This is a genomic window from Alteromonas sp. 07-89-2 (genome assembly GCF_013113925.1).
Taxonomy (GTDB): Bacteria; Pseudomonadota; Gammaproteobacteria; order Enterobacterales; family Alteromonadaceae; genus Alteromonas; species Alteromonas macleodii.
In genome coordinates this window covers 1-57,671 of the sequence record NZ_VTYM01000003.1, presented here as the reverse complement: position 1 = coordinate 57,671, position 57,671 = coordinate 1, and the positions used below count along the sequence as shown (strand labels likewise).

At 45.6% G+C, this 57,671-nt stretch carries 49 protein-coding genes and 1 tRNA gene (1 of these 50 running past the window's edge); 33 read left to right on the top strand and 17 right to left on the bottom strand.

The window, feature by feature from the left end; all coding sequences use genetic code 11:
- The 5 genes from F0261_RS03045 to F0261_RS03025 all read left to right on the top strand — a co-directional run.
- Positions 1-50: the end of a triacylglycerol lipase gene (locus F0261_RS03045; protein ID WP_014980553.1), read on the top strand. The gene continues 940 nt to the left of window position 1, outside the view; 50 of the gene's 990 nt are visible here — the last part of the coding sequence; the start codon falls outside the window, past its left edge; it ends in the stop codon at positions 48-50.
- Positions 50-1,063, top strand: a complete 1,014-nt coding sequence (locus F0261_RS03040; RefSeq protein WP_014980552.1) for a lipase secretion chaperone — start codon at positions 50-52, stop codon at positions 1,061-1,063. Before F0261_RS03045 ends, F0261_RS03040 begins: the two co-directional genes overlap by 1 nt.
- A gap of 189 nt (positions 1,064-1,252) precedes the next feature.
- Positions 1,253-1,861, top strand: a complete 609-nt coding sequence (locus F0261_RS03035) for a glutathione S-transferase family protein (RefSeq protein WP_014951078.1) — start codon at positions 1,253-1,255, stop codon at positions 1,859-1,861.
- Positions 1,861-2,520, top strand: a complete 660-nt coding sequence (locus tag F0261_RS03030; protein WP_014980551.1) for a glutathione S-transferase family protein — start codon at positions 1,861-1,863, stop codon at positions 2,518-2,520. The genes F0261_RS03035 and F0261_RS03030 overlap by 1 nt, the downstream gene beginning before the upstream one ends.
- 95 nt (positions 2,521-2,615) lie before the next feature.
- Positions 2,616-4,595 carry a S9 family peptidase gene (locus tag F0261_RS03025; protein ID WP_041449885.1) on the top strand — a complete coding sequence of 660 codons (1,980 nt, stop codon included), beginning with the start codon at positions 2,616-2,618 and terminating at the stop codon, positions 4,593-4,595.
- Here the strand turns inward: F0261_RS03025 and F0261_RS03020 are convergent.
- A complete protein-coding gene (locus F0261_RS03020) occupies positions 4,582-5,481 on the bottom strand; it encodes a LysR family transcriptional regulator (protein WP_014980549.1) in 900 nt (299 codons plus the stop codon). The genes F0261_RS03025 and F0261_RS03020 overlap by 14 nt on opposite strands.
- A 99-nt stretch (positions 5,482-5,580) precedes the next feature.
- Here F0261_RS03020 and F0261_RS03015 point away from each other — a divergent pair, with 99 nt between their 5' ends.
- The gene (locus F0261_RS03015) at positions 5,581-6,324 is read left to right on the top strand and encodes a hypothetical protein (RefSeq protein WP_014980548.1); all 744 of its coding nucleotides are present in this window, start codon (positions 5,581-5,583) and stop codon (positions 6,322-6,324) included.
- 39 nt (positions 6,325-6,363) lie between these two features.
- On the opposite strand, the gene F0261_RS03010 is transcribed toward F0261_RS03015, so the two are convergent.
- Both F0261_RS03010 and F0261_RS03005 read right to left on the bottom strand, forming a co-directional pair.
- The gene (locus tag F0261_RS03010) at positions 6,364-7,281 is read right to left on the bottom strand and encodes a homocysteine S-methyltransferase family protein (protein ID WP_232306430.1); all 918 of its coding nucleotides are present in this window, start codon (positions 7,279-7,281) and stop codon (positions 6,364-6,366) included.
- Between the two features lie 48 nt (positions 7,282-7,329).
- A complete protein-coding gene (locus F0261_RS03005) occupies positions 7,330-8,502 on the bottom strand; it encodes an ROK family transcriptional regulator (RefSeq protein WP_014951073.1) in 1,173 nt (390 codons plus the stop codon).
- A 285-nt stretch (positions 8,503-8,787) separates the two neighbouring features.
- Between F0261_RS03005 and F0261_RS03000 the strand changes: the two genes are divergently transcribed.
- A complete protein-coding gene (locus tag F0261_RS03000; RefSeq protein WP_014951072.1) occupies positions 8,788-9,756 on the top strand; it encodes a carbohydrate kinase in 969 nt (322 codons plus the stop codon).
- Between the two features lie 101 nt (positions 9,757-9,857).
- On the opposite strand, the gene yeiP is transcribed toward F0261_RS03000, so the two are convergent.
- The 3 genes from yeiP to F0261_RS02985 form a co-directional block, all read right to left on the bottom strand.
- Positions 9,858-10,433, bottom strand: coding sequence for an elongation factor P-like protein YeiP (yeiP, locus tag F0261_RS02995; RefSeq protein ID WP_014980546.1), 576 nt, complete (start codon positions 10,431-10,433; stop codon positions 9,858-9,860).
- Positions 10,434-10,535: 102 nt separating this feature from the next.
- Entirely contained in the window at positions 10,536-12,206 is a 1,671-nt protein-coding gene (locus F0261_RS02990) for a cisplatin damage response ATP-dependent DNA ligase (protein ID WP_171337184.1), read from the bottom strand.
- A complete protein-coding gene (locus F0261_RS02985) occupies positions 12,206-13,222 on the bottom strand; it encodes a ligase-associated DNA damage response exonuclease (protein ID WP_014980544.1) in 1,017 nt (338 codons plus the stop codon). The genes F0261_RS02990 and F0261_RS02985 overlap by 1 nt, the downstream gene beginning before the upstream one ends.
- A 239-nt stretch (positions 13,223-13,461) precedes the next feature.
- On the opposite strand from F0261_RS02985, the gene F0261_RS02980 reads away from it, so the two are divergent.
- Positions 13,462-14,277, top strand: a complete 816-nt coding sequence (locus F0261_RS02980; protein ID WP_014980543.1) for a putative porin — start codon at positions 13,462-13,464, stop codon at positions 14,275-14,277.
- 113 nt (positions 14,278-14,390) lie between these two features.
- Here the strand turns inward: F0261_RS02980 and F0261_RS02975 are convergent, their stop codons facing one another.
- Positions 14,391-15,329, bottom strand: coding sequence for a transporter substrate-binding domain-containing protein (locus tag F0261_RS02975; RefSeq protein WP_014980542.1), 939 nt, complete (start codon positions 15,327-15,329; stop codon positions 14,391-14,393).
- Between the two features lie 140 nt (positions 15,330-15,469).
- Positions 15,470-16,648, bottom strand: coding sequence for a DUF418 domain-containing protein (locus F0261_RS02970; protein WP_014980541.1), 1,179 nt, complete (start codon positions 16,646-16,648; stop codon positions 15,470-15,472).
- Positions 16,649-16,871: 223 nt separating this feature from the next.
- On the opposite strand from F0261_RS02970, the gene F0261_RS02965 reads away from it, so the two are divergent.
- Both F0261_RS02965 and pdeM read left to right on the top strand, forming a co-directional pair.
- The gene (locus F0261_RS02965; RefSeq protein WP_171337183.1) at positions 16,872-19,424 is read left to right on the top strand and encodes a ligase-associated DNA damage response DEXH box helicase; all 2,553 of its coding nucleotides are present in this window, start codon (positions 16,872-16,874) and stop codon (positions 19,422-19,424) included.
- Between the two features lie 40 nt (positions 19,425-19,464).
- Positions 19,465-20,169 (top strand): ligase-associated DNA damage response endonuclease PdeM, encoded by a 705-nt coding sequence (pdeM, locus tag F0261_RS02960; protein WP_171337182.1) that lies wholly within the window; start codon positions 19,465-19,467, stop codon positions 20,167-20,169.
- Between the two features lie 116 nt (positions 20,170-20,285).
- Here the strand turns inward: pdeM and F0261_RS02955 are convergent, their stop codons facing one another.
- The 3 genes from F0261_RS02955 to folM form a co-directional block, all read right to left on the bottom strand.
- Positions 20,286-21,179 (bottom strand): carbon-nitrogen hydrolase, encoded by an 894-nt coding sequence (locus F0261_RS02955; protein WP_171337181.1) that lies wholly within the window; start codon positions 21,177-21,179, stop codon positions 20,286-20,288.
- Positions 21,166-22,230 carry an agmatine deiminase family protein gene (locus tag F0261_RS02950; protein ID WP_171337180.1) on the bottom strand — a complete coding sequence of 355 codons (1,065 nt, stop codon included), beginning with the start codon at positions 22,228-22,230 and terminating at the stop codon, positions 21,166-21,168. The genes F0261_RS02955 and F0261_RS02950 overlap by 14 nt, the downstream gene beginning before the upstream one ends.
- Positions 22,231-22,376: 146 nt before the next feature.
- The gene (folM, locus tag F0261_RS02945; RefSeq protein WP_171337179.1) at positions 22,377-23,084 is read right to left on the bottom strand and encodes a dihydromonapterin reductase; all 708 of its coding nucleotides are present in this window, start codon (positions 23,082-23,084) and stop codon (positions 22,377-22,379) included.
- A gap of 161 nt (positions 23,085-23,245) precedes the next feature.
- Between folM and folE the strand changes: the two genes are divergently transcribed.
- A complete protein-coding gene (gene folE, locus F0261_RS02940; RefSeq protein WP_014980535.1) occupies positions 23,246-23,929 on the top strand; it encodes a GTP cyclohydrolase I FolE in 684 nt (227 codons plus the stop codon).
- A gap of 109 nt (positions 23,930-24,038) precedes the next feature.
- Here the strand turns inward: folE and F0261_RS02935 are convergent, their stop codons facing one another.
- Positions 24,039-24,281 carry a hypothetical protein gene (locus F0261_RS02935; protein ID WP_014951060.1) on the bottom strand — a complete coding sequence of 81 codons (243 nt, stop codon included), beginning with the start codon at positions 24,279-24,281 and terminating at the stop codon, positions 24,039-24,041.
- A 323-nt stretch (positions 24,282-24,604) separates the two neighbouring features.
- The gene (locus F0261_RS02930; RefSeq protein WP_014980534.1) at positions 24,605-26,554 is read right to left on the bottom strand and encodes an amylosucrase; all 1,950 of its coding nucleotides are present in this window, start codon (positions 26,552-26,554) and stop codon (positions 24,605-24,607) included.
- A gap of 279 nt (positions 26,555-26,833) precedes the next feature.
- On the opposite strand from F0261_RS02930, the gene F0261_RS02925 reads away from it, so the two are divergent.
- Together F0261_RS02925 and F0261_RS02920 are read left to right on the top strand one after the other, a co-directional pair.
- On the top strand, positions 26,834-28,051 hold the full coding sequence (locus F0261_RS02925; RefSeq protein WP_014980533.1) for an MFS transporter: 1,218 nt from the start codon (positions 26,834-26,836) through the stop codon (positions 28,049-28,051).
- Between the two features lie 125 nt (positions 28,052-28,176).
- Positions 28,177-28,995: a mechanosensitive ion channel family protein gene (locus tag F0261_RS02920; RefSeq protein ID WP_014977631.1), complete on the top strand. Its 819-nt coding sequence runs from the start codon at positions 28,177-28,179 to the stop codon at positions 28,993-28,995.
- A gap of 78 nt (positions 28,996-29,073) precedes the next feature.
- On the opposite strand, the gene F0261_RS02915 is transcribed toward F0261_RS02920, so the two are convergent.
- Both F0261_RS02915 and F0261_RS02910 read right to left on the bottom strand, forming a co-directional pair.
- The gene (locus F0261_RS02915) at positions 29,074-29,457 is read right to left on the bottom strand and encodes a VOC family protein (RefSeq protein WP_014980532.1); all 384 of its coding nucleotides are present in this window, start codon (positions 29,455-29,457) and stop codon (positions 29,074-29,076) included.
- 23 nt (positions 29,458-29,480) lie between these two features.
- Positions 29,481-30,431, bottom strand: coding sequence for an aldo/keto reductase family oxidoreductase (locus tag F0261_RS02910; RefSeq protein WP_014980531.1), 951 nt, complete (start codon positions 30,429-30,431; stop codon positions 29,481-29,483).
- A 255-nt stretch (positions 30,432-30,686) separates the two neighbouring features.
- Here F0261_RS02910 and F0261_RS02905 point away from each other — a divergent pair, with 255 nt between their 5' ends.
- From F0261_RS02905 to F0261_RS02885, 5 genes are all read left to right on the top strand, one after another.
- Positions 30,687-31,229 (top strand): lipocalin family protein, encoded by a 543-nt coding sequence (locus F0261_RS02905; protein ID WP_171337178.1) that lies wholly within the window; start codon positions 30,687-30,689, stop codon positions 31,227-31,229.
- Positions 31,230-31,327: 98 nt separating this feature from the next.
- A complete protein-coding gene (gene pyrC, locus F0261_RS02900) occupies positions 31,328-32,374 on the top strand; it encodes a dihydroorotase (protein ID WP_171337177.1) in 1,047 nt (348 codons plus the stop codon).
- A complete protein-coding gene (locus tag F0261_RS02895; RefSeq protein WP_171337176.1) occupies positions 32,344-33,654 on the top strand; it encodes a transporter substrate-binding domain-containing protein in 1,311 nt (436 codons plus the stop codon). The genes pyrC and F0261_RS02895 overlap by 31 nt, the downstream gene beginning before the upstream one ends.
- Entirely contained in the window at positions 33,654-35,033 is a 1,380-nt protein-coding gene (gene dbpA / locus F0261_RS02890; RefSeq protein ID WP_171337175.1) for an ATP-dependent RNA helicase DbpA, read from the top strand. Before F0261_RS02895 ends, dbpA begins: the two co-directional genes overlap by 1 nt.
- 49 nt (positions 35,034-35,082) lie before the next feature.
- The gene (locus tag F0261_RS02885) at positions 35,083-35,481 is read left to right on the top strand and encodes an ACT domain-containing protein (protein WP_171337174.1); all 399 of its coding nucleotides are present in this window, start codon (positions 35,083-35,085) and stop codon (positions 35,479-35,481) included.
- On the opposite strand, the gene F0261_RS02880 is transcribed toward F0261_RS02885, so the two are convergent.
- Entirely contained in the window at positions 35,478-36,170 is a 693-nt protein-coding gene (locus F0261_RS02880; RefSeq protein WP_041450036.1) for a lysoplasmalogenase, read from the bottom strand. The two genes, F0261_RS02885 and F0261_RS02880, sit on opposite strands and share 4 nt — an antisense overlap.
- Positions 36,171-36,292: 122 nt before the next feature.
- Positions 36,293-38,359: a M13 family metallopeptidase gene (locus tag F0261_RS02875; RefSeq protein ID WP_014980524.1), complete on the bottom strand. Its 2,067-nt coding sequence runs from the start codon at positions 38,357-38,359 to the stop codon at positions 36,293-36,295.
- A 251-nt stretch (positions 38,360-38,610) separates the two neighbouring features.
- On the opposite strand from F0261_RS02875, the gene F0261_RS02870 reads away from it, so the two are divergent.
- The 15 genes from F0261_RS02870 to F0261_RS02800 form a co-directional block, all read left to right on the top strand.
- Entirely contained in the window at positions 38,611-39,234 is a 624-nt protein-coding gene (locus F0261_RS02870; RefSeq protein ID WP_014980523.1) for an RraA family protein, read from the top strand.
- A gap of 232 nt (positions 39,235-39,466) precedes the next feature.
- Positions 39,467-41,308 (top strand): ABC transporter ATP-binding protein, encoded by a 1,842-nt coding sequence (locus F0261_RS02865; protein WP_014980522.1) that lies wholly within the window; start codon positions 39,467-39,469, stop codon positions 41,306-41,308.
- Between the two features lie 167 nt (positions 41,309-41,475).
- Positions 41,476-41,552: transfer RNA gene (locus F0261_RS02860), tRNA-Trp, on the top strand.
- Positions 41,553-41,632: 80 nt separating this feature from the next.
- On the top strand, positions 41,633-42,010 hold the full coding sequence (gene secE / locus F0261_RS02855; RefSeq protein WP_171337173.1) for a preprotein translocase subunit SecE: 378 nt from the start codon (positions 41,633-41,635) through the stop codon (positions 42,008-42,010).
- Positions 42,011-42,014: 4 nt separating this feature from the next.
- On the top strand, positions 42,015-42,566 hold the full coding sequence (gene nusG / locus F0261_RS02850) for a transcription termination/antitermination protein NusG (RefSeq protein ID WP_014951044.1): 552 nt from the start codon (positions 42,015-42,017) through the stop codon (positions 42,564-42,566).
- A 250-nt stretch (positions 42,567-42,816) separates the two neighbouring features.
- Entirely contained in the window at positions 42,817-43,245 is a 429-nt protein-coding gene (gene rplK, locus F0261_RS02845) for a 50S ribosomal protein L11 (RefSeq protein WP_014951043.1), read from the top strand.
- A gap of 4 nt (positions 43,246-43,249) precedes the next feature.
- On the top strand, positions 43,250-43,945 hold the full coding sequence (gene rplA, locus F0261_RS02840) for a 50S ribosomal protein L1 (RefSeq protein ID WP_014980521.1): 696 nt from the start codon (positions 43,250-43,252) through the stop codon (positions 43,943-43,945).
- A gap of 304 nt (positions 43,946-44,249) precedes the next feature.
- Positions 44,250-44,768, top strand: a complete 519-nt coding sequence (rplJ, locus tag F0261_RS02835) for a 50S ribosomal protein L10 (RefSeq protein ID WP_014951041.1) — start codon at positions 44,250-44,252, stop codon at positions 44,766-44,768.
- Between the two features lie 57 nt (positions 44,769-44,825).
- The gene (gene rplL, locus F0261_RS02830; protein WP_015068303.1) at positions 44,826-45,203 is read left to right on the top strand and encodes a 50S ribosomal protein L7/L12; all 378 of its coding nucleotides are present in this window, start codon (positions 44,826-44,828) and stop codon (positions 45,201-45,203) included.
- Between the two features lie 325 nt (positions 45,204-45,528).
- Positions 45,529-49,557 (top strand): DNA-directed RNA polymerase subunit beta, encoded by a 4,029-nt coding sequence (gene rpoB, locus F0261_RS02825; RefSeq protein WP_014977618.1) that lies wholly within the window; start codon positions 45,529-45,531, stop codon positions 49,555-49,557.
- Positions 49,558-49,638: 81 nt separating this feature from the next.
- On the top strand, positions 49,639-53,811 hold the full coding sequence (gene rpoC / locus F0261_RS02820; RefSeq protein WP_014980520.1) for a DNA-directed RNA polymerase subunit beta': 4,173 nt from the start codon (positions 49,639-49,641) through the stop codon (positions 53,809-53,811).
- Positions 53,812-54,120: 309 nt separating this feature from the next.
- A complete protein-coding gene (rpsL, locus tag F0261_RS02815) occupies positions 54,121-54,495 on the top strand; it encodes a 30S ribosomal protein S12 (RefSeq protein WP_014951037.1) in 375 nt (124 codons plus the stop codon).
- Between the two features lie 75 nt (positions 54,496-54,570).
- Complete coding sequence (gene rpsG / locus F0261_RS02810) at positions 54,571-55,041, top strand: 30S ribosomal protein S7 (protein ID WP_014980519.1); 471 nt, start codon at positions 54,571-54,573, stop codon at positions 55,039-55,041.
- A 27-nt stretch (positions 55,042-55,068) separates the two neighbouring features.
- Complete coding sequence (gene fusA / locus F0261_RS02805; protein WP_014951035.1) at positions 55,069-57,171, top strand: elongation factor G; 2,103 nt, start codon at positions 55,069-55,071, stop codon at positions 57,169-57,171.
- Positions 57,172-57,234: 63 nt separating this feature from the next.
- Positions 57,235-57,671: GTP-binding protein (locus F0261_RS02800; protein ID WP_171337172.1), on the top strand; the 437-nt coding region annotated here is incomplete at its 3' end.

Genomic DNA, 57,671 nt, shown 5'->3' with positions numbered 1-57,671 from the left:
TAGACGTGTTTGTTCGTCAGGCTAACCGACTGAAAGGCTTAGGGCTGTAGTGGCGAAGCGTCAATTACGCCGTGTTTTTCCAATACTAGGAGGGCTGCTTGCCCTCTTAGTATTCGGTACTATTCTTTACAACCAGTTTGCGTCTGAATCTCAAACCTCTAGTTCAGAAATTTTCAGTCAACGCTCATCCTCAGGTGCACAAGCGAAAGCCGAAGAATATGAGTTAGAAGGAGGCGGTGCAGTACATCAAGTAACTGATGTAGGTAGTCATCGGGATAGTGACACTGATATTGCAGCTGATCGTACAAAAGCTGATCTCATTCCCTTTGAACTCAATTACTCAACCAAAGACGCTTTCGATCGCTTCGTATTTGCACGCACCTCAGAAGTGCCGCAAGCAGTGAAACTTGCCTACACAACCCATGCTCACGAAGTATTCACACTCAGCACGCAAGGTGACGCAATCGACTTATTTGCCCGGTATGTCGATTACAAAGTAGCGCTGTCTTTGGTTGAATTGGACGTCGACCTTGCCAGTCACAGCTTGCAGGATGTGTCGTTTAAACTAGATGAGCGAGAGGAAATTAGACGAACTTACTTTAATAATACTGAATACCACTATCTGTTTAGTCAAGAAGCGCAGGTAGATGAGGCGGCGCTAGCACGTTTAAGTGTTGCCCAAGAAAACACCTTATCCAGAGACGAGAGAAAGGCCCTTATCGTCGAGTCAATTAAAGCGGGAAACTCTGCCGAACGTAAAGCCTTCCAGCCCACGCTTAATATGCATCGAATAAACGAAATAAAAAACAACCACAGCACTATTAACGATCGCTATAACGCAGTGGCGGCTGAATTTGGTAGCGAAGTTGCAGAACGCTTTTCCAAAACATGGGCACAACAAGCTCAGTGGCAAAACAGAATTGCCGAATACAAAACATTTCGCGATAACCTGGCTCAGAAATCTCTTGATTCAAACGCAATAGAAAAAGCTCTGCAAGAGTATCAATCTGCCCATTTTACTGACAACGAAATAAAGCGTCTTAAAGTACTCACAGCGCTGTAGCAGCATCTAGATAGAGCTGGTTCAAGACTTGCAACTGGTTAATTATCTGCGAAAAATACAGAGGTATAACCATAAAGGCGCTGAATAGTATGAGTCATATAAAGAGTGATTTGAAAGCGTAATGCACAGTTACTAATCTTGGGTTATTACAATTCCTGACTAATCACCATAAGGCCCGTAATCATCATTATGAAAATCTACGAAACGAAGACTGCGCCCAACCCACGTCGAGTACGAATGTTTTTGGCTGAGAAGGGCATTGACGTTGACTACGTTCAGGTCGACATTCAAAAGGGTGAAAATCTAACTGCGGAAATGCGCGCGAAGAACCCGCTGGGAAAGATACCTATTTTAGAGCTTGATGACGGCACCTGTATTGCCGAAACCGATGCCATTTGTACGTATTTTGAAGCACTGCAGCCAGAGCCACCGCTAATGGGAACAACGCCCGTTGAAAAAGCGACTATTTCTATGTGGCAACGACAAGTAGAGTTCGCGTTTATGATGCAAATTGGTATGTGTTTTCAACATACTACAGGCTACTTTAAAGATCGTATGACACCAGTTCCTGAATTTGGTAAGGAAGCGGGTATTAATGCGTCGAAATATTTGAACATTTTAGAGCGTCGACTTGGTGTTAAAGAGTTTATTGCTGGTGACACCTTTTCTATTGCTGATATAACCGCGTTATGCGCTATGGATTTCGCCCGTGTGGTAAAAATTCGTATGACTGACGAGCATGTCAATCTGGCGCGCTGGTATGAGGCGGTAAGTAACAGAGAGAGTGCAAAAGCCTAATGATAGATTTATACACCGCAGCCACACCGAACGGTTGGAAAGCGTCGGTAGCGCTTGAAGAAATGGGGCTTGAATACACCGCCCATGCCGTAAACCTGACGAAGGGAGAGCAGAAAACTCCTGAATTTTTGGCGATGAACCCCAATGGCCGTATTCCGGTAATTGTGGATAGAGAAGCCGACGGTCACATCGTGTTTGAGTCTGGCGCTATCATGATTTATCTCGCAGAAAAAAGCGGTATGTTTTTACCCACCGACGCAAAGCGAAAAAGCCAGGTTTTACAGTGGGTCATGTTTCAGATGGGAGGCATAGGCCCAATGATGGGCCAAGCTAATGTGTTCCACCGCTACTTAGAAGAAAAAATTCCGGTGGCGATAGCACGTTATCAGAACGAAGTACGCCGCCTATTTACTGTGCTTGATGGGAGGCTAGAAAATCGAGAGTATTTGGTTGACGACTACAGTATTGCTGACATGGCGAACTGGTGTTGGGTACGTACCTATGAATGGTCTGGTGTAAGCATAGAAGGGTTGGACAACTTAATCCGTTGGAAAAACAGTATTGAAGCGAGGCCAGCCGCACGACGAGGAGTGGAAATCCCGAATAAAATTGACAGAGAAGCACTGATCAAAGGGGCTAAAAATGTTGTTACGAAATAATGGATAGCGTTTTTCAACTTCTTGATTGAAACAAAAGTTTGTTGGCGTAATATTGATCAACAAACTTAAAAAAATCAGAAAAATAAAGGACAAGTATGAAAGGATTTCTTCTCTCAGTATTAATGCTGCTAACAAGCTCTAGCGCATTTTCTTCACAAGAGTTGCCTCTTGAATATTTTATCAAGCACGGTGACTACCTAGACCTAGCTTTGTCTCCATCCGGTAAACATATTGCTGCGCGAGTCCAGGTAGACGGCAGGGTTTTTCTCGTTCTGTTAAAAACAGAGGATATGTCTATTGTTGGAGGAATTAGACCGCAGAACAACGACATTATACATACGGTCAACTGGGTAAATGACGAACGCGTAGTGTTTGAGTATGCAGAAAAGCAAACTTATCTCGACAGCCCAATCCCTACTGGCGAGCTATACGCTATGAATATTGATGGGTCGCAACGAGAATTGATATACGGGTATCGCGCCGGCGACCAGAAAACGGGGAGCCGTATTTCATCCAAAGATGATTCAAAGGCAAGCCAAGAAATCATTAGTTTCCTGGACAATGACGACGATCATATTTTAATCGTGGAGTACCCTTGGACAAAAGATGGCAAATTTTATTACGACCGTCGGGAAAAGCCGGCGTTAATTAGTCGCCTCAATGTTTACTCGGGCAAGAAACGTAAACTAGAAGTACTTCCCTATGGTTCAAGCAGTGCACTTGCCAATAAATTTGGCGATGTGAAGTTTATGACATGGCGAGATGATAACAATGTTCAACACTCTGCCTATAGAAGCAATAACGACGGTGAGTGGATCCCACTTGAGGAAGCATTTGAGAACGCAAGTGGTCTGTTGCCCTTAGGGCAAAGCGAAGACGGTGAATTTGTTTACCTATCCGGCCGCTTCGGTGATGAAGGTATTTCAACATTGTTTTCACTTCATCTACAGTCGGGGGAATATAAACGGGTGTTTTCTGACCATGCCACCGACATCGAATACGTAGTTCTGGACCGCAATGGCATGCCCGCTGTAGGTATCACTTACCCAAGTAGATCTAGCTATGTGTATGCGCAGACCGAAACAAAAGTGAGTAAAGTTCACAAGATGCTAGCTGAAGCGTTCAAAGGTCAAACTGCAACCATTGCAAGTCATACAAAAGACTGGAAAACACTGTTGGTACGCGTATCCAGTGATGTAAACCCCGGAGAGTACTACTTATTTGATAGCGACACATTGAGTGCTCGGTTTATTTGGGCAAACAGCTCTTGGATAGATCCTCGATTGCTTTTAAGCATGCAGCCTGTGGCAATACCTACAGATGACGGCGAAACAGTGAATGGTTACATCACGCTTCCAGCATCTAAAAAGAGCGACAAGAAACCTCCTTTAGTTGTTGTTATTCACGGCGGGCCACATCAATCAGGCACGCGTGATTTTTGGCGTTACGATTCTGAGACTCAGCTTTTGGCAAACCGAGGCTTTGCTGTTCTGCGTGTCAACTTCAGAGGAAGTGACGGCTATGGTAAGCGCTTTGAACGACTGGGTTATCAAGAGTGGGGCGGCACAATGATCAAAGACATCAACGATTCGGTAAAATGGGCCATTGAACAGGGCTATGTTGATGGAGAGCGAGTATGTGCCTATGGTGCAAGTTACGGCGGGTATGCTGCGCTTATGGCTGCAGTCAGAGACCCAGATTTGTATCGATGCACTATTGGCTATGTAGGGATCTACGATCTGCAGTATGTTTATTCTGAAAGTGACATTCCTACAAGCTGGGGAGGCAAAGCCTATTTGCAAGAAGTAATTGGTACAGATAAAGCGCAACTAGCGGCGTTTTCTCCTATTACTCACGCTGACAAGATCAAGGCAAAAGTAATGCTTATCCATGGTTCAAAAGACCGTCGTGTACCTGAAATAAATGCAGAAGCGCTAGCCGATAAGCTAGCAAAAGAGAATAACCCGCCAGTTTACCTACAATATTCGCAAGCAGGCCACGGTGTTTATGATGAGGGCGATAGACAGGAACTGTATCAAGGAATGCTAGATTTCCTGAGCACTAACTTGTTGTAGCTGTTGTTAGTGAGTCTACAAATCGATTAAGCCAGCCAAACGCAAAACTCGGTTTGTAGACAAGCTCGAATGACTCTTCATAGTGGTGAGGATAATCCATGACATCAACAACACTCAGCTTGTGTTTAGTTGCTATAAAATCTGGCACGTAAGCCAAAGCAAGGCCGTGTTCGACAATAGCCATCATCGTGCCGAAGTCATTGCATCGGTATTTAATTTCGCGCGGTACAGAGTCATCTCTCCAACCATCTGAGCCTATTCCCCGTTTTACACCACAAAATGGCGACACGTGAGGACACGCAAATGCGAAATTATGTAGTGTTTTACAGTCTATTTGGCTTATTGAATTTGAATTAAACAGTGGGTGGTTTCCTGACGCTGCCACTACATAACTCGAGCTCCCCAATGGAATACTTCGCAAAGAAGCACTATCCTCGCTATCACGGGCCGCTAACGGCGTAACAATACCTAAATCACAGTTTCCCTTAATAGTGTCTTCTAGGGCTTGTCCCTCCCAGCAAGCGTTTACTTTAAATTGAAAATGAGGCGCACTGAGTTGGTCAGCCAAGGCGGGCAAATAGTGCTGGAGCAACAAAGAAGGGCCCGCTATTGTGATAGTAGAGCGCTGCGAATCACCTTTAAATTCACTTATTGCTTGGTCAGTTTCATGCACAAGTTGGGAAGCATATCCAAGAAACTTTCTACCCTGCACATTTAACAATATGCCTCTTCCCACCCGGTCAAACAGCTGAGTTTGAAGTTTACTTTCTAATCGCTTAATTATTTTTGACAGTGCACCGCTCGTAACCGCGAGCTGCTTTGAAGCTATGTGTAAGTTTTCGTGGCGAGCGACAATGATAAATTTTCGTAAGTCTTCAATGTCCATTTGTTTTTTAGTTCCATTTTGGAAGTGTTTATGTATTTATTGTAGCTTAAAAGCAAATGGTAAAGGTGGGAATATAGAAGTCACCGAAGTGCTTATTGAATGCCTAAAATGAAATCTCCCCAACTGCTATCCATATTATTTATCCTGATGTCGACGCAACTTTCTGCTACCAGTGATGTGAGTAATAGTAAGTCGAAGGTGTATGGAAGCGAAAACGAAAGTACTCACCCTCACCACGAACGGTCGAATGGACGCATGGGGGTTCACGGTATGGCGCTTTTTACGGATGGCGTAAAACTCTACGCGAGCCATATGCCTCTTTACCACTTTCCTCATGATTACCAGCTTATCTATGAAGTAGAAAGTACGCACCAGCCAGCATTAATAGCTTACTTGACAACTAACTCTTTGAACACACACAAAGAGGCGCCGCTGCTCAGTATTGTACCGGAAGTATTCGACCTCAATTTGCTAATTAACGGTGAGTCGCTGGGTGTATCGGCAACGTTATTTAAGGGGCATTTTGAACGAGAAGGAACAGAATGGTTAATTGACCAAAATCTGTTTTTTAAGAAGCAATTGTTCAAGCAAAGACTAGAGAAAAAAGACGAATCTGGCAGCAAACATTGGTCTCAGGTCGTGCTCAACGGTCAGTCGCTTTACATCCATAGCATTAACAATGCGCCGTCTTTTGATGCGTTGGTATGGGCAAAGGCATGTCCACACTTAGACCACAACAAGAGTAATATCGATGTACCCAGTAAAATGCAAATAAGAGCCATGTTCTATACATGCAGTAGCCATCAAATAGCGTATTATGAAACACAAGACTTCGTAAGATAAAACCGAAAGCGACCCGTCGATCAAGGTTCACCTTAAGTACTAAAATAGTTTATCACTTAGTTGGTGTGGATATACTTGGCTAATAGCTTGTATATGTTCAGGGCCGATACCACAGCAGCCCCCGATGATGGTTGCGCCAGCAGCCACCCAAGTCTTAACGTATTCAACATAGCGAGCGGGGGTTATATCGTCACGTATTTCTGAAAGTAGTGCGTTGGCCGCATGCGTACGTTTTCTCTCAGAAAAGCTATTTGCATAAGCGCCAATATTAATCGAAGTATTTAAACTTCGCGTTATTGAAATAGCGCCTTCCATCTCTTCCGGCTGCGAGCAATTGAAAAGTACGCTTTGTACTTCGCTCAATACTGGCGCTATCTCACTTAGCGGCTCACCAGAGCGCAATGTCACAGGCTCGTTAGATGTTTCTCGATTACTAACGGAGAATGACAGCCATATAGGCAGTGAAGAGTGCTGTTTTATAAATGATACCACGGCTTCAGCTTCTTCTACCGAGCTTGCAGTTTCAATCAACCAAACATCAACATAGGGCTCCTGCGCTTTAATAAGCGGTGTGAGAATGTCGCCTACACGACTCGCGTCAAACAAATCTGGGCGGTAAGAACCAAAAGCCGGAGGAACGCTACCCGCGACAAATCGCCTCTTGTCACCATCGCTATTTAGTGCGTTTACTGCGCCTCGAGCGAGTTCGGCCGCATTCTGGGCTAGAGTAAAAGCCTGCTCCCTAAATGTATTTTCCCCAATATGAAAAGGTACAAGCGCATAGGCGTTAGTGGTAATAACGCAGGCACCGGCTTCAAGAAAACGTTTGTGCACTTCACTTACTAATTCAGGTGTTTGCATTAGTGCCAGTGCTGACCACTCTGGCTGCTTAAAGGGCGCACCTGTCTTTTTCAGCTCTCGCCCCATGCCGCCATCTAAAATTAAAATGTCATGCATTCCTTCTTTCATGCTGCCCAAAGCCAAACCTTTTGAGATATTAGATGATTAGTAATAATTTGCCTGAAGGGCTAGGTTTGCACTTCCAATGGATTGCGCTTTTCTGCCTACAAGACCTTCGCTTATGTGTACCTGAGCAAGACCACGCATATCAAGCGTCTCCATCGCGCTTTGCGTATGCGCGACCAATGCGTTTTTGACATCATCAGGAATTGCGCCATCTATGATTACGCCGTCTAGGTCTAACAAGCTCATTGCACATTGAGTCGCAAAGGCCAATCCTCTGGCGGTTTCACTCAACCAGTCTTCTATTGAGCGCGTGTCACAAGACCAGTGGGATGGCGATTCATAAATATGCTGACCGTTGTGCCCAGCGTCGTTTAGCTTTCTTTCCAGCAAATAAAGTGAAGACTGGGTTATTAGTTGGCTTTGTGTACTGCCATTGTAAAAGGGTAAAGAGCCAATGGCCCCGGCGTTGCCTGTTTTTCCATTAACTAACTGGTTATTGAGTACCAGGCCACCGCCTAAGAATGTGCCAACAAAGATGTAAAGAAAACTATTGTAGTTTTGGGAATTACCGAACGACATCTCTGCGCTGCACGCTGCTCCAGCATCATTTTTTATAAAAACAGGCAGTGATAATAAATCTTCCAACGCCGCTTGTGGATTAAACTCTCTCCACTCTTCCAATTCATTTTTAGGGGCGCCAGCTTCTTCTGCCCAACTCCAAATTTCGAAGGGCATAGCAACGCCTAAACCTCGGATTAGGCGCTGTTGGTCTGTATCCAAGTTTTTAATGAGTACATTGAAAGCACGTTTTGCAAAGGTAAGCAGATTGCTTACGGTCGGGTAGGCGAACTTCTCGTGAAGTGTTGCTCTTACATTGCCTTTTAAGTCGAGTAACGTCATATCAAAGCTTCGTCGACCTACTTTCAGCCCTATGCCAAACGCGCCGTTTTCATTGAGACCAAACGGCACCTTGGGCTGGCCTACTCCGCCTTTGATTGGCTTTAGTCGCCTTACTAGGCCGTCAGCCTCTAGTTTTTTAATGATCACGGTAGCTGATTGTGCAGACAGCCCCGTTAACTGTGCTATTTCAGCTTTAGGCAATGAAGAACGTTGGCGAATTAGGGTAAGGATATCCCGTTCATTCGCTGAGCGGCTATCAAGCAATGTAGGTGCTTTTTGTGATGGCAGGTGAAAGGCCGATTCAGTATTCAATGTATTTACAATCTATCGTTTTAAGAAGCTAGAGTGTAATAACAACCTAGCCGTGTATCAAATTTAAGAAATGGTGTAGGTACTTGTTCAGACATAACTTTATTCGACAGTACTACGTCAACCCTATCACACCCATTGATTTTTGCGCAAAAGGTTAAATCAATTAGGTTGATTTAATTGGTTCTTTCGACAATACTATGCCCCAATTAATTAACGATTCGTTAACCTTGCGCGAACTGTGCATAGGTAAGCTGCAATTTCTAAATTCTGTTAAGAGAGGCTGGTATGAAGATTTTATGTTTAGGTGAAGTGCTAATTGATATGTTAAGCCAAGGCGCTGCGCCCAAAGATGGCAACATACCAGCAATGAAACCTTTCCAGCCCTACGCGGGTGGTGCACCTGCTAATGTGGCAGTCGCTGTAGCTCAGCTAGGTGGTGAGAGTGCAATGGTCTCGAAAGTAGGTGACGATACTTTTGGCGCGTTTCTCAAAGAAATGCTAGAACACTACAAAGTAAACACTGACTTCGTGTGGACTACACAAGAAGGTAATACGGCTTTGGCATTTGTAAACTTGGATGCAGACGGCGAACGCTCTTTTGATTTTTATGTTGATAATGCAGCGCATAAACACATTTCAGAGCAAGATTTGTCGACGATAGATTGTGATAAAAATACAGTGCTTCATTTTTGCTCAGGTTCTATTTCAGGCCCTGAACTTATTCCTGGTACCGAGTTTATTCTGAACAAGGCGAAGGAAAACGGCATGATGGTGTGTTTGGATATTAACTATCGCCCAGCGTTTTGGGATGACACAGCGAATGCTCCGTCACGTATAGATGAAGCTGCAAAGAAAGTGTCTGTTTTAAAGGCTAGCCGAGAAGAACTCGCAGAGCTATATGGCGAAGAAAATGCTGATACAAAAGTTCAGCAATGGCTTGATAGCGGCGTTAAAGTTGTATTGGTAACCGATGGTGGTGAGCCTATTCACTATATTACTAAGTCGTTTAGCGGCACGTTAGCGTCACCTAAAATGGATGTAAAAGACACGACGGCAGCGGGTGACTCTTTTATTGGTGGCTTCTTATATTTCCTCTCTACAAAAGTGAAAAGCGCTGATGACTTCGACGCATGGGCGGAGAACTTCGAGAATGTAAGCGAAGCTACGGAATTTGCTATCCGCTGTGGTGCTTACACGGTAACGCAGTATGGTGCATTTAGCGCATTGCCAACGCAGGCTAATATCGCTAAATAAGTATCGATTATCTTAAGATAAACAAAAGGGTTCAAAATGAACCCTTTTTTCTTCAATAGCTGCGCACCGGCAAAGGTGGCGTCAGCTGATGTATTGGTTGCTTAGTGCTTATCTGCTCTGCTTTGGAACTTACGCTCTTCAGTATTAACCTTAATCCATTCGCCAGTGCTGATGTATTCAGGCACCTGTACAACCAGTCCGGTTGAAAGTGTGGCTGGTTTTGTGCGAGAAGTGGCTGAGGCACCTTTAATAGATGGGTCTGTCTCAACAACTTCAAGCTCTACGCTCATTGGCAAATCTAATGCAACTGGCACTTCACTTACGATAACAACCTGAATACCGTCGGTGTCTTCGTTAATAAACAGTGCTTCATTCTCGATACTTTCTTTGTTCAAGTGATAAGGCGTGTAGTCTTCCTTATCCATGAAAATGTATTCGTCACCATCAATATAAGAAAACATTGCCGGACGACGAATTAAATCAGCCATATCTAATGTGTCTGAGTCTTTAAATGTTTCGTCGTACTTAGCACCTGTGACGACGTCATACATGCGCATGCGATAAATGCTGCCACCTGCACGACCTTGGGGTACAGAGCGCTCTATATCTCTAACTATGCAGGTCTTACCGTCAAACACCACGGTGTTATTCTTTTTGATTTCACTAGCCTTAGGCATGGCGATTTCCTATTTTTATGTTCTTCAGGCAATCCGCCCGAGGTCATCTGTAAAACATTATTTTCAGCGATTTTATCTCACTTAGGAAGTATTTTTACGCACTTAACTTTCTATTAAAGCTTTAACGTTGGCTAGTGTGTCAGCCTCAGTTGCGGGCTTGTCCCAGCGAATACGGTGAATACGGGGAAAGCGCAATGCAACACCTGACTTATGTCTGGAGGATGGGTGTACAGCGTCGAAAGCCACTTCTAACACCAGATCTTTCTTTACCTCCCGCACAGGGCCAAAGCGTCCCACTGCATTGCGCCGTACCCAGTTGTCTAGCTTCTTAAGTTCTTCGTCGGTAAATCCAGAATATGCTTTTCCTATTGGCAGAAGCTGGTCGTCTTCCCATGCGCCGAACGTGTAATCGGAATAGAAGCTCGATCGTTTCCCGTGCCCTCGCTGCGCGTACATCATTACTGCATCAACCACCAGCGGGTCGCGCTTCCACTTGAACCATTGCCCTTTGGGACGGCCGGGGATGTACTTGCTATCTAAGCGCTTTATCATCAACCCTTCCACCGCGCGATTTTGACAAACGTGGGCGTGAAGTTCACGAAGGCTTTCAGGAGAGGTTGCCGAAAGGGTTTCCGATAAAAACAAGCGCTCGCTCTTATTGTGGTTAAACCATTCGTTGAGAGCGTGGCGACGTTCCTTCAATGTTTTCTCAGTTAAATCTTCGCCATCTAACACTAGGGCATCGTAAACAATAAGCCCGACAGGTGCAGATGCTTGCAGTGCTTTGCTCGGCTTTTTCTTATTGAGGCGTTGCTGCAGTGCATTGAATGTGTCGACATTCGGCTGTGAAGCCATAGCGTCATAAGCATCTTCCTTTACGTTATGAATAACCAGTAGTTCACCGTCTAGCACCATATTTCCTTTTACCGTTTCAAGTAGGTCTGGAAAAGAATGGCTAATGTCATCTCCTGTGCGTGAGAAAAGCGCTTTATCTGGCGTATCGTCATCCGAAGACTGAGAGGTATTTTTTTTAGCGGCTTTATTACCTACAGACCTTTCTGATTTAACAGCGAGCTGTACTCGAATGCCGTCGTACTTATTTTCAATTTGCCACGTGTTTTCCTCAAAGGCATCAATATCGCTGTCCTCGATAGGGTGCGAAAGCATCACGGGGTGAAAGGTAACCGCATTTTCAACATTAGGTTTGTCAGCGTCGCCTTCTAACCAAGCAAGCATCTCTGAATAAGGTGGTGTAACCGCATGCCACAGCGTCTCAATTTCTTTGATATCTTTATTGCCATAATCGGCCAGTATTTGCTTAATGGAACGAGCCGACACGCCTATGCGCAACCCCCGCGTACCAAGCTTTAATAAAGCCCAGCGCTGCGCAGGTGTCATCATCGTTAAATAGTTGGCTAGCGTCTTAGACACCTTTTGCTTACTTACAGATGCAAAGGTTTCTACTACTTCAGTAAGACTGGGAAGTTTGTCTACAGGCTCACTGTAAGGCCATAAATGCGCCACGGTTTCGCTGACTTCGCCTACATAATCGTAGCTCATTGCAAAGAGAGCAGGGTCGGTGTGCTCGGTAATAAGTTTTTTTACTGTGTTGCGTTTAAAAAAATCAAAACGCAATGTCCCTGCCATAGCAGCAATGGCCCAGCCACGGTCAGGATCAGGTGTGTTGGCAATGTAATCGGCAATGAGTTGCGCTTTGGCTTTAGTTCCCGCTGTATAGTAAAGCTGCTCAAGCAGGTTACTGAATTCCTCCATTAGTCGCCTCCTTGCTCTTCTTCATCATAGCCGACTAGCGATAACGCTCTGGCTTTGAACCCCATTCTTTCGGCTTGATACATTAACGCGTCTTCTCTACCGTGGGTCACCCATACTTCTTTGGGGTTTACTTCTTCAATGGTTTGCAACAATTCTGGCCAGTCGCAGTGATCGGAAATAATAAGCGGTAATTCGGCATTTCTTTGCTTCGCGCGGGCGCGAATTTGCATCCAGCCAGACGCCATAACAGGGCGCACATTGGGTAAGCTTCTCGACCACCTATCGGCCAATGCTGAGGGAGGCGCAATTACAATCTCGCCTGCCAGCGTCTTCTTATCCTCAACCTCTGATACCGGAATTAATGGGCCCAAATGTATTCCTAATTGTTCATATAAATCACACAGTTTTAATTGGGCGCCATGTAAGTAGATGGGCTTTTCGTACCCCGCTTCACGTAGCGCTAAAATAACCCTCTGGCATTTCCCTAGGGCATACGCACCGACAAGGTGACAGCGTTCGGGAAAGACCCGTAACGAGTGAAGGAGCTTTTCTATTTCGTGCTCTATTGGCGGGTGCTTAAATACAGGGAGGCCGAAGGTGGCCTCGGTAATTAAAACATCGCAAGGGACAACTTCAAACGGCGGACAGGTAGGATCGTGGCGGCGTTTATAGTCGCCAGAAACCACAACGCGGTAGCCTGCATATTCAATAAGAATCTGGGTGGAGCCCAAAATATGCCCAGCGGGGAAAAAGGTTACCTTAACATCGTTAAATGTTACTGACTCACCCAGCGTAACAGCGTGCTGTTGTGAGGCCATATCATCGCCATAGCGGGTTTTCATAATGGCCAGTGTTTCTGCACTGGCATAGACACTGTGGTGGCCTGCGCGCGCATGATCAGCGTGTCCGTGAGTGACAAGTGCTGTGGCCACTTCATTCATCGGGTCAATATAGAATTCACCCGGCTCGCAATACAGGCCAATGTCGTCAGCTTTAAGCCATGTTGATGGATGCACTACACATAATTTCCACGAAATAAATCATGCTCTTACTACGTAGTGAATGCATAAAATCGACCATTCGATGTTGAAAACACAATATGTTTCAAATGACTGCTGAACAATAAACGGTTTCGATTGTCACAAAATGTGTCGGTACGGCTTCTTTAATTGCACTTTATAAGTTTCTTAATTACATTCACTACCCGACTAAAAAGACAGCTTTTTGGACACTTCTCTAATAAGGACGTTGCTTTATGATGCGTTATTGCGCTTGCTTACTTGCTATTTCTACCCTCCCTGTTTTTGCTCAATCTACCGATATACAACACGAAGCTGCTATAGGCTTTTCAGACGTTCGCGATGGCGATGACGTTTTTATCGGTGCAGCATATCGCTATTACTTTGAGTCTGTAAGTATTGATGAGCAGCCTTGGTCAATAAGCCCCTACCTCCAGCGAACCAGTAATGTATCAGTTGACTATTTTGGCGTTGATGACGTTGACAATTTTAATGTGAGAGGCGAATGGTTTTATTCTGATGCGTTAGTCATAAGAGGGCGTTATGGTCGCTTGACCAACGATGGTCTTTATTTTGAAGATACGTCTAATCGATTCGGTATAGAACTGTCAACGTTTGCCAATGATAATTGGGAATACGGTGCTGGCATTGAATACTTTGACTTAACTGAAAAATATCTTGCATCAGCAGAACCATATGCAAGAGGCGAACGCTCTGAATCAGAATTCAGCTACAGCGTATTTGCTCGCTATAATAGTTTTGGAAGCCGCGCCGGAAAATTTACGCCGGGCTGGGATACAAAGTTGAAAGGCACCCAGTTTGATGGTGAATTTTCCATTGAACTAGATTCAGATTATTACTTTCGCCCCGACTGGAGTGTAGGCGTGTCGTACATTCACGAGAGTAACGACGTTATTGGCTCGGATAATGTTATTGAGTTAGGGACTCATTACTGGTTTAACCCGCATGCATCTGTTGAGTTCGGTCTAGGATATGATACCGACGAAAGCCAGCTGGGCTCGGCCACCTTGTTAGGTACGTTCAGATTCTAATACGCTATTTACGTGGACGAGGGCCTCATTTTTACAGGCCCTTTTTTGTACGTCATCCATGTAGGGGCGACGGTTTAAAGTGATAACTCGCGGATTTGAGCAGTGATGTTTTTCTATTGGAGGAGTATCGATATTGAATCTTCCGGCGTTGCCTCTAGCGTCGCTTCGGAGAGATGCGGATTATCAAGTTTGAGTATGGTCCTCTCTGAAAGCTTCAGCGCTTTTTCAATATCTTTAAAACTAATGTACTTTTCAAATAACGCGGCGAAGCTTCCGTCTTGTCGAGCCATATTTAATCCCTGTTCTATGCGCTGCGCTAATTCAGGTTTCGATTGTGAAACGAAGAAAAACATGTAAGACGGATAATACAATAAAACTGAAGGCTCTATGATAATGTCTGGGTCGTTTAGCGATTTCGCCTCTACCACCGCCTCATGAGCCGCACGTGGGAAATAATCAATTCTACCAGCCTTTAAAAGCTCAATGATAATGTCGTAATTACTGGTTCCTAACGTAGTAAATCCGTTGTGCTCTAGAATCTGAAAATCGGGCCAGTCGTGACCTTGACCTGCTACAAACCGCTTTAGGTCAGGCGCGCTACGAATATTGTCAAACTCACGTAGAGTACTTTGGCGGATCAAAGAAACGCGATAGCCCATGATTCCGTTCAATAGAGGAACCCGCACCGGAATGGCTTGCTGTTCACGCAGTTTTGACGTCACTGTCCAAAACACGTCAATTCCCCCTTCTTGGTTTAGTTGGCGCAGAACACGTTCTTGAACCAAATTGCCGCTACTCTCTACGAGATATGTTGGTTTAATAGGGTCTTCTGTTTTGCTGAGCGCTAATTTAAGCAATGCAGAGTAATAGTCATGAGAGGCATAGTCGAGCTCACTACTTTCGACTATCTTAACTTCATAACTGCTAGGGGAGAGCTGTGATGTTTGCGCACTGTCCAACACACTTCCAAAAGCTTGTTGGCAGAAAATGTGCCTAATTGTCATCACCGCTACTATTGAAAATAGCCCTACTCGACGTCGATTTTGTATCATGCCTATTTACCTCAATGGCTAAGGAAAAGCCATTGGGCCTACTAACCTTTAACATTGAGTAAAGCTTAGCAGGCCTACTTATTTAGGTTACGTTTACCGTTCAGTATAGACACAATTTTCAAGATACAAGCGATATGGCGTTAGGTGAGCTGCTCTATTTCGTCCTGTTTCAATTTTTGCTTTTTATGAAAACTGCGCAAATACATTTTTCGCCATAGGGCTTCAAAGGGACCTTGGTTGAAGTGCTTAGTAATAGCGTTCGCCAAAATAACTTGTACTGCGGTGAAGGCAATGGTGACCAGAAGCAAATCAAGTAACGTTACGCTGTAAATATAGTTTGGAAAATAAGCGGGCATGACGATGCGAAATAGCACAGCGAGTGCTATTGATTGGGCAAGGTAGAGCGTGAACGCAACTTTGCCGCAGTTTATAAGCGACTGATACCACCACGCCGCAGTATGTCTTATGTTTATCAATAGGTGAGCGTATACCAAAGCACAGAAAATGGCTGGAATGCTAGTGAACATGGGAATCACATCTAATGTTACCTGTTCGAATAAAAATTGCGGAAGTGCAGTAATGATGGACGTGGCGATGGCAACTACTACTAACTTTTTAAATGCTAATGATGAGAAGCCGCGGCTGAAAAAGCCTGCTCGATACAAGTAAGCTCCAAACATCATAAGTCCCATAGACTGCCACAGCATAGTGAATGGCGCGATAATAACAGTAGACAGCATAAACGACGCCTGTATACCAAGCTGCGTTAAATAGCCGCTTTGCCACAATGCCGCTTCTTCGTTAAATGTTTCACTGGGGCGCGTTGGTATTTCTGCCCCCATGTCATAAACAAAAGCCATAGCGAGCCCACCGATTAACATGATCGCGCTACCCACAATAAGATAATTAACACTCTTCTTCTTAAGTTCGTCTTGAGAAAGCGTGAAGTGTTTTAAAATAAAGAATGCGCACAAGCTGTAATACAGCAAGATGTCGCCGCTGAAAACAAATACGCCATGCACTAGCCCGAATACGAACAGCCATTTAAGTCTAGCTTGTGAGAAATCTAGAAAATTACGTCCACGCTTTTCACAGACCTCATATTGAATCGCCACGCCTGCACCAAACAACAAGCAGAACAGAGAACGAAATCGTCCATCCAAAAACAGCGTGTTAAAAAGTGAAATAACCGTGTCTGATAATAACGGCTCTTCAAAAAATGCATAGTTAGCGTAACCGTTTTGGTGAAACGTAATGTTCATGAATAAGATGCCAAGAATGGCTAAACCTCTAACGGCGTCTATTGAATGAATTCGCATGTACGGTCCTTGTAAGAAAATCGCTAATTCGTGAAGCATAAGAAGGTCAAAAACTCTGCGCTGAAGTTTACGCTAAGAAAATGTATAAGGTCGAAGTGAAAAATGTATCTAAACATTAAACGCGCTGAAGATGATTACATTGTGCATCTATCGTAAGGCGTGACAAGTAAACCTAACCAAGGTTTTGCCGTATAAGTGCTAAAAGTATTAACAAGAACCATCAATGACTCCACTTCCTTCAGTCTTTGCCCATTGGTTTGAACAAAAAGGCTGGCAACTACGCGATTATCAACACACCATGCTGGTGGAGAAAGACCAGCATGACTGTACATTATTGATTGCGCCAACCGGCGCTGGCAAAACCCTGTCTGGCTTTTTGCCTAGCCTAATCGAGCTTGCTGAGATGTCGGAAAACAGGGAGCTTTCCAAGAAGACCGGAACCAGCGAACAAGCCGAAACAAAGGCAATAAACAAACAGGCAACAAAAGGAAAAGAAAAGGGTGGGTTCAACGGCCTACATACCCTTTACATATCGCCGCTGAAAGCACTCACGCAAGATATTCATCGTAATTTATTACAGCCCATTGAAGAGATGGCGCTGCCGATAACGGCAGAAACACGCACAGGCGATACGCCCTCACACAAGCGCCAGCGTCAACGTAAAAAGCCGCCAAACATCCTGCTTACCACACCAGAATCGCTCATGCTGATGTTGAGCTACGCCGATGCCGATAAGCTTTTTGGCAAGCTTAAACGCGTGATCATCGACGAAACGCACAGTTTAATGGCCAACAAGCGCGGTGACTTTCTTTCACTCGCCCTCGCGCGGTTAAGCGTTCTATCACCGCATTGTAAGCGTATTGGCTTATCAGCCACCGTCGCTTTTCCCGAAACGCTAGGTGCGTGGCTGGCTGGCAGTGACGGTGTAGCTAATATTGTAAAAGTGAAAGCGGGTGAAAAACCTAAGGTGGAAATGCTGCACTCTAAAGCGCGCATGCCTTTTGGCGGCTTTATGGCTCGCTACGCCATCGATGATATTTACCAGGCCATTGAAAACGCCAAAACCACGCTGGTTTTTGTGAATACGCGAGCTCAGTCAGAGCTGTTGTTTCAAATGTTGTGGGAGGCAAACAAGGCTGCGCTACCTATTGCCCTTTATCACGGCAGCTTGAGCAAAGAGCAGCGTCGTAAGACCGAAGCCATGATGGCAAGCGGCATGCTGAGGGCAATTGTATGTACGTCGGCCTTGGAGTTAGGTATTGACTGGGGGGACGTGGATAAGGTTATTCAAGTTGGCGCACCAAAAGGCGTGAGCCGATTACTACAGCGTATTGGGCGGGCAAACCACAGGCTCGACGAGCCAAGTGAAGCGTTGCTCGTACCGGCAAACCGCTTTGAGGCGCTGGAATGCCAGGCGGCGATCACCGCTATTGAAAAAGGCGAGCTAGACGGAGAGAGCCCACAGCCAGGGGCGCTGGATATTGTCCCGCAATTTATATTGAACTGCTTGTGTAGTAGGGCTGATAGCCCAGATACCTTGTATCAAGAGATACTTACCGCCACGCCATACCAAGGGCTCGATAGAGAAGATTTCGCAAAACTGTGGCAATTTACCCAAGACGGCGGCAGTGCGCTCAATGCATATGAAAGATATCAACGCCTGACACAAAACGACGATGGCACTTACTCGCCAGCGAATCGGCGGGTTATTCAACGGCACAGACAAAATATCGGCACCATCGTTGAAGCGGGTCGGCTTAAAGTAAAGCGTATTCGAAGAGGAAACCAAGGCAAGATTATTGGTGAAGTAGAAGAGTATTTTGCCCAGCAGTTAACGCCCGGAGATACCTTCTACTTTGCAGGAGAGGTATTGCGTTTTGAGGCTATTCGCGACATGCAACTACACGCTAAGCCTGCAAAAGCGAAAGAGCCGAAAATACCAAGCTACGCAGGTGGCCAAATGCCCCTTTCTACCTATCTAGCGGAAGGTGTAAGGGCAATTTTGGCTTCTCAGAAATCGTGGAGAGCACTGCCTGCACAGGTACAAGAGTGGCTTAAACTTCAACAGGCGTTTTCTCAATTGCCTAGTCCTGACAACGTGCTTGTAGAACAATTTCCGTTTAGACAGGCGCACTATACCTTGTACTACACCTTCGACGGACGCAAAGCGAACCAAACCTTGGGTATGTTGTTAACTCGACGAATGGAAAAAATGGGCATTAAGCCTTTAAGCTTCAGCGTGACCGATTACGGATTATCGGTGGCTTCAGTAAACGCCATCACGCAGGGACAGCTGCAGCAGCTATTCCAGCCAGATATTTTAGGGGACGAGTTAGAAGACTGGATGTTACAGGCACCTATGCTTAAGCGCTCGTTCAGGCAAGTGGCGGTGGTGAGTGGGCTCACTGAACAGCGCTATCACGCCAGCCAAAAAACCATGAAGCAGGTCACCTTCTCTACGGATCTTATTTACGATACGTTGCGTGAACACGACCGCGACCATATCTTACTTAAAGTAGCACGGGCCGATGCAGAGCGTGAGCTACTTGATTTACGGCGACTCGCTAATTTACTTATTCGCTATGTAGATTCAGCGACATTAGTGAATCTTGAAAAGCCGTCGCCCATGGCCATTCCAATAGTACTGGATGTGCGTAGTGAACAAGTGAAAGGCGCTGGCGCACAGGCTATCATCGAGCAAGCTAATTTATATGCAGAAGCTGAAACCATGTTAGATGAAGTGCGCGCATTGTTATCGGGCTCATCTGTTGAGTAATATTAGATAGAAGCAGAAACGAAAAGAATAAGAGGGTAATTTGGCAATAACTGACGCGTGGCTAACCGAAAAAGTAAGCCAGCGCCACATCACGATTACAAAATATGCAGACTACTTGTGGCTGTTAGACGCGCGCGGTGTGGCGTACTTACCCGCATGCGATTGGCTGGTGGTATCCGATCTGCACTTAGAAAAAGGCAGTTATTTACGCAGTTATGCGAACCCATTGCCGAGCTTGGATTCTACCGCCACGTTAACGCGATTAGAAAGTATCATCGAAGATTACAAGCCACTGCGAGTAATCAGCTTAGGTGACAGCTTTCACGACAAACACAGCATGTCGCGCATGACCACTGAGGACCGTCAGCACTTATGTAGGCTTGTTGACAAAGTGAACGAGTGGATGTGGGTAGAAGGTAATCATGACCCAGAGTTACCCGACGGCATACCGGGTACGCCGTGTTTTGAAATAGTGCTAGATAATATGGTATTCAGACACGAAGTAGAAACGAGTGAAACTCGTGCTCAGGTTATTGGCCATTATCACCCCAAAAAGCGCACAACCATTACTCGCCGCCGTTACTCAGGCAAATGCTTTACTAACAACGAAAATGTATTTGTGATGCCAGCCTTTGGTCAGTTCACTGGTGGGCTGGATATAGATGAAGAGGTAATGCTAACGCTTCTGCCCAAACGCTCACGACAGGTATTCATGCTCTACGACAACATTATATTTAAAGTATGAACCACCAAAATGGGGTCAGAGTACATTTCCACCGCGGCAGAATTAAAAAAGGGGTCAGAGTACATTTTGTGACATAGATTTGTCTTGGAAAATGTACTCTGACCCCATTATTTAGGTTAATCGCGCCAGCGCTTGGTTAGTTCGTCGTAGGCGTCTATGCGGCGGTCGCGGAAGTAAGGCCAAATGCGCTTCACTTGCTCGGTGCGTTCCATATCAAGCTCTACGGTCAGCGTGGTTTCACCTTCAGCTTCGGCTTTGGCCAAAATCTCACCTTGCGGGCCTGCTACAAAGCTTTGTCCCCAGAACTGAATGCCTGGATCACCTTCAACAGGTGACGCTTCAAAGCCAGTGCGGTTTGCCACGATAACCGGTACTGAGTTTGCCACAGCGTGAGAGCGCTGAATGGTTTCCCATGCACCATGCTGACGGGTACGTTCTTCTTCTATGTCAGTTAAATCCCAGCCGATTGCGGTAGGGTAGAACAACAAGTCCGCACCTGCCATTGCCATCAGGCGTGCCGCTTCTGGATACCACTGGTCCCAACACACCAATACGCCAAGTTTACCCACGCTGGTTTCAATAGGCATGAAGCCCATATCGCCCGGTGTGAAGTAAAACTTCTCGTAAAAGCCTGGGTCATCAGGAATATGCATTTTACGATATTTGCCCGCAATTTCTTTACTGCGGTCGAACACGACTGCGGTGTTGTGATACAAACCTGAACCGCGCTTTTCAAATAAAGATGTCACCAACACGATATTGTGTTTTTCGGCTAGTTCACCAAAAAATTCTGTCGCAGGTCCAGGAATTGGTTCAGCCAAATCAAAGGCGTCAGTATCTTCTTGTTGGCAAAAATACAGGGTGCTGTGCAGTTCTTGAAGAAGAATGCACTCGCAGCCTTCAGCCGCTAATTTGGCAATTTGCTCGGCACTTTTGTTCCAGTTCGTTGCTTTGTCGTTATCAGCAACAGACTGTTGTACCAGACCCACTTTTAGCTTAGCTGGGCGCATGTAATGACACTCCTTTCTTTAAGGTGGTGATAATCGAATCTTTTAATGTATTTGTAGGCACCTGCATGGAAATACAATGCAAACTGCCGTATTGTCTTACGAGTACACTGCAATCGATTGGTTCAACAATATGATTGGGATGTGCTCTTTGCACAGTCTTGATGGCTTCTGCGTCTTCCTCTTCACCGTAAACAGGCAATAATATTGCGTTGTTACAAATTAAGTAATTTGCGTACGATGCCGGCAGGCGATCCCCTTCGTCATTTACAATATTAGGCAGCGGCAGATGAAACTGTTCATGCTCAGGCAGCTCAAGGGCGCACTCGTCGCACAACGCTCTCAACCCTTCAAAGTGACTGTCATTAGGACGGTTGTTACATGCCTGAATTACTAAGCCTTTATTTGGGGTAAAGCGCACTAAGGTGTCAATGTGACCGTCAGTGTCATCGCCTTCTAAATGACCATGCTGCAAAATAGTAACTTTGCTGCAGCCTAGCATATCTTTAAATGCATCTTCGTAAGCACTTAGCGACATATCACCATTACGCTCAGAGTTAAGTAAACACTGGGCAGTACTTAATAGGTGTCCGTCTTCATCAATTTCCAGCGCGCCACCTTCAGTCACAATTGGGCTGCTGCGAAGTACAGATTTACACATGCTGGCAAGATAACGCTGATTCGCCAGATTATCTTCAGCGGCGTTAAACTTATTGCCCCAACCGTTAAAGCGAAATTCTACCGGCGAGCCATTGCCTTCACTGTCTTTACAAGTGATGAAGCCGTAGTCGCGCATCCATGTGTCGTTAAATGAGGCAGGAACAATAAGCACTCGAGCGTTCTCTGGTAAACGAGAATTGAGATCGTCTACGTCACTCGGCGCACATAATAAAATCACACCCGCATCGTTGCGGTTTACTGCAGCAATCACGTTCAGATACGTCGCTCTCGCGTCTTCTAACCATGGAGCCCAGTCGGTTTGCGCATGAGGCCACGCTAACATAACAGCATCAATGTTATGCCATTCAGGCGCCATAGTACGGTTGCCGTGCATAGTAAAATTCCAAATAGCTACGAAATAGGGTTCGGATTATAGCCATGCCTCAGCACCAGACCAAGGCAAATGGCGATGAAATTAATTGGCGGTGACGATTACTTATAACCATCAGGATGAGCAAAGGTAATTTAAGTGAGCAGCCCTTATTTTAGATGTCGCCCGCCATTTAAATGAAGCGTTTGCCCAGTTATGTAGTCGCTATCAAGTAAGTAGTTCATAGCTTTGACAGCCTCTTGCGCCCCAGGAACGAGTTCAAGCAATGACTTTTTTATCGCCTTTTGCTTGTACGTATCATCATCACCCTCATTGAACATTAGCAAAGCCGGAGCAATGCTATTTACTTTCACCTTTGGTGCTAGCTTCTTAGCAAATGATAGGGTCAGGTTGTGCAGGGCTGCCTTACTTGCCGCATAGGCCATGTGTTTCTCGCTGCCTGTTTCTTGAACGTAGTCAGTCATATGAATAATGTCAGACTGAACGTCGCAATCACAAAGAGCCTTTTCAAGTGCCAAGTTTATGCGGTATGGGGCAACAGCATGGACCAACATCATTCGTTCAATCAAGCTATGCTTGTCATGGTTATCTTTTTCTTGCGCCCAATCTGACGCGTTGTGGATCACCGCTCGATAGGTTTTACTGATTGCCTTAATCTCATCAATTGCTCGATCAATAGCCGCCTCAGTGCTAAAATCCGCCTGTAAGACTGTAGCGCCTTTATCCTCAAGCATTGAAATACTTGGACGAAGTGTTCGATAAGTCACGACAACGTGGTGGCCCTGGTCAAGTAAACTATTGGCCATAGCTAAGCCTAAACGTTGACTTGCGCCTGTAATTAACACAGGTGAATTCAAGATGATGTCCTTCTTTCGTAAAAGGTAACGGTTTTATTATTCTGTGCCAAATGCACAGTCGGTAGCAATGACATTAAATAAAAGTCATGTTGCCAAGTAATCGATCTGTGACGAACTCATGCTCGTACAAGATCAAAAAAGAAGTAACTACGGATAAAGTAATGTTAGCAAAAGAAGCGGTAATTGTGCGCGACGCACTAGACCCCTCTATTTCAGAGCCAGCACAACGTGTACGAGAAGCATTAGAAGCCAAAGGTTTAGAAACACCTATGGTGGCTAATGGTCTTACTGACGAGCAAAAGCGCAAACGAATTGAAAGTGCTATGCGTGACGTAATGGACACGCTTGGCCTTGATCTAACTGATGACAGTTTATGCGATACGCCCACGCGAATCGCTAAAATGTATGTTAATGAAATCTTCGGTGGCTTGGACTACCGCAAATTTCCTAAGATTACTGCCATTGAAAACAAGATGCAGATTGACCAGCCTGTACAAGTGTCTGATATCAGTCTTACTAGTACCTGCGAACATCACTTTGTGACTATTGATGGCACGGCAACCGTTTCTTATATTCCAAAAGATACAGTTATTGGCCTTTCAAAGATTAATCGTCTTGTAGGTTTCTTTGCTCAACGTCCACAGGTTCAAGAGCGTTTAACTCAACAAGTGTTAGTTGCGTTGCAGACGTTGACGAACACAGAAGACGTAGCGGTGAGCATTAACGCAACACATTATTGCGTAAAGGCGAGAGGGATTCGTGATACTAACTCATATACGAAAACGTCAGCGCTCGGTGGTCGATTCCTTACGGACAGTGAATTGAAACGAGAGTTTTTTCGGTAGTTGATGCTTGTTGAAATTCCTGTTTCGGAACTTTATTCAAGAACTTTAAAAGCCGCTCATGAAGCGGCTTTTTTGTTTGCTAACATTTTGCTACGCTTTCCAACGCGCTTTATTTGATAACAAGCTCTGCATCTAGTGAATCGACAATCAAATTGATACGGCCACCAATACCATCGGCCGCCGTTAAACTGAGTACTTTGTTGCAGCACCCACAAGATTCATGCTGTTCGTGATACATGTCGCGAACTGTTTCTAGCTGGAAGTCATTTATTGCGCCGCAATACGGGCACATGTATTCCAAAGCACTATCACTTTGCATCGTTTTATCCGTTACCATGTTAAACATATCCATATGACATAAGTCGAATCCCGCTGTGTAATACCTCTGCGTGAAGCAAGAAACAAACCACACACAACAAGAAAAGTGCTACTTCCGCGTCAATCAGTTTGAGAGCCAGTCAAACACAGGCCAGGCTACCAAAGTCATGCGGAAGCTACGTGAACTATCTATTCACTATAAAAAGTATAGTGGGTATTTATTGGCGTGCCTGTGAAAAAATGACTTATTTGATAAGTCATTGGCAGTAAAGATAATTAATTTGGCGACTAAGCTGCGGATAACTTGCTAACTACTTTTCAAAAAGCAATTAGCAAGATATGGCGAAAGCTCGAGCTCTAATCAGTAAGAAGCCACATTTGTTGAAAAGGCTCAAGCAATAGTGGTGAAGCATTCATTTCGACAGTTTCATCAGTTAGCAAATCTCGGCTTGATGCGCCCTTTAGTGTTGCCAAAAGGCTACGCTGAATGGTCTGAGGGTGCTCACTGAAGTTACATATTACAAGCAGCTTGTGACCCTGTGTATTTTCCCGAAGAAAAGCAAAGCAATGATGGTTATCGGCATCTAAAATTTGGGTGCTAGACTGCCCGAAAATCGCATTCTGCTTTCTAATTGCTATCATTTTGCGCAATCCATTAAACACGTGAAGGCTCGCAGTCTCTGTAGGGGTGGCAGGCGACGTGTTTCCTAGCGCCAATTCCGTATCTGCGCGGGTAACAGCAATTCGGTTTACCCATCTGTCGTCGTGCTTTTTAGTGTCATCAAATCGATAGCTGTAGTCATTGAGCTTGCCTACCTCATCACTTGAGTAAAGTAGCGGAATACCTCCAATGCTAAAGGTGATACCGTAAAGCAGCATCATTCGTTTCACAGCGTCATCAATGCCTTTCGAATCGTTGGATTTAAGCGCGCCTTCTAGCCCACATAAAGAAGCCAGTGAACCACACACACGACAATCGCCGTTAGAAGGGTTTTCAGCAAACGGCACGCCGTTGGCAAAACTTCCTTCAAAACGACCGGTATAAAATTGATTAAGAAAATGGCGGTGATCGAATGCGTTAATACCCAGTTCGTTGGCTACCACGTCGTCGAAGGTCCATCCTATATCGTCGTGGCATCGCACGTAGTTCACCCATGTGCAGTTCTCAGAAATAGAGAAGCTCTTTTTCATTGAGCGCGTAAGCAAACGGGTTTTACGCGTGGCTAACGAGTTCCATAGCAGTGCCATTAGCAAAGGGTTGTAGGATAGCTGACACTCATCTTTGTCGATGTACTTAAGGACTTCGTCAGGGTGCACGATGGCTTCTGACTTAAAGACCACGGCAGGCGCTACAATTTGTAAGCAACAGTTGAACGCTTGTATAAGAACATGGGCCTTTTCCTGATTTTCGCAGTTAGTACCGAGCTCTTTCCAAATAAAGGCCAACGCATCTAAACGCAGTGCAGCGCTACCTATATTGGCCAGAAACAACATTTCAGACGTGATAGCGTTAAACACCTCAGGGTTACTGTAGTTTAAATCCCATTGAAAGCTGTTAAATGTTGTCCATATCCATTTCTCTATCTGTTCATTAAAGGTAAAGCTACCTCTTCTTACCTGGGGAAATATTTCTCTTAAAGTATGTTCGTACTGATCGGGAATGGTTCTGTCATCGAAAAGGTAGTAGTAGTCTTGAAACTGCTTCTCACCTGCCAGTGCAGCTTTCGCCCAAGCGTGCTCGTCAGAGGTATGATTGAACACAAAGTCGAGAACAAGATTTATTCCCTCTTTTTGCAGTGCTGAAGCAAGCTTTTCCAGGTCTTTCACTGTGCCTAGCGTTGGATTAACCTTGCGATAATCCGACACAGCATACCCGCCATCGCTATCCCCTTTGGGCGCATCGTATAAAGGCATTAAGTGCACATAGGTAACGCCTAAAGACTTGAAGTAGGGAATTTTGTCATGCAAGTCATTCAGAGTGGGGCCCATCAGGTCAACATAACAGGCCATGCCGACTTGCTGTTCATCGCGATACCAAAGCGGTTTTTTTAACCTTTCATTATCAAGCTTTTTGAGGGCTGGTTTACGGTTTTTTAACCCGTCTCTTAATATTTCAACCAGTTTTTGTAAATGAAAGTAGCAGTCATACTGGTGCCCATAAACGTAGGTATATTTGTCAAAAAGACGAGGAAAATGTGCCTTCAAGCGACGCGTAAAAGTTGTTGCATCTTTCTTACTTAGGCCAGAAAAATCGGTTGATGCCAAGATTCGGTCTAAACATACACCACTGTCAGCAGCATAGCTCATAGAAAACTCCAAAGTGCGACGCTTAAGTGCGTCATACAACCTATCCTAATTAACAGGTTTACAGGCTTTTTAAATTCTGTTAACTTTTATCTTAAACGATTAAGCTCATTTATCAAGTTTATTACATCGTTATTTTTGACCTACTGAATGCGTGCAATGATCAACGTGTTTTTGTGAAGTTTAGAAGGGCTGAACAAGGCCTTTCATACCGTGCTTGTGAGACAGACTATGCCCAATCATGATCCTAGTAGCAGAATTATCAGATGGCTAACCTACCTAATGTTTATGATGTTTGCGATGACGTCAGACTCGGTAGGCGAGATAATCAAAGAAGTGAAAGTGGCGTTCTCTGTCACCAATGCTCAAGCAAGCTTAATGCATTCACTCCCCATGTTAGGTATTGCCTTATCGGGTCTATTCCTAGGTTTTTTGGCAGATAAGTTAGGCCGAAAGCCTACCATTATCATTGGTTTAGCGTTGTTTGGCCTTGCATGCTACAGCTTCTTAATTGCTAATGACTTTGTGTTGATTGTTAGTTTAATGAGCTTATCTGGCGTTGCCGTAGGCATCTTTAAAACAGGTGCGCTGGCGCTCATCGGTGATATTTCAACATCGACCAAGCAGCACACAGCAACTATGAATGGGGCAGAAGCCTTCTTTGGCGTTGGCGCAATTATCGGGCCTCTTATTGTCGCTTATCTTATTCATCAAGGCGTTGCATGGCAGTGGCTTTATGTAATCGCCGGTGGTGTTTGTACGCTACTTATAATCGGTGCTTTGCTGGTGAAATACCCCGCTTACACTCGCGATACAGCCTCAGGTGAAAAGAAAGTATCGATAGCGCAGAGCTTAAGTTTAGTGAAAAACCCCTACGCTTTAGGATTTTCAGTAGGTGCGTTTTTATATGTCGCCGCAGAAAGCGCCATTTATGTGTGGATGCCGAGTTATTTAGTGTGCGACGCGACTACGCTTAAAGCGACCTACGATTGTTATACTGAAGGCTTCTCTCAGACCCTTGCAATATACTCGGTAACGGCATTCTTTATCCTTCGTGCTGCAGGGCGTTTCGTAGGCATCTGGATGATGTCTCACTTCAACTGGGCATTGGTTCTTATGGTGTTCACTGGTGCTATTGTACTGTGTTTCGGTCTTGGTCTGTGGGGCGGAAAACAGCTTGCGTTGTTTCTATTCCCGCTAACGGGTATTTTCATGTCAGTAATTTATCCTACCTTTAACTCAAAAGGCATAAGCTGTTTCCCAAAACATCAACACGGAAGCGTAGCCGGAGTAATCTTGTTCTTCACCGCAGCAGGTGCGGCCGCAGGGCCTTTCATCATGGGCCTGGTGAGCGACGCCAACGGTGGCGACGCCAAGTATGGCTTTATGGTAGCCACGGGTTTTGCTGCCGTGCTCTTTGTTGGCTTGGTGTATAACTATATTAAGAACCCTACCAAAGAACGTTTAGCGGAAATTGAGGCAAGCGAATACGCCAACTAAACGCAATGCTCGCTATTTATTCCTTAAAACCGTAACGTGCCGGGCTTGCTCTCGGCACTGGTTTTTCCTCACGTTGTTGTTTAAGCTTCGGTTATTCCTATCAGTTTCTAGTCTAATCACATTCCATGGATGAGTTAAAACAAGCGCAAGCCCTTTACGACACTCTTGTAGAATTTGCAGTGACCTACAGTTTCCAAATTGTAGGCGCCATCATTATTTTTCTGCTTGGCTGGTGGGTGGCCAATAAAATAGGCCACATGGTTGAAAACCTGATGGTCAGCAGAAATATCGATATTACGCTGAGCCGCTTTACCGGCGGTGCCAGCAAGCTAGTGGTATTGGGTATCGTAATAATTATAGCATTAGGTAATGTGGGCATTAGCGTAACCCCACTTATTGCCGCCGTGGGTGCTGTTGGTTTAGGTGCAGGTTTAGCCATTCAAGGCATGTTGGCCAATTATGCCGCTGGCTTTACCATAATTATTACCCGTCCTTTCGTTGTTGGCGACACTATCCGCGTGCGTGGTGTTGCAGGGGTGGTCGATCAAGTTATGCTGCCCTATACCATTCTTATTGACGAAGACAATGTTCACATCCAAATACCCAACAAACTGATAGTCGGTGAAATCTTGCATAATTCTGCAGAAAACATGTTGATTGAACTTGAAATTGGCGTTGCCTATTCCAGTAAGGTCGATGAGGTAATCGATGTGATTCGCAAGGCTGTTGAAACGGTAGATGGAGTCAGCGAAGAAAAGTCACCCGCCATTGGTGTAGATAATTTTGGCGACAGCAGTATTAACTTTGGTATTCGGGTTTGGGCGCCAGCTGTAAGGCATTTCGAAGTGCGCTATGCACTAAACCAAGCCATTTTTAATGCCCTTCAGCAGCATGATATTGAAATACCATTCCCGCAGCGGGAAGTCAGGATGCTCGACCAATAATAGTTTATATCGCTATTGATAAAAATGCCGAATAAGAGAACCCTTATTCGGCATTTTTCTATCACGGCTTCGCGATTTTTAGACTTCGTATAGCTCTAGGGGTAAACCGTCAGGATCTTGGAAAAATGTAAAGCGTTTGCCGGTGTATTCATCGGTTCTCACTGGCTCGCATTCAACTCGCTTATTCGTTAGGTGGTTGATCATTTCATCAAGGTTGTCCACTTTGAACGCTAAGTGCCTAAGTCCTTGCGCTTCTGGGCGAGACGGTCTTTGCGGTGCCCCCGGAAACGAAAAAAGCTCAATCTGACTGCCATCAGGTAACGCGAGGTCACATTTGTAAGAGTCTCTGGCTTCACGGTAGTTTTCATCAATAATCGAGAAGCCCAACACGTCCGTGTAAAACGTCTTTGAGCGAGGGTAGTCACTACAAATGATAGCAACGTGGTGAAAGCCTTTCAGCATCTTAATTTCCTTAATATTTATGCTTACGGCATCTCTTGACCGCGAGCAGCCTCAAATAACTTGTACCAGTGCTCTCGACTTAAATGAACATCTTCAGCCTTTTGGCTTGCTTTAATTCTGTCAATGTTGGTACTGCCCAAAACGGGCGCAATGTTGGCAGGATGCCGCATCAACCAGGCCAAAACAATCGCTTCAGGCGTAGTTTGATATTCACCTGCAAGTTGAGCCACTAAGTCTGCTGTTGCACGGTCATTGCTATTTTCAACTTTTGCACCTGTGTATCTACCTTGTGCCAAGCTTCCCCATGCCTGAAGGCGCACGTTGTTCATCATGCAGTATTCAAGTGTGCCGGAAGCATAACCTGTATCGCGATTAGCAGCACTGTTGGTAGTAATACCGTCTTCTAACCAGTCTCTAAAGCCAAGGCTCATTTCAAGTTGGTTGGCAACAATAGGTGTGGAAAGTGCAGACTGCAGGTAATTAATTTGGTGACCATGCATGTTTGAAACGCCAACATGCTTTATTTTACCTTGCTGCTGAAGCAGCTTCAGTGTACCGGCGACTTCGTCTAGCTCCATAAGTGGATCTGGACGATGCAGCAGCAGTATATCAAGCTGTTCTATTCCTAATCTAGAGAGAATGCCTTCAACCGACGTGTGAATGTGATTTGCTGAAAAGTCGTAACGCTTTGGTCCTAAATCATCCTCAAATCGTATTGCACATTTAGATTGGATAATCATTTTGTCTTTTAATTCGGGCGCTTGCTTGAGCGCTTCACCAAAAACCGTTTCGGCTTTGCCGAACGTATAAATATCAGCATGATCAAACACATTAATATCTAAGCTCAGCACAGTATCAATGATGCTTCTTGCTTGGCTTATATCGGCTTTGGTTGCCGGTTTGTCGTTCCAACCGCCACCTAAGCCCATGCATCCATATATTAAGCGGCTTGCGTGTGGAAAGTGTGAATTCATGTCATTTTCTCCCTGTTTGAGAATATCGAGTGGGCAGGGCCTGTATTAGCTTAAGGCTTGTTTTAAAGGCACTGTAATATGGCCCAAGCGATAAGAAAAGCCTGATTAGGCGAGCGTATTTTTACTGTCGACCGTTAGCCTAGCTTGAAGGTTTATGGTGTTGCAGCACCGATAAAGATCATTTTTGCGATGTAGGCGTGTATTTAAATTAATCAGTGGGCTTTTTAAAAGCTGAGTTCAAGGAAAAGAGGGCATATGTTTAAGCAGTTAGTTTCAATGATTATGGCGGGTATGGTGTGTGTGGGCTTGTCTGGCTGTACTGGCGTACCTGACAAGGTAGTGCCGGTTGAAGGCTTTGAGCTTCCTCGTTATTTAGGGAAGTGGTATGAAATAGCGCGCTTTGACCATAGCTTCGAAGAAGGATTAAGCGAAGTTACGGCAACCTACAGCATGCGCGATGACGGAGGGGTCAAGGTAATTAATCGCGGTTTTTCTAAAGAAGAAAAGACGTGGGATGAAGCCGAGGGCAAAGCGTATTTTGTAGAGTCTGAAACGACAGGGCATCTGAAGGTATCGTTCTTTGGCCCATTTTACGCCAGCTATGTAATTATGGAGCTAGATAAAGAAGGTTATCAATATGCTTTGATAACAGGCCCAGATAAAGACTACCTTTGGATTTTAGCGCGAACACCTTCTATTTCAGATGAAGTCCGCACCCGTTTACTAGAAAAAGCGACATCGGCTGGGTATGACGTTAGCAAGCTTATTTGGGTAGAGCACGGCGAAGAGAATTCATAGCCACTTTCGAGCGAGTTGTTCTGCGCGCAAAATGGGAATTGTGCTATTATTGCGCGCATCTTCCCCTCTGTTTGAATAAGTACTAAGAGAGACAAGGCATGCAAACGCTCACCATCACTACGCCAGACGATTGGCACCTTCACTTTCGCGATAACGAAATGCTAGCTGAAACAGTGCCTGCAACCGCACGTTGTTTCCAGCGCGCTATTGTTATGCCAAACCTTGTACCACCGGTGGTTAATGCAGATATGGCCATGGCGTACAAAGAGCGAATTGAAGCTGCGCGACCTAAAGGCAGTAGCTTTGAGCCATTAATGACCTTATTCCTTACTAACCAAACCACGCCTCAAGATATTGTTGATGCGAAGCAAGCGGGCGTTACAGCGTGTAAGTTATATCCTGCAGGGGCCACTACTAACTCAGATGCGGCTGTAAAAGGCATTCAGGCTTTATACCCTGTATTTCAAGCCATGCAAGAGCAAGGCTTATTGCTGCTAATTCATGGTGAAGTGACCGAACATCACATTGATATTTTTGACCGCGAAAAAGTATTTATTGATACCCATTTAGGGCCTATAGTTGACGCATTCCCTAAGCTGAAAGTGGTGTTCGAGCATATTACGACAGCAGATGCGGCAAGCTTCGTAGCGGGCGCCAGCGAATTTGTTGGAGCCACCATTACCCCTCAGCACTTATTGCTAAACCGCAACGATTTACTGGTTGGCGGCGTACGCCCTCATAACTATTGCTTGCCAGTGCTAAAACGCAACACGCATCAAAAAGCGTTGCGCGATATGGTGGCAAGCGGCAACAAAAAATTCTTCCTAGGTACCGACTCGGCACCTCATGCAAAACATAAAAAAGAAAATGCTTGCGGCTGCGCGGGTTGTTATAGCGCATGGTCTGCAATTGAGCTTTATGCCGAAGTGTTCGAGCAGCTAGGCGCAATAGATAAGCTTGAAGGATTTGCTAGCCATTACGGTGCAGATTTTTATGGTTTACCGCGAAATACGACTACAATGACATTAGTGAAAGAGTCGTGGACGGTGCCAGAACAAGTAACCCTAGCTGATGGCACCGATATGGTTCCATTTTATGCGGGGCAAACGTTGCAGTGGAAATTAGCAAAGGCATTTCAAGCGTAGTTTTTGTTGTTATTGTCTGTTTATGTGCCCTGTGGAGTTCATCCACTTGGGCACAAGCATTCTCTTACTCTCACGCCCCCGATTTACCAAGAATCCTATCTCCCTCTGAGAAGCAGAGTATTCAATCTTACTCACTCACAGTGTTTAAAAATGCCTTATCGAAAAATGGCATTGATTTAACGCCTGCTACTAACACTATATCGAATAGTGCTGACGTCCTTATCAATTTGATCAGAGATGAAAATAACGAAGATAGTTATTATTGGATCACGCCGCTATTTGCCTTTGAATGTGGAAATAATGTTCGATGTACGCCGAATGCGGGCAGTCAGGCAACGACAATAGCAGTGAGCTATATCGCACTGAGTAAAAGTGAAGGTTCTGCCAATATTGCAGAGCGGTTGAGCGAACTGATTGCTCAATACAAAGGTTCAGACGACTTCACATTGCTTGCTAGCGCAATGCGGGATGTACTAAAAGCATCTTTCCCGGCCACAGTACTTACTTTTGGAACACTAAGCTTAGCAGGTGAGCTGCATGCTAATACCGACAATCTTTGGGTCATCGCCGACATTGTGCCACTTTTTTCAGAAGTGGGAGAGCGAGGAAAGCTTAAAGGCATTGCTGCAGACTTGGTCAGAGACATATTAGATGAGATGACGCTCAAGGAGAATATCCTTTCCGCGCCATGGGAACGTATTGCAAAGGAAGCAATGACCAAATCTAACGTATTGGTATTCTCAGTAATTCGCACGAATGAAAGAGAAAGCGTGTTTCACTGGGTAACGCCGGTATCAAGAAACCTTCATGGACTGTACGGCATCGATAAGCCCTATTTTGAATCCTTTGCCAACGTACCAAAGAACTTTAGGGTTGGTACCTTGTTGGAAGACTATCGCTATAACGTTGCGATAGAGCATGGTTTCAAAGTGAAAGCTTATGATTCATGGCAGGCGTTAGTTGACGCACTGAACAACAACGAAATTGATACTATTTTCGGTTCACAGGGGGCAATTGACTTTGGATGTAACCCAAATCAATTTAAATGTGAGACAATAACCCTTACTAGTAAGTACGAAATTTCAACGGCCTACCTAGCACTGTCAAAGAAAGACACCTGTGTTTTAGTTTTAGAGAAGCTCAAGTTAGCGGCGGCCAGTGTGAAAATGAGTGACAAGTTTAATGAGCAGCTTTCTTCCTGGAGTGACATGGTGTCCCAAGAATACGGCATAGCTCATCATACCGAACATGGTGTAGTGCACCTTTGGAACCCAAATTAATGACAGTTGAAACAGTGAAGCATTTAGATATAAACCCTGCCATCACCAAGGCGCTAGACTCACAAGGCATTTACCAACTTTCCCCTATACAGGTACAATCGCTCCCTGAGGCGTTGCAGGGGAAAGATGTGATAGGCCAAGCGCAGACGGGCAGCGGCAAGACTCTGTGCTTTGTAATTCCTGCCTTGCAGTACGTAGAAGTGAATGATTTTACCACGCAGGCCATCATACTTTGTCCTACCCGAGAGCTTGCTGATCAAGTGGCTCAGCAGTGCCGTTCGGCGGCAAAGGACATCGGTAATATTAAAGTGACCACGTTATGTGGTGGCCAGCCTATGGGGCCGCAGATTCAGTCACTGAAACATAGCCCGCACATCATTGTGGGCACGCCGGGTCGCGTTATGGACCATGTGGAAAAGCGTCGAATTGACCTAAGTAACGTAAAGTTGCGTGTCCTCGATGAAGCCGATCGCATGTTAGATATGGGCTTTGAAGACGATTTACGCATTATTTTCGGTCAAACGCCAAAACAAGTGCAAACCCTATTGTTTTCTGCAACTTTTACGGAACAAATTGAGCGTGTAGCCAAGCAGTACCTGCACAACCCGGTAACCTGTAAAGTTGAGTCTCAAGACAGTAAACCCGCTATCACCCAATTGGGCTACAACGTGCTCCCGCACACACGCACTCAGGCGCTTAAAGCGGTACTTACCCACTACCAACCTAAAAATGCCATTGTATTTTGTAACCGCAAGGTTCAGGTAAATGAAGTGGTTGAGGAGCTTATCGAAGATGGCTTTAGCGCAGCTGGACTTCAGGGGGACTTGGAACAGCATCAACGCACATCGGTGCTAATGCAGTTCGCCAGCGATGCGCTACAAGTACTTGTTGCCACCGATGTAGCTGCGCGAGGGCTGGATATTGATGATGTTGCCTGCGTAATTAATTACACGGTAAGTGAAGAGCCGGAAACCCATATTCACCGCATTGGTCGCACGGCGCGAGCAGGCGCACAGGGCATGGCGGTAACGCTAGTCAGCGATGACGAAGAGCACTTTTTGCGAAAAATAGAAGTATTGCAAGAAAGCGATATTCCACTTAAAGGCGCACAAAGCCTGCGTTTTCACAAAAACAAAATTACTCAGCCTGAATTTACCTGTATTTCACTAAGCGCGGGTAAAAAAGAAAAGCTTCGTCCAGGCGATCTGGTGGGTGCACTTACCAAAGATGCGGGCATTCCTGGCGACGACTTGGGCAAAATTAAAGTGCAAAACAGCATGAGTTTTGTCGCAGTGAAAACGCGAAGCGTGAAAAAAGCCATGGCGCACTTTAGAGAAGGAAAGATCAAAGGAAAACGTATTAGAGCCCGAAAGCTTTAATATGCGCTCTTAGATCCAAGTATTGACGTTATACAAAGGAAGGTTGAGTGTGGTCGCTGAAACTGACTTGAGCGTGTTACTGAAAAATTTGAATCCTGTGGCGAGTAGTGAAGATTACGTTTTCACTACCTTGCCTGCTGACAGATTAACTAGTGCGTTAATTTCAGTAGCTAAGGGGATGTTTCAGGAACGCGAGGGCACCACACTTATTCTTCCGGTTGCCGCAGCCGAGAAAGCTAACTTGCCATTTGAAGGTTATTACCGTTGTATAACCTGTGAAGTGCATTCTAGTTTGCAAGCGGTAGGCATGACGGCAGCTATGTCCACGGCGCTGGGTAAGGCAGGAGTTAGCGCCAACGTGGTGGCCGCTTATTACCACGACCATATTTTCGTGCCAGCTGAAAAAGCCGGTTTGGCGATAGACGTTTTAACTTCGCTGTCTAACTAGGCCTGACCCTTTTCTTCCTGCCTGTTCTCTTTTCTCAAAAACGCATCAACAAACCCCATGGTTAAGCAATATTGGGCACCATAGTAGGTTGTCATTACCCAAAAGGTAGACAGTGGAAGCGGGGTTTTGAAAACCGACTGGGCGAGAATGGCATCTGATATCACAAAAAGTAACGCACCGGTTACGATTAGCTTGGTTTGAGCCAACCACACTGCGGTTAAACCCATCAGTGTGATTACGCTAATATAGGCGACTACAGGGTAAAATAAGGCTTTCGACGCTGGCAGAATGTGCACTGCCATCATTACGGCAAAGCTAACCATAATAATACTAATGAACCACTTTGGTTTGCGCGAAATGATATGGTCGCCGGGCGTTTCTACTAGGCGGCGATGCAGCAACGCAAAACACATAGCATACGTTAAATGGGCAACAAAAAAGCACGCCAAGCCGGTAATAAAACTATCAGCAAAGGGCAAGGCCAGACTAACATCTCCGGCAAGACTAAAAAGTAACGCCGTCAACACCATGTATCGCGGCATGGCGCTAAGTTTTGTATAGGCGAAAACTGCCAGTACTACAATAGGCAGGGCTTTGGGTAAGAATTGCGCCACGTAGGGGGTAAGCGGCAGCGTCGCCAGGTAAATCAACGCTAAGCTGCTAAAGACAATAGTTGTTCTTACATTCATATTTAGCCTTTTTGAAACTGCTCGGTCATACACTTCTACACGACAAAAAAAGCCCCAGTTTGGTGAAGCAAACATGGGGCTTTAGCTATCGAATTTTATATGCGCTATTCAATGTGCGCGAATTACCAAATTTTTACGCGTTCTTCTGGTGGTAAATACAACGCATCTTCTTCGGTCACGTTAAACGCTTCGTAGAATTCAGGTACGTTGCGAACAGCACCGTTAGTGCGGAACTTCGTAGGTGAATGGGTATCGGTTTGTACTTGGCTGCGCAACGCCTCTTCGCGATATTTGCTTGCCCAAACCTGGCCGTAACCAATGAATACACGCTGATCGCCAGTGAAACCGTCTAGTTCAGGGGCTTCTTCACCATCAAGAGACAGGTGGTAAGCTTTAAGTGCGATGCTGATTCCGCCAAGGTCGCCGATATTTTCACCTAGGGTATATTCACCGTTTACGTGCAAGCCAGGCAGAACCTCAAACTGGTTATACTGTTCAATCAAGTTCGCAGTGCGTGCTTCAAACTCGCCGCGATCTTCATCAGTCCACCAGTTTCGCAGAACGCCGTCACCGTCGAAGGTTGACCCTGAATCATCAAAACCATGGCCAATTTCGTGACCAATTACCGCGCCAATACCACCGTAGTTAACCGCATCTTCGGCGTTCATGTCAAAGAACGGAGGTTGAAGGATAGCCGCAGGGAATACAATTTCGTTTAGCGGGGGGTTGTAGTAAGCATTAACAGTTTGTGGTGTCATGCCCCATTCATGGGTCCACACTGGGCCGCCTTGTTTCTTAAGCATTTCTTCGTACAGCACGTCCGAAGAACGCTTAAGGTTTCCAAACAGGTCACTGGCATTAACTGTCAGCGCTGAATAGTCTCTCCACTGGTCAGGATAACCAATTTTCACGGTAAACTTAGACAGCTTGTCCAGTGCTTGTGCACGAGTTTCATCTGTCATCCAATCAAGATTTTCGATACTTTCTTTGTAAGCTAACAGCAGGTTATTAACCATTTCCATCATGCGGTCTTTCGCTTCAGGCGGGAAGTGCTGTTTTACATAGACCTTACCGATTAGCTCGCCAACGTGGGCATTTGAAAGGCTTACCGCACGACGCCATTGTGGCTGTTGCTCTTCAACACCGCGCAGCACTTTACTGTAGAAATTGAAGTTTGCTTCATCAAGCTCGGCATTTAAGCGACTGGCTGAAGCATTTAACAAGCCCCACTTAAGGAACGTTTTCCAATCTTCCAGTGAGGTATCTGCAATAACGCCATCAATGTTTTGCATGTAGTCTTTTTGCAGGATGCCTAGCGAAGGAATGTCGCTAATGTCTGCTTCAGTAAGATAAGCGTCCCAGTCGAACTTAGGCATTAACGCTTTAAGTTCTTCAATTGTCAGTTTGTTATAGTTGGCAGCAAAGTTACGGGCCTGCTCTTTTTTCATATGTAGCTGAGCAATTTTAGTCTCAAGTGCGAACAGCATATCCGCACTTTCTTTAGGCGCGTCGAAACCCGCCAGCTCAAACATGGTTTGAATATGTTTAACGTAGGCATCGCGAATGGTTTGTGATGTTTCGTCGTCCTTGAAGTAGTACTCGCGCTCAGGAAGGCCTAAGCCCGACTGCCACGTGTACATCAAATATTCTTTTGGCGACTTAAGATCAGGGTATTGAGTTAGGCTGAACGGCGTACCGTAGCCATAGCGAGCTGCATAAGCGAAATACTCAGCAAGGTCGGTGTAGTCTTCAATGGCTTCAATCTTAGTTAACTCAGGCTTTAGCGGCGTCGTACCAAGTTCGTTGCGGGTTTCCATGTCCATATAGGCACGGTAAAAATCACCGACTTTTTGCTCGTCGCTGCCCGCTTTAAAGTCGCCTTCGGCAGACGATTTTATAATATCCATAACGTGATCTTGTGCTTCATCGCGAAGGATCACGAAAGAACCGTAGCTCGATTTATCTGCCGGTATTTCAAAATTATCAAACCACTTGCCGTTTACGTAGCGGAAAAAGTCATCACCTGGGTCAACAGACAGATCCATATTTTCTTTAATGACACCTGAAGAAAGCTGTTGCTGAGCTTCTTCGGTAGCCGCGCTCTGTGTCTGTTGTTCTGTGGATGAATTTTGTGGGCTACAAGCCGTGAGGGCCAGTGCCACGCTTAAGCTTAAAACGCTACGTAACATGTCGAGTTTTCCTTTTCATTTTATTGGGCGACATTTGGGCTTGCCGCTTATTGTTTTTAGTGCGTTGCGAAACCTGTGCATCCCTTCGAAAGAATGGTGTGGCGTATTGCGTGCACGCTTTTTACTAATTTTTAGCATGGCGGGGGGGATAGAAAAAGTGTTTATAGTGAAAATACACAGCTTGTAACAACTTGTAGGGCTAATTTCGCTATAGTGTTTTTTTCACGCACTACAACATTCAAGGAACGGCGATGGACTTACACAATACCCCTTTCGATAGCGTATCACCCTGTGAGTACGCCGATGCGCTGCCAAGAAAGCAGTTCATGCACTATGCGATAAAGCCATTGTGGGAAGGCATGCCACGCATTGCGGGTCCAGCATTTACCGTTAAGTGTGAGCCGGGTGATCATCTTATGCTGCATGCGGCGATATATCGCGCAAGCCCCGGTGACATTGTTGTTGTGGAAGCCGATGATGAATTTGCTGTTGCAGGCGGTAACGTCTGCGCGATAGCCCAGTCTCGCGGCATTAAAGGCTTCGTGATTGATGGTGTTATACGAGACCTTGCAGAAACCCGTGACAACAAATTCCCGGTATTTGCCAGGGGCGTTATACCCAAGCCAGGAGCCAAAAAGTGCATATCGCCGTTAAATGAGCCGATTTCCTGTGCAGGTGTAACTGTTCACGCCGGAGATATCATTGTTGCAGACGAAGAGGGTATTGCAGTAATCCCAAAAGATGAGGCGCTAGCAGCCTATGACATTGCCCAAAAGCGAGCCCAGAAAGATGGCTCCATGTCACTTGAACAGTGGCAGGATGAGCATGCTGAAAAAGTGGAAAGCATACTTGTTAAATTAGGCTTTGCAGAGTGAAAGCTGAAAGAAAACTCGCTTATTATTGAGTTGTTTTATGTAAGCTCTTCTCCAAATAATAATTTTCGCCAAGTATCAGCCTGTGCCAAAAATTAACTAATGTTAAACGAGCTTTGCGGTAAAAAAGCACCGCAAAGTTCAACACACTTTAAGTAATCGTGTAGAATTGTGACGTAAGCATTTTGGGGCATACGTAAACGTGCTCTGTCACTGAATAACTAACGAGTTCTACATGTTTTCATTTTTTGAAAAGCTGACCCAGCCTTTCCCTGACACGCCGCCTACCCAACCGCCAACAGGTATCGTTGCATTTTGTAAGTACTACACAAAAGGCATGTGGGGCGTAATCCTTACTGTTTCCGTGCTAAGTGCCATTGTTGCCATGTTAGAAGTGGCGCTGTTTGGCTTTTTAGGGCAGTTAGTTGACTGGTTCTCTGATCAAAACCGAGCCACGTTTTTAGCGGACCAAAAATTTACCCTCATTGGCATGGGTTTAACCGTGCTCGTTTTTATTCCATTGTTTATTTTGTTGCGCTCGTTGTTTTCTCGTCAGTCCTTGATGGGGAACTACCCCATGCGCATTAGATGGCAGGCGCACCGTTATTTGCTTGGACAAAGTTTAACCTTCTTTCACGATGAGTTTGCCGGCCGTGTGGCCACCAAGGTGATGCAGACTGCACTATCGGTAAGAGAGACCGTAACCAAGGTTCTCGATTTGCTGGTATACATCAGCGTTTATTTTATCTCTATGGTTGTGCTTATTTTCAGCACAGACTGGCGCTTAGCCATGCCGCTTATCGTGTGGTTCTTTGTGTACATTGGCATTTTAAAAGTGCTGGTGCCTAAACTAAAAGAAGTCTCGCAAAAGCAAGCCGACGCGCGCTCATTAATGACCGGACGTATTGTTGATAGCTATACCAATATCACAACGGTGAAGCTGTTTTCACACAGTCGCCGCGAAGCGGATTACGCTAAAGAAAGCATGGATGGTTTTCTTAAAACTGTTTACCCGCAAATGCGTTTGGTCACCGTATTGGAATTCTGCGTGGAAATGGCTAACGCCATTCTTATTTTTACCATTGGTGCGCTATCTGTGTATTTATGGATGGAAAACATTGCGAGTCCCGGCGATATCGCCATCGCTATTAGTCTGTGTTTGCGACTAAACGGTATGTCGCACTGGGTTATGTGGGAAGTATCAGGTTTGTTCGAAAACTTAGGCACGGTGCAGGACGGCATGAATACACTAGCGCAGCCTATTGCAGTAAAAGACAAGCCAAAAGCCGATGCGTTAAAGGTTAATGGCGGCGGGATTAATTTCGATAATGTGCATTTTTCTTATTCAGGTGCAGACAACAAACCTATTGATGTGTTCACTAACTTGGATTTAGCCATTAAGCCCGGAGAAAAAGTGGGCTTAGTGGGGCGTTCTGGGGCGGGTAAATCGACGCTGGTTAATTTGCTCATGCGTTTTTACGACACCCAGAGTGGTCGCATTGTCATTGATGGTCAAGATATCACTGAAGTAGGCCAAGAAACCCTTCGCGCCAAAATCAGCATGGTGACACAAGATACTTCACTGATGCACCGCTCGGTACGCGACAATATCCTTTACGGTCGAACCGATGCGACAGAAGAAGATATGATCCGTGCAGCCAAGCAGGCCGAAGCGCACGACTTTATTCTTACGCTTACCGATAGTCACGGTAGAACAGGGTACGACGCGCATGTAGGAGAGCGAGGCGTTAAGCTTTCAGGCGGTCAGCGCCAGCGCATTGCCATAGCTCGCGTATTGTTAAAAGACGCGCCTGTATTAGTGCTGGACGAAGCCACATCAGCACTAGATTCAGAAGTTGAAGCAGCCATTCAAGCCTGTCTGGATAAAGTGATGGAAGGCAAAACCGTGCTGGCTATTGCGCATCGACTGTCGACCATTGCGCAAATGGACAGGTTACTTGTTCTGGATAAGGGCAACATTGTAGAGCAGGGAACCCATACCGAGCTTATTGCGCACAATGGCATATATGCCAAGCTTTGGGCGCACCAAACGGGCGGATTTATAGGCGTTGAATAGGCAAGGAGCGAATTAGCGTTCAATCGCAGATGGGATGGATAAACCGCTTGTATCTTGAAAGTGGTTAAGTATAATACGCGTCCCTCCCTTGCGATACCGCACTTTCCTTAGAAAAGACGCACAACTCACAAGGGCAGTGTAAGTAAATTTTGTCTTTCAGGCACCACAGGGGTGTAGTTCGAATTGGTAGAACAGCGGTCTCCAAAACCGATGGTTGGGGGTTCGAGTCCCTCCACCCCTGCCAAATTTACTTAAACTAAGAATTTTTAAGTTGCGCATTTTTAGATGCGTAAAACAACGACGCTGTAGTGCTAGGATCGTAACATGAGCGAAAAGACGGAAAATCAGTCCAATGCATTGGACATGTTTAAATGGGTAGTGGTTTTTGCACTACTTGCCGGTTTAGTAACCGCTAATACAATGTACGGTGAGATCTCGGTACTATACCGTGCCATCGCAATTGTTGTAGTTGTTGGTATAGCTGGTTTCATCGCGGCAACTACCGAAAAAGGTAGCACCTTCTTGAGCTTTGCTAAAGAGTCTCGCACAGAAGTTCGCAAGGTTGTGTGGCCAACTCGCCAAGAGGCGAACCAAACTACACTTATCGTGCTTGCAGCGACGTTAATTATGGCACTAATTTTATGGGGACTAGACGGCATCATCGTTCGTGTAGTTGGCTTTACTACAGGAATAGGAGCATAACCGTATGTCTGAAGAAGAAGCAGTAAAGAAAAGATGGTACGTAGTTCAAGCCTATTCACAATATGAGTCTCGCGTTAAGAAGACCCTGCTTGAATACATCAAGATGCACAACATGGAAGACTACTTCGGTCAGGTACTAGTACCAACAGAAGAAGTAGTAGAAATGCGTGCTGGTCAAAAGCGTAAGTCTGAGCGTAAGTTCTACCCAGGTTATGTATTGGTAGAAATGGCGATGACGGAAGAGTCATGGCACTTAGTGAAAAGCGTACCTCGCGTACTTGGTTTCATCGGCGGCACATCTGATCGCCCTATGCCAATCACGCAGAAAGAAGCTGACGCTATCTTAAATCGTCTTGAAGAAAACGTTGATAAGCCAAGACCAAAGACGCTGTTCGAGCCAGGCGAAGTTATTCGCGTTATCGATGGCCCATTTGCAGACTTCAACGGTGTTGTAGAAGAAGTAGACTACGAAAAAAGCCGCGTAAAAGTATCGGTGCTTATCTTCGGTCGTTCTACTCCAGTAGACCTAGAATTTGGTCAGGTAGAAAAAGGCTAAGCCTATTCAAGCTACCGTATAGTATTTTTAAAAAGCCCCGTTTGACGGGGCTTTTTTGTATAAGGTCTCCGGTTCAACAGTGAGAGCGTAAAAATACTGACCTTTCGATGGTTTTTTATTCTAAATAGCCCTTGCATAGTAATTAATCACCTTATATAATGCGCGCCCTTTTAAACGGAAACGGGAAGCCGATTGAGCAAATAATCTCTGTATTTGCGAGGCGTTAGACCCAAACAAGAGAGCATGTAAAATGGCTAAAAAAGTAAGCGGTATTATCAAGCTTCAGGTTGCAGCAGGTGCTGCTAACCCAAGTCCACCAGTTGGTCCTGCACTAGGTCAACACGGTGTAAACATCATGGAATTCTGTAAGGCTTTCAACGCGAAAACAGAAAGCCTTGAGAAAGGCGCTCCAGTACCAGTAGAAATTACTGTATACGAAGATCGCTCTTTCACATTCGAAACTAAGACTCCTCCTGCGTCTTACCTGCTTAAGAAAGCAGCGGGCATCAAGAGTGGTTCTGGCCGTCCTAACACTGAAAAAGTGGGTAAAGTTACTCGCGCTCAGTTGGAAGAGATTGCTAAAACTAAAGAGCCAGACCTTACTGCAGCTGATCTAGATGCAGCGGTACGCACTATCGCGGGTTCTGCTCGCTCAATGGGCTTGAACGTAGAGGACTAATCGAATGGCTAAATTAACTAAACGCGCTCGCGTAATCCGCGACAAAGTTGACTCTACTAAAGAGTACGAAATCAACGAAGCAGTAGCGCTTCTTAAAGAACTAGCAACAGCTAAGTTCGCAGAAAGCGTAGACGTATCTGTTAACCTTGGTATCGATGCGAAGAAATCTGACCAAAACGTTCGTGGTGCAACTGTACTACCTAACGGTACTGGTAAGGACGTTCGCGTTGCAGTATTCACTCAAGGTGCAAATGCTGAAGCAGCTAAAGAAGCTGGTGCAGACATCGTTGGTATGGACGACTTAGCTGAGCAAGTTAAGAAAGGCGAAATGAACTTTGACGTAGTAGTTGCTAGCCCAGACGCGATGCGTGTTGTTGGTCAACTAGGTCAAATCTTAGGTCCACGTGGCCTTATGCCTAACCCAAAAACTGGCACTGTAACGCCTGACGTTGCAACGGCAGTTAAGAACGCTAAAGCTGGTCAGGTACGCTACCGTAACGATAAGAACGGTATCATCCACGCTAGCATCGGTAAGATTGCGTTCGAAGCGAACCAAATTCAAGAAAACCTTGAAGCGCTACTTGAAGCATTGAAGAAAGCTAAGCCTTCTTCTGCGAAAGGTACATACATCAAGAAGATCAGCCTAAGCACTACAATGGGTGCTGGTGTTGCTCTTGATAAGGCTTCTGTAGGTCTTTAATTTCGCTGAGCTTAGGCTTATCGAAATCTCTTAAAGGTTATGGGTTGGAGCTGCTTATTAGCAGTGCTAATAAGCAGCTCCCGTCCTAGACCGCAGGTGCGGTGTGGTGAAAGAGGTAAGAGAACTTTCACAGTCAACACACTGCTTAATACAACAACCTGCGCAGACGGTGGTTTGACTCAGACTCTCTGGGGTAACAAACACCGTAGAGCGGTATCAACCATGAGGGTTGGTATCAATCTGTGAACCCTGACGGCGTAAGCGGGTAACCGCAAACAAAGTCAGATACAAAGAGGTGAACTCAGTGGCACTAGGTTTAGCAGCAAAAAAAGAGATCGTAGCAGAAGTTTCTGAAGTTGCGTCTCGCGCTCTATCCGTAGCCGTTGCTGAATACCGTGGGATGGAAGTTGCAGAACTGACTGACCTACGTGTTAAAGCTCGTGAGCAAGGCGTATACCTAAAGGTTGTACGTAACACTCTTGCAAAGCGTGCTCTAGCAGACAGTCAATTTGCAGACTTAGACAGCGCCTTAACTGGTCCGCTTATCTATGGTTTCTCTATCGACGCACCAGGCGGTGCGGCACGTCTTTTCAAAGACTTCGGTAAGACTAACGATAAGCTAAAAGTTACAGCACTTTCTATTGGTAGTGGTCTTCTTGGTCCAGAGAAATTGGACGCAGTTGCAGCTCTACCTACCCGCGACGAAGCGCTTGCGAAACTACTTGCAACCTTCAAAGCACCAGTTGGGAAATTCGTTCAAACAATCAACGAAGTTCCTGGCAAGTTTGTGCGCGTATTGGCGGCGGTCAAAGACACCAAGTAATTGGCGTTTTTGGCATATTGATTTTTTTAACATTTTATACCCAGGAGTTTAGAGAACATGGCTCTAACTAAAGAAGATATCTTAAACGCAATCGCTGAAATGCCAGTAATGGAACTGGTTGAACTAATCGAAGCGGCTGAAGAAAAATTCAACGTATCTGCTGCAGCTGCTGTTGCTGTTGCTGGTCCAGCTGCTGGCGGTGACGCTGCTGCTGCAGAAGAAAAGACTGAATTCGACGTTGTAATGACTTCATTCGGTGGCAACAAAGTTGCAGTTATCAAAGCAGTTCGCGGCGCGACTGGCCTAGGTCTTAAAGAAGCTAAAGAAGTAGTTGAGTCTGCTCCTAAAGCTATCAAAGAAGGCGTAAGCAAAGATGAAGCTGAAGCACTTAAGAAAGAGCTTGAAGAAGCTGGTGCAGAAGTAGAAATCAAGTAATCTGACATAGTCAGATTATTGCCTGAGACGGCAAGGCTGGTGGTTTTTTAAACCACCAGCCTTTTTGCGCTGTATAGTGTGTAGAATCTAACCCTTGGTTACACTACTTAAAGCGCCATTCGGAAATACCCATAAAAAGCATAAAAATCCAACAAGTTAACTAATAATTGGTTAAATTTTGTTGTATGCTGGTGTATCTGCCCGAAAAAGGGTTGTGGAAGTTTGTTGCTTAGTGCGCCATTTGAAACGTAGCTTTTAGCCCATAGCACGCGTTTTAAAGCATTTTGCAGCAGGTTGGGTCATAAATCAGCAGGCTGAGGAACCCATGGTTTACTCTTATAGCGAAAAGAAACGTATCCGTAAGGATTTTGGCAAACGCCCACAGGTATTGGAAATTCCATACCTTCTTTCAATTCAGCTTGATTCTTTCAAAAAGTTTATTGAGATCGATGCAGATGCTCAATACGGTTTGGAAGCAGCATTTCGTTCCGTTTTTCCAATTAAAAGCTACTCAGGTAGTTCAGAGCTTCAGTATGTAAGCTACCGCCTGGGAGAGCCCGTTTTCGACGTTAAAGAATGTCAAATTCGCGGCGTAACTTTCTCTGCTCCGTTAAGAGTAAAACTACGGTTAGTGTTGTTCGATAAAGACGCTGCGCCAGGTACCGTAAAAGATATTAAAGAACAAGAAGTGTACATGGGCGAGATCCCATTGATGACTGAGAACGGTACGTTCGTTATCAATGGTACAGAGCGTGTTATCGTGTCACAGCTACACCGTTCACCTGGTGTATTCTTTGATCACGACAAAGGTAAAACCCACTCGTCAGGTAAAGTGCTTTATAACGCACGTGTAATTCCTTACCGTGGTTCGTGGTTAGACTTCGAGTTTGACCCGAAAGATAACCTATTCGTACGTATCGACCGTCGTCGTAAGTTGCCTGCAACGATTATCTTACGCGCACTTGAAATGACGTCTGAAGAAATCCTAGATACTTTCTTTGACAAAGTAAGCGTACGTATCGACAAAGACAAACTAATGATGGAAGTGGTTCCAGATCGCCTACGTGGTGAGACGGCTGCTTTTGACATCATTGACGGTGAAGGCAACGTTGTTGTTGAAACGGGTCGTCGTATTTCTGCGCGCCACACGCGTGCACTAGAAAAAGCCGGTCTTACAGAACTTGAAGTTCCAGCCGATTACCTAATTGGCCGTGTTTATGCAGCTACTTATGTAAACGAAGACACAGGCGAAGTGATTGTAAGCGCGAACGACGAACTAACCCTTGAAAACCTAGCGGCACTTAGCCAAGCGGGTATCAAAGAGTTCGAAACGCTTTACATCAACGAGCTAGATCACGGTTCATACATTTCAGATACGCTACGTATCGATTCTTCAACTAACCGCCTTGAAGCACTAGTTGAAATCTACCGTATGATGCGTCCTGGTGAGCCACCAACGAAAGATGCAGCTGAAACCTTGTTCGATAACTTGTTCTTCTCTGATGAACGTTACGACCTATCTTCTGTTGGCCGCATGAAGTTCAACCGCCGTCTTGGCCGTGAAGAACTTATTGGTGCTGGTACACTAGATAAAGAAGACATTATTTCTGTAATGAAGCAGCTAATAATGATTCGTGACGGTAAAGACGAAGTAGATGACATCGATCACCTAGGTAACCGTCGTATCCGTTCTGTAGGTGAAATGGCAGAAAACCAATTCCGCGTTGGTCTTGTACGTGTTGAGCGTGCAGTTAAAGAGCGTCTAAGCTTAGGCGACCTAGACAACGTGATGCCACAAGATCTTATTAACGCTAAGCCTATCTCGGCTGCGGTTAAAGAGTTCTTCGGTTCATCTCAGCTTTCTCAGTTCATGGACCAAAACAACCCGCTATCAGAAGTAACGCATAAGCGTCGTATTTCTGCATTAGGCCCGGGTGGTCTTACACGTGAACGTGCAGGCTTTGAAGTTCGAGACGTACACCCGACTCACTACGGTCGTCTATGTCCAATCGAAACGCCGGAAGGCCCGAACATCGGTCTAATTAACTCATTGGCAAGCTTCGCGCGTACCAATGACTTCGGTTTCCTAGAAACGCCGTTCCGTCGCATTGTAGACGGTGTGGTAACAGACGAAATCGATTACTTATCTGCAATTGAAGAAGGTCAATTCGCAATCGCTCAGGCAAACATCGCGTTGACTGAAGCAGGCGAGTTGGTTGACGACCTAATTCCATGTCGTCACCGTGGTGAAACTACCTTGATGCCGAAAGAAGACATCAAGTACATGGACGTTTCACCTCAGCAAATCGTTTCAATTGCTGCAAGCATTATCCCATTCCTAGAGCACGATGATGCGAACCGTGCACTTATGGGTGCGAACATGCAACGTCAGGCAGTACCTACACTACGCGCTGATAAGCCGCTAGTTGGTACCGGTATGGAAAGAACTATCGCGGTTGACTCAGGTGTTACTGTAGTTGCTAAGCGCGGTGGTGTGGTTGATTACGTAGATGCCAGCCGTATCGTTATTAAAGTAGACGAAGATGAAATGCTTCCAGGTGAAGCAGGTATCGATATCTACAACCTGACTAAGTACACTCGTTCTAACCAAAACACGTGTATCAATCAGAAGCCTACTTGTAGTGTTGGTGACCCGATTGTTGCAGGCGACGTGCTAGCTGATGGTCCTTCAACAGACCTAGGTGACCTTGCACTTGGTCAGAACATGCGTATCGCGTTCATGCCGTGGAATGGTTACAACTTTGAGGATTCAATCCTTATTTCTGAGCGTGTAGCGCAGGAAGACCGTTTTACTACTATCCACATTCAAGAGCTTAGCTGTATCGCTCGTGATACTAAGCTTGGGCCAGAAGAAATTTCTTCTGATATCCCGAACGTGGGTGAATCTGCACTAAGCAAGCTTGATGAATCAGGTGTTGTTTACATTGGTGCGGAAGTGAAAGGCGGTGACATCCTTGTAGGTAAAGTAACGCCTAAAGGTGAAACGCAGCTTACGCCAGAAGAAAAACTACTACGTGCAATCTTCGGTGAGAAAGCGTCTGACGTTAAAGATACGTCTCTACGTGTACCTAACTCTGTTCACGGTACGGTAATCGACGTTCAAGTATTTACCCGTGACGGTGTAGAGAAAGACAAGCGTGCGCTAGAAATTGAAGATATGCAGTTACGTCAGGTTAAGAAAGACCTTACTGACGAGTTCGAAATTCTTGCAGACGGTATCTTTGCACGTGCACAAACTGCACTTCTACGTGCTGGTGTTGACCAAGCTAAGCTTGACAGCCTGCCGCGTGAAAAGTGGTTTGAAATCGCACTTAACAGTGAAGATGCACAGCTAGAGCTAGACCAAATCGCTGATCAGCATGCTGAAATCAAACTTGATTTCGATAAGAAGTTTGAAGGTAAGCGTCGCAAGATTACTCAAGGCGATGACCTAGCACCTGGCGTGCTTAAGATCGTTAAGGTTTATCTTGCGGTTAAACGTCACATCCAACCGGGTGATAAAATGGCCGGTCGTCACGGTAACAAAGGTGTTATCTCGACTATCCAGCCTGTAGAAGACATGCCATACGATGCTAACGGTACGCCGGTAGATATCGTTCTTAACCCACTAGGTGTACCGTCTCGTATGAACATCGGTCAGATCCTAGAAACGCACTTGGGTATGGCTGCACACGGTCTTGGTGTGAAGATTGATCGCATGATTAAAGAGCAGCGCGAGCTGGCTGAACTACGTGACTTCTTGAAGAAGGTGTACGAGCTTGGTGAGAATCACCAAGAAGTTGACATCGATAGCTTCACAGACCACGAAGTTCGTCGTCTAGCGGAAAACCTTCGTAAGGGTGTTCCAGTAGCAACACCTGTATTCGACGGTGCTCGTGAATCTGAAATCAAAGAAATGCTGAAGCTTGCTGACATTCCAGAAAGCGGTCAGATTGCTTTGTTTGACGGTCGTACCGGTCGCGAATTTGAGCGTCCAGTTACGGTTGGTTACATGTACATGCTGAAACTGAACCACTTAGTAGACGACAAAATGCACGCGCGTTCTACGGGTTCTTACAGCCTTGTTACACAGCAGCCTCTTGGTGGTAAAGCACAGTTCGGTGGTCAGCGCTTCGGTGAGATGGAAGTGTGGGCACTTGAAGCATACGGTGCAGCATATACCCTTCAAGAAATGCTTACCGTTAAGTCGGATGACGTTAACGGCCGTACCAAGATGTACAAGAACATCGTCGATGGCGACCACAGAATGGAACCTGGCATGCCAGAGTCATTCAACGTACTACTTAAAGAAATTCGCTCGTTGGGTATCAACATCGAGCTTGAAGAAAAGTAATACGGCGTTAGCCACGTAATGTTATGAGATGGCCCGGCGCTTGCGCCGGGCTCTAGAGACTGACTCCGCTGGGAGAGTAATGTGAAAGACTTATTAAAGTTTCTAAAGCAACAAAACAAGACTGAAGAATTCGATAATATTCGAATCGGTCTGTCTTCACCTGACATGATCCGTTCATGGTCATTCGGTGAAGTTAAAAAGCCTGAAACAATTAACTACCGTACGTTCAAGCCTGAGCGCGACGGTCTGTTCTGTGCGCGTATCTTTGGTCCGGTTAAAGACTACGAGTGTCTTTGCGGTAAGTACAAGCGCCTTAAGCACCGTGGTGTTATCTGTGAGAAGTGTGGCGTTGAAGTTACACTGACTAAAGTACGTCGTGAGCGTATGGGTCACATCGAGCTAGCTAGCCCGGTAGCACACATCTGGTTCCTTAAATCACTTCCGTCTCGTATCGGCTTAATGCTAGATATGACACTTCGTGATATTGAACGTGTACTTTACTTTGAATCGTACGTGGTTACAGAGCCAGGTATGACTACGCTTGAGCGCAGCCAGCTTCTTAACGAAGAAGAATACTTGGATGCACTTGAAGAACACGGTGATGAGTTTGAAGCGAAGATGGGTGCTGAAGCAGTATTCGATCTTCTTACAGCACTAGACGTAGACGCAGACGTTGCGGCTATGCGTGAAGAGCTGCCTTCAATCAACTCTGAAACTAAGCGTAAGAAAATTACTAAGCGTCTTAAGTTGCTTGAGTCATTCCAACAGTCTGGCAACAAGCCAGAGTGGATGATCATGACGGTTCTTCCGGTACTTCCACCAGATTTACGTCCTCTAGTACCACTAGATGGCGGCCGTTTTGCAACGTCTGACCTTAACGACCTTTACCGTCGTGTAATTAACCGTAACAACCGTCTTAAGCGTCTTCTAGACCTAGCTGCTCCAGACATCATCGTACGCAACGAAAAGCGTATGCTTCAAGAGTCTGTTGATGCGCTCCTAGATAATGGACGTCGTGGTCGTGCGATTACCGGTTCTAACAAGCGTCCACTTAAGTCGCTTGCAGACATGATCAAAGGTAAGCAAGGTCGTTTCCGTCAAAACCTTCTTGGTAAGCGTGTTGACTACTCAGGCCGTTCTGTAATTACCGTTGGTCCTACGCTACGTCTTCACCAGTGTGGTCTTCCTAAGAAGATGGCACTTGAGCTATTTAAGCCGTTTATCTACGGTAAGCTTGAAGGTCGTGGTCTTGCGACAACAATTAAAGCTGCTAAGAAGCTTGTAGAGCGCGAAGCACCAGAGGTTTGGGACGTACTAGACGACGTTATCCGCGAACACCCGGTACTACTTAACCGTGCACCTACACTTCACCGTTTGGGTATCCAAGCATTCGAACCAACACTAATCGAAGGTAAAGCGATTCAGCTTCACCCGCTAGTGTGTGCGGCGTACAACGCCGACTTCGATGGTGACCAAATGGCGGTACACGTTCCGTTGACAATCGAAGCACAGCTAGAAGCACGTGCACTTATGATGTCAACGAACAACATTCTGTCACCTGCGAATGGTGAGCCAATTATCGTACCTTCACAGGACGTTGTATTGGGTCTTTACTACCTAACGCGTGACAAAGTAAACGGCTTAGGCGAAGGCATGGTATTCACCAGCCCGAATGAAGCAGAAAAAGCATACCGTACAGGTAATGCTGAGCTTCACTCTCGCGTTAAAGTACGTATTACTGAATATGACATCGATGAAGATGGCAACAAAACTGAGAAAGTAACGCTAACTGACACTACTGTTGGTCGTGCGATTTTCTCATTGATCCTTCCAAAGGGTCTGCCGTTTGAAATCATCAACCAAGCGATGGGCAAGAAGCAAATTTCAAGACTATTGAATGCTTGTTACCGTACGCTAGGTCTGAAAGATACAGTAATTGCTGCTGACCAAATCATGTATACCGGTTTCCACTACGCGATGATCGCGGGTGCGTCTGTTGGTATCGACGATATGGTTATTCCTGCTGCGAAGAAAGACATCATCGATGCAGCGGAAGCAGAAGTTATCGAAATTCAGGAACAGTTCCAAAACGGTCTTGTTACCGCGGGTGAGCGTTACAACAAAGTTATCGATATCTGGTCAAATGCCAACGAAAAAGTTGCTAAGGCCATGATGGATAACCTTAAGACTGACATCGTAATTAACCGCGATGGCGAAGAAGAAGAGCAATCATCATTTAACTCTGTTTACATGATGGCCGACTCGGGTGCTCGTGGTAGTGCCGCTCAGATTCGTCAGCTAGCTGGTATGCGTGGTCTGATGGCTAAGCCAGATGGCTCAATCATCGAAACCCCAATTACGGCGAACTTCCGTGAAGGTCTGAACGTACTGCAGTACTTCATCTCAACTCACGGTGCTCGTAAAGGTCTTGCGGATACCGCACTTAAGACAGCGAACTCGGGTTACCTAACACGTCGTCTAGTAGACGTTGCACAAGACTTGGTAATCACTAACGACGACTGCGGTACATTCGAAGGTGTTCAAATGACACCACTAATCGAAGGTGGTGACGTTGTTGAGCCACTACGCGAGCGTGTACTAGGTCGTGTGGTAGCAGAAGATGTACTTAAGCCAGGCACTAACGAAGTGCTAGTAGAGCGTAACGTTCTTCTAGACGAAGCGTTAGTAGACATGCTTGAAGCTAACTCAGTTGACCAAATCATGGTTCGCTCGGTAATCACTTGTGACAACGACTTCGGTGTTTGTGCTAAGTGTTACGGTCGTGACCTTGCACGTGGTCACATGGTGGGTAGCGGTGAATCGGTTGGTGTTATTGCAGCACAGTCAATCGGTGAACCAGGTACACAGCTTACCATGCGTACGTTCCACATCGGTGGTGCGGCATCAAGAGCATCTGCTGAGAACAGCGTACAAGTTAAGACGGCGGGTAGCCTTAAGCTACACAATGCGAAGTTCGTACGTAACTCTGACGGCAAAGTGGTTATCGTTTCTCGTTCAACAGAACTTACTGTTATCGACGAGCAAGGCCGTGAGAAAGAGCGCTATAAAGTACCTTACGGTGCTGTACTTAGCGTGGATGACGGTGCAACTATTGCAGCTGGCGACGTTGTTGCTAACTGGGATCCGCATAGTCACCCAATCATCACTGAACGTGCAGCTAAGATTAGCTTCGCAGACATTGATGACTCTAACACCGAAATGCAGCAAGACGAGCTTACTGGTCTAACCCGTATCGTTGTTAAAGACCTTGCGAAAGTAAACTCTAAAGAGCCTAAGCTAATTCTTGAAAGCGACGAGTTCGGTCTTCAAGAAATTCGTCTTCCAAGCTTCACAACCATCGAAGCGAAAGAAGGCAAAGTGGCTAACGAAGGTGACGTGCTAGCACGTATTCCTCAAGAAAGCTCGAAGACTCGTGATATCACGGGTGGTCTACCGCGCGTTGCGGACCTATTTGAAGCACGTAAGCCTAAAGAGCCTGCAATCCTTGCAGAAATCTCAGGTACTATCGGCTTCGGTAAAGAGACCAAAGGTAAGAAGCGTCTTGTAATTACACCAGCTGAGGGTGATGCATACGAAGAGATGATTCCTAAGTGGCGTCAGCTTAACGTATTCGAAGGTGAGAAAGTGGAAAAAGGCGAAGTTATCGCTGATGGTCCAGAGTCTCCGCACGATATCCTACGTCTACGTGGTATCTCAGCAGTAGCAAACTACATCGTGAACGAAGTTCAGGAAGTATACCGTCTACAGGGTGTTAAGATTAACGATAAGCACATCGAAGTCGTTATCCGTCAGATGCTACGTAAGTGCATTATTACTCACCCAGGCGATACGCAGTTCCTTGAAGGCGAACAGGTTGAAGTATCGAACGTTAAAGTGGCGAACCGTGAAATTGAAAAACACGGCAAGATCCCAGCGCAGTACGAAACACAGCTGCTTGGTATCACCAAAGCGTCACTGTCTACTGAGTCATTTATCTCAGCGGCATCGTTCCAAGAAACAACACGTGTTCTAACTGAAGCTGCGGTTCAAGGTAAAGAAGATGACCTACGCGGTCTGAAAGAAAACGTAATCGTTGGTCGACTAATTCCAGCGGGTACAGGTTTCGCTTACCACGAACGCCGTGCACAACGTCGCAAAGAGCAAATCGAGGAAATGTCAGTTTCTGCTGCTGAAGCAGAACAGGCACTAACCGAAGCGCTTAATGCTGGTGCAGACGAAGATACTGCCGAATAAGGCAAGGTCATAGGAGTACGTTAACGTACTCCTAACAATTTGGCAGTCCAGTTGTACAGATTGCAGATAAATTAACTGCTTAACCTTTGTACACCTTGACAGTCAGAGCGATGATCTTTAATATTCCGCGACCCGATTTTGGATAGCCATCAAGTGGCTCGATAAACGGTCGCGGTTTTTTGTATCAGCGCTCAGTGAATATTGACGAGCACAATGTTCACAAAAAAGAGCGATTAAACAATTAATCGCATTAATATGGACCCAATCACAGTGATTGGGTTTTCGTAGTTTTTAATCAGGAGCTAGTTAATGGCAACAGTTAACCAGTTAGTGCGCAAGCCGCGTAGAAAGCCCGTTGAAAAAAGCAACGTAGCTGCTCTACAAGCTTGTCCACAAAGACGTGGTGTATGTACTCGTGTATATACTACTACGCCTAAGAAACCAAACTCTGCACTACGTAAAGTATGTCGTGTACGTCTTACTAACGGTTTTGAAGTTTCTTCATATATCGGTGGTGAAGGTCACAACCTACAAGAGCACAGTGTAGTACTTATCCGTGGTGGTCGTGTTAAAGATCTACCAGGTGTTCGTTATCACACAGTTCGCGGTACTCTTGACTGCGCAGGTGTAAACGATCGTAAACAAGCCCGTTCTAAGTACGGCGCGAAGAAGCCTAAGTCATAACGGTTCTCCGTTAGTAAGGCCAAACTGAAGTTTAAGAGTTTTGGGTTTTCCCTGAATTCATACGGAGAATAGAAGATGCCAAGAAGAAGAGTCGTAGGTCAACGTAAAATCCTACCAGAGCCAAAATTTGGTTCACAACTGCTTGCGAAATTCATGAATGTCGTAATGCTCGACGGCAAAAAGTCAGTCGCTGAAAGAATCGTTTACGGTGCGCTTGATATTGTTGCTGAAAAAACCGGCAAAGCACACCTAGATATCTTCGAGGAAGCACTTGATAATATCCGCCCAACAGTAGAGGTTAAGTCTCGTCGTGTTGGTGGTTCAACTTATCAGGTTCCAGTTGAAGTACGTCCAGTTCGTCGTAACGCGCTAGGTATGCGTTGGATGGTAGAAGCTGCACGTAAACGTGGCGAAAAGTCTATGGCACAACGCCTAGCGGCTGAGATGTTAGACGCAGCAGACAACAAAGGTTCAGCGGTTAAGAAACGTGAAGACGTTCACCGTATGGCCGAAGCAAACAAAGCGTTTGCTCATTACCGTTGGTAATCAACGTTATATAACTGAGAGAGATTTATGCCTCGTAAGACCTCGATTGAGCGTTATCGCAATATTGGTATTGTGGCTCACGTGGACGCGGGTAAAACCACGACCACAGAGCGTGTTCTGTTCTATACAGGACTGTCTCACAAAATCGGTGAAGTGCACGATGGTGCTGCTACCATGGACTGGATGGAGCAAGAGCAGGAGCGTGGTATTACTATCACGTCTGCTGCAACGACTTGTTTCTGGTCTGGTATGGAGCAACAGTTCGATCAACACAGGATCAACATCATCGACACCCCTGGACACGTTGACTTTACTATCGAAGTAGAGCGTTCATTGCGTGTACTAGACGGTGCAGTTGTTGTTTTCTGTGGGTCTTCTGGGGTAGAACCTCAATCAGAGACAGTCTGGCGACAGGCTGACAAATATCAAGTGCCACGCCTTGTGTTCGTTAATAAGATGGACCGGGCTGGCGCTGATTTTGAACGTGTTGTGGGTCAAATCCGCAAGCGTTTAGGCGCAAACTGTGTTCCGATTCAAATCAACATGGGCGCTGAAGAGAATTTCCATGGCGTCATCGACCTTGTGAAGATGAAAGCCATCAACTGGAATGAAGAAGACATGGGTATGACATTTACCTATGAAGACATTCCCGCTGAATATTTAGATACCGCTGAGCAGTACCGCACAGAAATGATCGAAGCGGCTGCAGAAGCATCTGATGAGCTAATGAATAAATACTTGGAAGGTGAAGAGCTTTCTGAGGAAGAAATTCGTTCAGGCCTTCGTCAGCGTACGCTGAACAACGAAATTGTTCTTGCCACCTGTGGCAGTGCCTTCAAAAACAAAGGTGTTCAGGCAGTACTAGACTCTGTTATTCATTATCTTCCGTCTCCAACAGAAGTTAAGGCCATCACAGGTGTACTTGACGACAAAGATGAGACAGAAGCAGAGCGTCATTCAAGCGACGATGAGCCGTTCTCAGCGCTAGCATTTAAAATAGCGACCGACCCATTTGTGGGTACGCTAACCTTCTTCCGTTGTTACTCTGGTGTAGTAAACACGGGTGATACGGTTTACAACCCTGTTAAGGGCAAGCGTGAGCGCTTTGGTCGTATTGTGCAAATGCACGCGAAAGACCGTGAAGAAATTAAAGAAGTACGCGCAGGTGACATCGCTGCGGCCATTGGCCTTAAAGATGTAACAACCGGTGATACGCTTTGTGATCCTAACCATGTTATTACGCTAGAGCGTATGGAGTTCCCAGAGCCGGTAATTTCAATTGCGGTTGAGCCTAAGTCGCAAGCTGACCAAGAGAAAATGGGCATAGCCCTAAGCAAGCTTGCAGCTGAAGATCCGTCATTCAAAGTGAAAACTGACGACGAGACAGGCCAGACGATTATCTCAGGTATGGGTGAACTTCACCTTGATATCATTGTCGACCGCATGAAGCGCGAATTTAAAGTTGAATGTAATGTAGGTAACCCTCAGGTTGCTTATCGTGAAACCCTTCGTAAATCTGTTGAAGTTGAAGGGAAGTTCGTTCGTCAGTCAGGCGGCCGCGGCCAATTTGGTCATGTATGGCTGCGCATTGAGCCTCAAGAAGAAGGTTCAGGCTACGAATTTGTGAACGAAATCGTCGGTGGTGTGGTACCAAAAGAGTTCATTCCAGCGGTCGATAAAGGAATTCAGGAGCAGATGCGAAGTGGTGTTCTTGCAGGGTATCCAGTACTTGATGTAAAGGTAACGCTGTTTGACGGTTCATACCACGATGTTGACTCTTCTGAAATGGCGTTTAAGATCGCCGGCTCTATGGGTTTCAAAAAAGGCGCCGCAGAAGCAAATCCGGTGTTACTTGAACCCACAATGAAAGTTGAAGTGACTACTCCAGAAGACTGGATGGGTGATGTAGTTGGTGACATTAATCGTCGCCGCGGCATGATCGAAGGTATGGAAGATGGCGTCGCAGGTGTTAAAATAATACGTGCTAAAGTGCCGCTTTCAGAAATGTTTGGCTACGCAACTGACTTGCGTTCACAAACACAAGGTCGTGCTTCATACTCAATGGAGTTCTTCAATTATTCTGAGGCGCCGAACAATGTGGCGCAGGCTATTATTGAATCTAGAATTTAATCTAAATGAAGGTTCGGTCCGGTCTATTGGTGGGTCGGACTTTTAACTTAGGAAACGAGAAAAATGGCAAAAGAAAAGTTTGAACGTACGAAACCCCACGTAAACGTGGGTACAATCGGCCACGTTGACCATGGTAAAACTACGCTAACTGCAGCTATCACTACAGTTCTTTCTAAAACTTACGGCGGTTCTGCTCAGGCTTTCGATCAAATCGATAACGCGCCTGAAGAAAAAGCACGTGGTATCACCATCTCTACTTCACACGTAGAATACGATACTCCTACTCGTCACTACGCACACGTAGACTGCCCAGGACACGCTGATTACGTTAAAAACATGATCACTGGTGCTGCTCAGATGGACGGTGGTATCCTAGTAGTAGCTGCGACTGATGGTCCTATGCCACAGACTCGTGAGCACATCCTACTTGGTCGTCAGGTTGGTATTCCTTACATCATCGTATTCATGAACAAGTGTGACATGGTTGACGATGAAGAGCT

Coding starts and splice junctions, on each gene's coding strand:
- rpsL (WP_014951037.1), top strand. CDS start 54,121: ATGGCAACAGTTAACCAGTTAGTGCGCAAGCCGCGTAGAAAGCCCGTT.
- F0261_RS02870 (WP_014980523.1), top strand. CDS start 38,611: ATGGACTTACACAATACCCCTTTCGATAGCGTATCACCCTGTGAGTAC.
- F0261_RS02875 (WP_014980524.1), bottom strand. CDS start 38,359: ATGTTACGTAGCGTTTTAAGCTTAAGCGTGGCACTGGCCCTCACGGCT.
- F0261_RS02865 (WP_014980522.1), top strand. CDS start 39,467: ATGTTTTCATTTTTTGAAAAGCTGACCCAGCCTTTCCCTGACACGCCG.
- rpsG (WP_014980519.1), top strand. CDS start 54,571: ATGCCAAGAAGAAGAGTCGTAGGTCAACGTAAAATCCTACCAGAGCCA.
- nusG (WP_014951044.1), top strand. CDS start 42,015: ATGTCTGAAGAAGAAGCAGTAAAGAAAAGATGGTACGTAGTTCAAGCC.
- F0261_RS02950 (WP_171337180.1), bottom strand. CDS start 22,230: ATGCACGGCAACCGTACTATGGCGCCTGAATGGCATAACATTGATGCT.
- F0261_RS02905 (WP_171337178.1), top strand. CDS start 30,687: ATGTTTAAGCAGTTAGTTTCAATGATTATGGCGGGTATGGTGTGTGTG.
- secE (WP_171337173.1), top strand. CDS start 41,633: ATGAGCGAAAAGACGGAAAATCAGTCCAATGCATTGGACATGTTTAAA.
- dbpA (WP_171337175.1), top strand. CDS start 33,654: ATGACAGTTGAAACAGTGAAGCATTTAGATATAAACCCTGCCATCACC.
- F0261_RS02980 (WP_014980543.1), top strand. CDS start 13,462: ATGATGCGTTATTGCGCTTGCTTACTTGCTATTTCTACCCTCCCTGTT.
- rplL (WP_015068303.1), top strand. CDS start 44,826: ATGGCTCTAACTAAAGAAGATATCTTAAACGCAATCGCTGAAATGCCA.
- F0261_RS02955 (WP_171337181.1), bottom strand. CDS start 21,179: ATGCGCCCAGCTAAGCTAAAAGTGGGTCTGGTACAACAGTCTGTTGCT.
- folE (WP_014980535.1), top strand. CDS start 23,246: ATGTTAGCAAAAGAAGCGGTAATTGTGCGCGACGCACTAGACCCCTCT.
- F0261_RS02880 (WP_041450036.1), bottom strand. CDS start 36,170: ATGAATGTAAGAACAACTATTGTCTTTAGCAGCTTAGCGTTGATTTAC.
- F0261_RS02935 (WP_014951060.1), bottom strand. CDS start 24,281: ATGGATATGTTTAACATGGTAACGGATAAAACGATGCAAAGTGATAGT.
- pyrC (WP_171337177.1), top strand. CDS start 31,328: ATGCAAACGCTCACCATCACTACGCCAGACGATTGGCACCTTCACTTT.
- F0261_RS03015 (WP_014980548.1), top strand. CDS start 5,581: ATGCCTAAAATGAAATCTCCCCAACTGCTATCCATATTATTTATCCTG.
- rpoB (WP_014977618.1), top strand. CDS start 45,529: ATGGTTTACTCTTATAGCGAAAAGAAACGTATCCGTAAGGATTTTGGC.
- F0261_RS02930 (WP_014980534.1), bottom strand. CDS start 26,554: ATGAGCTATGCTGCTGACAGTGGTGTATGTTTAGACCGAATCTTGGCA.
- F0261_RS02915 (WP_014980532.1), bottom strand. CDS start 29,457: ATGCTGAAAGGCTTTCACCACGTTGCTATCATTTGTAGTGACTACCCT.
- rplA (WP_014980521.1), top strand. CDS start 43,250: ATGGCTAAATTAACTAAACGCGCTCGCGTAATCCGCGACAAAGTTGAC.
- yeiP (WP_014980546.1), bottom strand. CDS start 10,433: ATGCCTAAGGCTAGTGAAATCAAAAAGAATAACACCGTGGTGTTTGAC.
- F0261_RS02965 (WP_171337183.1), top strand. CDS start 16,872: ATGACTCCACTTCCTTCAGTCTTTGCCCATTGGTTTGAACAAAAAGGC.
- F0261_RS02910 (WP_014980531.1), bottom strand. CDS start 30,431: ATGAATTCACACTTTCCACACGCAAGCCGCTTAATATATGGATGCATG.
- F0261_RS03010 (WP_232306430.1), bottom strand. CDS start 7,281: ATGCATGACATTTTAATTTTAGATGGCGGCATGGGGCGAGAGCTGAAA.
- rplK (WP_014951043.1), top strand. CDS start 42,817: ATGGCTAAAAAAGTAAGCGGTATTATCAAGCTTCAGGTTGCAGCAGGT.
- F0261_RS03020 (WP_014980549.1), bottom strand. CDS start 5,481: ATGGACATTGAAGACTTACGAAAATTTATCATTGTCGCTCGCCACGAA.
- F0261_RS02970 (WP_014980541.1), bottom strand. CDS start 16,648: ATGCGAATTCATTCAATAGACGCCGTTAGAGGTTTAGCCATTCTTGGC.
- F0261_RS02920 (WP_014977631.1), top strand. CDS start 28,177: ATGGATGAGTTAAAACAAGCGCAAGCCCTTTACGACACTCTTGTAGAA.
- F0261_RS03025 (WP_041449885.1), top strand. CDS start 2,616: ATGAAAGGATTTCTTCTCTCAGTATTAATGCTGCTAACAAGCTCTAGC.
- F0261_RS03035 (WP_014951078.1), top strand. CDS start 1,253: ATGAAAATCTACGAAACGAAGACTGCGCCCAACCCACGTCGAGTACGA.
- F0261_RS02990 (WP_171337184.1), bottom strand. CDS start 12,206: ATGGAGGAATTCAGTAACCTGCTTGAGCAGCTTTACTATACAGCGGGA.
- F0261_RS03000 (WP_014951072.1), top strand. CDS start 8,788: ATGAAGATTTTATGTTTAGGTGAAGTGCTAATTGATATGTTAAGCCAA.
- fusA (WP_014951035.1), top strand. CDS start 55,069: ATGCCTCGTAAGACCTCGATTGAGCGTTATCGCAATATTGGTATTGTG.
- F0261_RS02975 (WP_014980542.1), bottom strand. CDS start 15,329: ATGATACAAAATCGACGTCGAGTAGGGCTATTTTCAATAGTAGCGGTG.
- F0261_RS02925 (WP_014980533.1), top strand. CDS start 26,834: ATGTTTATGATGTTTGCGATGACGTCAGACTCGGTAGGCGAGATAATC.
- F0261_RS03030 (WP_014980551.1), top strand. CDS start 1,861: ATGATAGATTTATACACCGCAGCCACACCGAACGGTTGGAAAGCGTCG.